This is a genomic window from Alphaproteobacteria bacterium (assembly GCA_041396705.1).
Taxonomy (GTDB): Bacteria; Pseudomonadota; Alphaproteobacteria; order CALKHQ01; family CALKHQ01; genus CALKHQ01.
Map to the genome: position 1 here is coordinate 56,600 of JAWKYB010000006.1, position 55,846 is coordinate 112,445.

Consider the following 55,846-nt stretch of genomic DNA (forward strand, 5'->3'; position numbering starts at 1 on the left):
GCCAGGTCGAAGCGGGGCGGATGCTGCAGCTCGATGCCGGCACGTAGCGATTCGGCCGCCTGCGTCGCCCACTCCTGCTCGGCCATGCCGGGCGGCAGCGCACCGGCGAACAGGGTCTCGCGCATCACGCTCGGGTCGACCGCGGCGTCGCCGTGGGCGAACACGCGGCCGATGCGGGCGGCGAGCAGCGGGTTCCACACCGCCAGCGACAGGTTGGCTGAGGCGAGGCCGAACGGCGGCACCGGGCACATCAGCACCAGCCCGGCCACGGCGCATTCGGTCGCGGCACGCATCGCCAGCCAGCCGCCCATCGAATGCCCGACCAGCACCGGCGGCCGGTCGAGCCGGTCGATCTCGTCGACGAGGTCGTCGAGATAGGCATCGAGGCCGTAGTTGTCGCGCACCACGTCACCCGGGCTGGCGCCGTGGCCGCGCAGGCTGAAGGCATGCGACCGCCACCCCGCCGCGGCACAGGCCGGCATCAGGTGCGTCGCCCAGCACTGGCCGCCGGCGAAGGCGCCGTGCACGAACAACAGCGGCGGTCGCCGCGGGTCCGCAGCGCCGGCCGGCGCCATATGAAATCGCTCGCGCTGCAACGACGGCTTCCCCCGGCCCTGTCCCCGCACCGCCACCGTCCTACCACCGACGGGCGCCGGCGAGAAGCGGAGTGCCCCGGCGCCGGCGCGCCGAAATCGGCAGGATCAGGTCGGGATGAAGATCGCGAACACGTCGACCAGCACGGCACTCGTATCCACGGCGCCCTCCACCCGTCGCTATCGCGCTGCCGCCTGCTGCAGTGCGGCCGCGAACCGGCCCAATATGCCATCGCGGTCCCATTCCTGCACCGCGCGCAGGCGCGCCGCATGGCCCAGCCGCGCGCGCAGGCCGGCGTCGCCGGCCAGCGCAACCACGGCGTCGGCGAGCGCGCCGGCATCGCCCGGCGCCGTCGTCAGGCCGCAGCCCTGCACGGCATCGTGCACCTGGGTGCCGGCGGCGGCCGAAGCAACCACCGGCCGGCCGCTGGCCAGCATGCCGCCCAGTTTCGATGGCATCACCAGGTCGGCGGCATCGGCCCGCTGCGGCAGCAGGTGGATGTCGGCGACGTTGAGCAGGTCGTTGAGCCGCTCGGCCGGCTGCAGCGGCCCGAACCGCAGGTTGACCAGACCCGCAGCAGCCGCCTCGAGGCGCGCCCGCGCCGCACCCTCGCCGCACAGCAGCCAGACAAGATCGGCGCGCCCGGCGCCCTGCCGTGCCGCCTCGACCAGCACCTCGATCCCCTGCTTCTCGCCCATGTTGCCGGAATAGAGCGCCACCACCGCGTCCGCCGGCACGCCGAGCGCAGCGCGCAGCGGCGACGGACGGTCGAGCGGCCGGATCGCGGCGGCGTCGACCCAGTTCGGAAACTGCACCGCACGCGCCGGGTCGAGCCCCTTGTCGCGCAGCCGCCGTCCCATGTTTGGCGTGATGGTCGAGACGCGGTCGAAGCGGCGCAGGAAGTGGCGTTCGAAGGCGAAGGCCAGGCGCGCCGCGCGGCCGCCCTCGCCGCCGATCACACCAAGCTTGAAGGCGGCATCGAACTCCAGGTCCTGCACGTGCAGCCAGGCGACGGCACCGCCGAAGCCGGCCGCGAGCAGGGCCATCGGCTGCACCAGCGCGGTCGGCTCGACCGTGACCACCACGTCGGGCCGCCAGGTCAGGCCAGACCACAGCGCCGGCAGCGCGCTCGTGGCGGCGAAGCTGGCCAGGTGCAGCATCCGCGTCTTGCCGGTGGGCCGCCGCGGCACATAGAGCGGGCACCGCAGCACGCGCGCACCGCACAGCCACTCACGCCGCCACCACCGGCGCCGATGGCCGGCGTGCACCCGCCACTCCGGGTAATAGGGCGGCGCCGCGATCACCCGCACGTCGTGGCCGGCGTCGGCCAGATATTGCACGGTCTCGCCGCTGAACTTGCCGATGCCGGTCAGTTCCGGCGCGAAGTTGAGGCCGTAGAACAGGACCTTCATGCGCGGACGCCGGGCCGCGGTGCCAACGGCCGGTGGGCGCGCGAAGCCAAGCGGGCCTCAGCTCGCCCGCGGGCCGCCGGCCGGCCAGAGATTGATGGCGATGGAGATGCGGACGCCGTCGCCCAGATAGGGCCGCACCGAATGGCTGACCCAGGACGGGAACATCATCAGGTCGCCCGCGGTCGGCTGCACCAGTTCGCTGGCGCCGAAGGCTGCCCCGCCGGGCACTGCCGGCACCAGGTCCGGCGCCAGCATCGCCGGGGCAACGCCGCGCGGGTCGTGCACCTCGAACGCGCCGCCCAGCGCCGGGTTCACCGCCGCGCCGCCGTCGTCGACCCAGTAGACCGCCGACCAGACCGAGCCTGGATGGGTGTGCGCCTCGTTGGCGTTGCCCTTGCGGTTGACGTTGGCCCAGGCGTTGTGCGCCCATTCGATGCCGGCCGGCGTGCCGTCGCTGCGGCGCATGGTCATGCGCGAGGCGGCATTGCGGGCCAGGTCGAGCAGCCGCGCCATCGCCGGGCCGCCCCACTCGGCGATGTCCCAGCTGGACTGCCAGCCGCCCAGATTGGAGTGGTCGTTCGACGCCTCCGCCTCGGCGCGGGCCAGGATCAGCTTCCGCAACGCCGCGTTCAGCGATGCCGCCTCGGGCACCCGCAGCATCACGACGGGAGTGGAGAACAACTGCTGCACGTTGATCTGGATCGGATGAGCTTCGGCCATCGGATTCGAGTCCGGTTGTTGCCCCTTGCTTCGACCTAGGCGCTCGGCGCAGGCGGCGCAAGGCTGTCCAGCGGCCAGCGCGGCAGCGGGCGGAAATCCAGCCCGTCGGCCTGGCCCGCCCGGAACCGCTCCAGCCCGGCCCAGGCGATCATGGCGGCGTTGTCGGTGCACAGCGCCAGCGGCGGCGCGACGCAATCCAGGCCGTTTTCCGCGGCCAGCGCCTGCAACCGGGCGCGCAACGCGCGATTGGCCGCGACACCGCCGGCGACCACCAGAGTGGGCCGCGCCGGCCGCAGCGCCAAATAGTCGCGGATGCCGTTGCGGAGGCGATCCGCCACCACCTCGCCGACCGCCGCCTGGAAGGCGGCGCACAGATCGGCGACGTCGCCCGGCGCGAGACTGCCGGCCTGCTCGACCGCGCGCCGCACGGCGGTCTTCAGGCCGGAGAAGGAGAAATCGCAACCCGGCCGGCCGACCATGGGCCGCGGCAACGCGAACCGGGTCGGATCGCCGCCCTCGGCCGCCCGCTCCAGCGCCGGCCCGCCGGGATAGGGCAGGCCGACCAGCTTGGCGGTCTTGTCGAAAGCTTCGCCGATGGCGTCGTCGATGGTGCTGCCGAGCAGGCGATGCCGGCCGAGGCCCTCGACCACCAGCACCTGGCAGTGTCCGCCGGACACCAGCAGCAGCAGATACGGAAAGGCGACGTCGTCGGTCAGCCGCGCCGTCAGCGCGTGCCCCTCGAGATGGTTGACCGCCACGAACGGGCGTCCGCTGCCCAGCGCCATCGCCTTGGCGTGGCTGACCCCGACCAGGACTCCGCCGATCAGCCCGGGTCCGGCGGTGGCGGCAATCGCGTCGATCGCGTCCAGCGTGCAGGCGGCCTGGTCCAGCGCGCGCGCGACAATGCCGTCGAGCCGGGTGACGTGGCTGCGCGCGGCGATCTCCGGCACCACGCCGCCATAGGGCGCGTGCTCCTCCAGTTGCGAGAAGACCACGCTGGACAGGATGCGTGCCGCCGGTGCGTCCGCGTCGCGCACCACCGCCGCCGCGGTCTCGTCGCAGCTCGTCTCGATACCCAGGACCTTCATGTGCGTCTCTGTACGGCCGTCGTCGGCGCCGCCGCAACCGCCACGCAACGGCGGGAGAGCGACGGCCGCCACACCCGGTGCGTCACCTCGCGGCAAGCCGTCGCCGGCCGCGGCCCGGACCGGGCAGCGCAGAAATGGCGCCTGGTCCGCGGTCGGTCAATCCGCGGCGATCGCAGAAAAAGCAGGCAACAGTTCATGAATTTGTACGTCCCGTAACCCTTTTTTCTTCACTTGCGGCCAATCATGGCCGGGCAACGACCGTTCCCATGCGCGAGCCCTCATGCTGCGACACCCACCTGATTCGACGGCCGGCGAATGAGCGCGGTTTCCGACATCCCGCAGCGGCCGCGTTTGCTTGCCCGGCTCGAACGCTGTCCGCGGCTGCTGTTGCGCGCCTTCCCGCTGCTGCTGGTCGGCGGTGCCGCCGCCCTCTATTTCCTGATCAGCGCGGCCGCCCATCGCGACACCGTGCAGAATGCCGAACGGCTGTCGCTGGCCTGGGCCCATTTCCTCGGCAGCCAGTTCGACAATCTGGAAAGCCGACTGGCGGAAGGCACCGGCTTCGAGCGCGAGATGGAGATCTTCGCCCGCGCCACCGCCGGCGGCGAGGTATTCCGCTTCAAGCTGTTCGACGGCCACGGCCGACTGGTCCTGGTCTCCGACGACGCCAACCCGTCGACGATCAACGGCGATCTCGCCAGCCACAATCCGGAGGCGTTGACCGTCATCGCGACCGGCCGACCCGTCACCTTCGTCGAGGACGGAACCGAGAAGCCCGACCGGCCCGACATCTATGCCGAAAGCTATGTTCCGGTGCTGCAGGACGGCCGCATCGTCGCGGTCGTGGAGGTGTATGTCGACCAGACCGCGGACAGCGCCTACACCCAGGACAGCTTCGTCGCGTTCGGCCTGCAGGTCGGCGGCATCATCCTGCTGCTGATCGCCGTGCCGCTCGGCGCGCTGGTCATCGCGCGCCGCTCGCTGGAGGCCCGCAACGCCGAGCTGACCGAGGCGCGCGACGCCGCGCGGGTGGCCGAGAAAGCCAAGTCGGAATTCCTGGCGAACATGAGCCACGAGATCCGCACCCCGATGAACGGCGTGATGGGCATGGCCGAGCTCCTGTCCGGCACGCGGCTGGACAACCGCCAGCGCATGTTCGCCGACATCATCATGTCGTCCGCCCGCTCGCTGCTGACGATCATCAACGACATCCTCGACTTCTCGCGCATCGACGCCGGACAGCTGTCGATCGAGGCGCGCCCGTTCAAGCTCAGCGCAATCGCCAACGAGCCGGCCCAGCTGCTCTCGCAGGCCGCACACGACAAGGGCATCGAACTGCTGGTCCGGGTGGCGCCGGACCTGCCGCGCGCGGCGATCGGCGACTTCGGCCGCATCCGCCAGATCGTCACCAACCTGGTCAGCAACGCGATCAAGTTCACCGCGCATGGCGAGGTGGTGCTGGAGCTGTCGGCTGAGCGGCGCCCGGCGACGCCGGCCGACGGGCTGCGGCTGCGCATCGCGGTGCGCGACACCGGCCCCGGCATCCCGGCCGACAAGCTCCAGACCGTATTCGACAAGTTCACCCAGGTCGACGGGTCGTCGACGCGGGCCCACGAGGGCACCGGCCTCGGGCTCGCCATCAGCAAGGGGCTGGCCGAGCTGATGGGCGGCACCATCGGCGCGGAGTCCGAGCCGGGCAGCGGCAGCCTGTTCTGGGTGAGCCTGCCGCTGCGGCACGCAACGGCCGACGAGGCGCCGGACCCGGTCGAGGTCGACGCCGCCGGCAAGCGCGTGCTGGTAATCGACGACAACGAGACCAACCGTTACATCCTGAACGAGCTGGTCACCGCCTGGCGGCTGGACGAGGTCAGCGCTTCGAGCGGCCGCGAAGGGCTGCAGAAGCTGGCGGCCGCCGCCCGCCAGGGCCGGCCGTTCGACCTCGTGCTGCTGGACCACCACATGCCCGGCATGAACGGCGAGGAGGTGCTGCGCAGCCTGCGCGCCGACCCGGCGATCGGGGCCACGCCGGTGATCATGCTGTCGTCGATGGACGAATACGCGCTGCACCGCCTGCCGGCGGACGCACGCGCCGACGCCGTGCTGACCAAGCCGGTGGCGGCGTCGGCGCTGTTCGACCAGATCGTATCGGTGCTGAGCGCGACCAGCCGGCCGCAGGGCGCGGCGCAGGATCCGGCGCAGCCGGCCGACGCGGCGGCGGAGCGCGAACCGGAAGGCGTCGAAAGCCCCGGCGATCCCGAGGGCCCGGCGGTGCTGATCGTCGAGGACAACGCGGTCAACCAGAAGGTGGTCTCGCTGATCCTCTCGAACATGGGAGTGCGGTCGGAAATGGCGGAGAACGGCCGGATCGCGCTGGAGCGGTTCGCCGCGCTGCGGCCGCGGCTGGTGCTGATGGACGTGTCGATGCCGGTGATGAACGGCTACGAGGCCACCCGCGGCATCCGCGACCTGGAGCGGACGCTCGGCCTGCCGCCTTGCCGGATCGTCGGCCTGACCGCCCACGCGATGGAAGGCGACCGCGACCGCTGCCTGGACGCGGGCATGGACGACTATCTGTCCAAACCGGTCTCGCCGGCGGCGCTGCGCCAGGCGGTCGAGCGGCTCGAGCCGGCGGAGACCGCCAGGCAGAGCGCGGCCTAGCCATGCACCGGCGCGGCGCCGCGGATCAAAGCGGCGCTTCGGTCTGGCCTTGCGCGCCGGCGGCCGATAGGCTCGCGCCGCATGCCGCAGGCTGACACCATGCCGGGGTCGCTGCTGCGCCGCGCAGACGCCGGCGCGCGCGGCGACCGTGCGCGCCCGATCGGCCTCGCCGCCCTGATCGGGCTGACGCTGGCCCTTTGCAGCGGGCCGGTGCGGGCCGATAGCGTCGCACTCGGCGAGCACCGCCTGACATTCGAACCCGGCGAGGGGATGTGCGCGCTCGACCGCAACGCGTCCGCATTCGAGCGTTCGATGCTGGATTTCCAGGCCGAGGCGAATGCGGGTCGCAACGCGGTGCTGGCGATGTACGCCGAATGCGCGCCCCTGCAAGCCGCCCGCGACGGCGGCCTCGGCGACCTGGGCGTCTACGGTTTGCTGATGGCGCCGCTGGCGTCGGGGCAGCTGGAGCCGGCGCCGTCGCTGTCGCGGGGGGGACTGGCAGGGACGGGGGCCCCGCCGGGCGGTGCTCGATGCCGGAATGGACCTGCCGATCGAGGACGTTGCCGCCCGCGCCAACAGCGCGCTGCAGGCCACGGCCAGCGGCGACGGCGTGTCCCTGTCGGATGCCGCCGTGCTCGGCGTGCTGGGGCGGGACGAGAACGCGATCTACACCGGGATCGTGCTGCAGGTCGACATGCCGGACTATTCCGACCGGGTTGCCGGCGCGGCGGCGCTGACGCTGGTCCGCGGTCATGTCGTCACCTATGTGCTCTACGACAGCTTCGTCGACGAGAGCACCTTCGCGACGCTGGTCGCCCGTCTGCAACCGGTCATGGCCGGGCTGGTCGCCGCCAACGGCACACCGGCGGACGTCGTCAGCAGCGGCGGCTCCCGCTTCGACTGGCAGCGGATCGTCTACGGTGCGATCGGCGGCGTGCTGGCGGCCGGCCTGGCGACTCTGCTGCTGCGGCGCAGGCGCCGGCGCAGCGGCTGAAGGCCCGGCTACTCGGCCTCCTCGTCGCGTCCGGCCAGGCTCAGCGCCTTGGCGTCGAAGCCGCGCTGCCGCGCCCAGTGGACCAGCGCCTCCTCGCGGCCGTGGGTGATCCAGATCTCCGGTGCGCCGACATCCTCGAACGTGGCGGTCAGCTCGTCCCAGTCGGCGTGGTCGGAGATCACCAGCGGCAGCTCGGCGCCGCGCTGGCGGGCACGCGCCCGCACGCCCATCCAGCCGCTCGCCATGGCGCTGACAGGGTCGGCCAGCCGCCGCGACCAGCGGTCGGCCAGCGCCGACGGCGGCGCCAGCACCAGCGCGCCGGCGAACGCCGCCTTGCCGGCGCCGCCGGGCCCTAGCGTCGCCGGCCGCAGGTCGCCGAGGCCGACGCCGAGACCCTCGTAGAGGTCGCACAACGCCTTCAGCGCACCGTGGATGTGGATCGGCCGGTCCCATCCCGCCTCGCGGATCAGCCGGATCAGCCGCTGCGCCTTGCCCAGCGCATAGACGCCGACCACGTGCGAACGGTCGGGGAACAGCGCCAGCGACCGCAGCAGCTTCGCCACCTCGCCCGCGTCGTCGGGGTGGCGGAACACCGGCAGGCCGAAGGTGGCCTCGCTGACGAAGACGTCGCAGGCAACCGGCTCGAAGGCCGGGCAGGTCGGGTCGCGGCGGCGCTTGTAGTCGCCGGAGACCACCGCACGCGCGCCGCCATGGGCCATCGCCACCTGCGCGCTGCCCAGCACATGGCCGGCCGGGTGCAGGGTGACCGCCACGCTGCCCACCGTCAGCGTCTCGCCATAGCGCAGCGCCTGCGTGGCGCCGGCGAATTCGGCGCCGTAGCGCACGCCCATGATCGCCAGCGTCTGCGCCGTCGCCAGAACGTGGCGGTGGCCGGCGCGGGCATGGTCGGCATGGCCGTGGGTGATGACGGCGCGGTCGACCGGCACCACCGGGTCGACATGGAAGCCGCCCGGCGCGCAATAGAGGCCGGACGGTGTCGGATAGAGCCAGGTGGAGACGGGCGAGGCCATGACGACACCATAGCGCGATCGCGGGAAGGCGGGCAGCAGGTCCGTGCCGGACGGCGACCGGGTGGCGCCGGGCGCGCGGCGGCTGTTAACATCGGGCGGATCGGTTCCGTCGGCAACGCGACCAAGGGAGACTGCTATGCCAATTCACCGGACCCTCGCACTCACGACGGCCATCCTGGCGGGCGGGTGCGTCAGCGGCGTCGCCCAGCAGCCCGACGCGTGCTCCACCGCCGACGGCGCGCTGAACGAAGCCGCCTTCGTCATCGCCACCACGCCCACCGCCGGCAGCCGCGTCAGCAGCGGCTTCGCCGTCGCCGGCTGCTCGCGCACCTTCGAGGGCACGGTGGTCTGGCGGCTGCTAGCCCGCGACGGCAGCGTGCTTGCCGACGGCTTCACCATGGGCGGGGCGGTCGACGGATCGGCGCCGTTCGGCTTCAACGTCGACTACGCGGTCGACGAGCGCCAGCTGGGCCACCTCGAGGTCTATGAGGAGGACGTGTCGGACGGCGAGGGCTTCCCGCCGGGCCGGACCGTGCTGCCGCTGGTGCTGCAGCCCTGACGGGAATCCGGCCGTTCGGCCGGACCGGTCGGCGACGGCGACGGTCGCGTCGCCGCATCAGAACTCGGCGGCGAGCGCCACAGGGCGGCGTCTGACGGCGCCACCGACCAGTCCATCGAAGGCGGGCCGGCGACGGTCCTGCCGCAGGAACCGCCCTTCAAGTCGCCGATCCCGACCGGGCGGCTGGCGGTCGCGGCCACCGCCGGCTCCATGCCGGGACGCCATGTCGTCACGCTGGCACTCGATGGCGGCAACAGCGTCACCCACGTGGTCGAGGTGCCGGCGTGGCCGACGGAGGGGCATATGAACCGTGCGGCGCCACGTCGCGACGAAAGACTGTGGCGACTTCGTGTCGTCCCCATGCAAGGAGGACCCGATATGACGATGATCATACGCCTGACCGCGATCGGCATCGCAACCGCTCTGGCCGCCAGCCAGACCGCCCTGGCAACCGACCCGAACGGCAGCGCGGCGGGCGGACCGCGCATCGCAGCCCCAGGCCCCGCGACGATTCCCACGCCGGGCCGCAACCCGGCGCCGACCGACCTGGGTGCGCACATCCAGCTGCCGCCGGCCGTGCCCGGCGACCTGCGCGCCGACGACGACGCCACGGTCGACGACGCGATCGGCATCCTGCTCGGCGCCGACGACCTGCGCTATCCGCACGACGTCTGCTACGGCCTGATCGCCTGCTGCAACACCGCCTGGGTGCAGGGCTGCGAGTTCGCCCAGTTCGACATCGACTGCGTCGCCGCCGGCGGCTGGGTCGAGGTCGAGCTGTTCAGCGACGGCAGCCACCAGTATTCGTGCCACGCGATCTGACCGGCCGCGCATGGTCGCCGCAAATCCCGGCCGGCCGCGCCAGCCGCGCGCCGGCCGGGGCAGCGGCGCATCGGTTCAGTCCGCCGCGCCCGGCGCCGTGGCTGCCGCCGCCCTCTGGGCGATGCCGGCGAGCAAAGCGTCGATTTCCGCTTCCAGCGCCTTCATGTCCTCGCCGCCCGACATGATGCCGACCACCTCGTCGCGGCTGATCTCCGTCTTGGCGAATGTGCCCGCGCTGCGGCCGCGGTTGAGCAGGGTGAAAGTGTCGGCCACCGGGTAGGCGTGGTGGATGTTGTGGCTGATGAAGATGACGGCGAGCCCGCGCAGCCGCGCCTCGACGACGAACTTCAGCACCATCGCCGCCTGGTGGACGCCGAGCGCCGAGGTCGGCTCGTCGAGGATCAGCACTTTGGCGCCGAAATGGATCGCCCGCGCGATCGCCACCGACTGACGCTCGCCGCCCGACAGCGTGCCCACCGCCTGGGTCGGATCGCGCACGTCGATACCGATGTCGGCCATCGCCTGGCGGGCGATGCGGTTGGCCTTTTCCTTGTCGATCCGCGACAGGCCGAAGCGGTTGCGCGTCGGTTCGCGGCCGAGGAAGAAGTTCCGGGTGATCGACATCAGCGGGATCATGCCGAGGTCCTGGAACACCGTGGCCACGCCGCGGTCCTGGGCGTCGCGCGGGCTGCGGAAGCGTACGGGCCTGCCCTCGACCAGGATTTGGCCGGCGGTGGGCCGGTGCACGCCGGAGAGGATCTTGATCAAGGTCGACTTGCCTGCGCCGTTGTCGCCGAGCAGGCAGTGCACCTGGCCCGGATGCACCGCGATCGAGATGTCCTGCAGCGCGATCACCGAGCCGAAGCGCATGCTGACGTCGCGCAGTTCGATCGCCGGCACGCTCATCGCTGGGTCCTCTCGCCCAGCGCCTTGGCGCGGATGTAGTTGTTGACCAGCACGGCCAGCAGGATGACCACGCCGAGAAAGACCTTGAACCAGTCGGTGTCGATGCCGGTGTAGAAGATGCCCATCTGCACCAGGCCGAAGATCAGCGCGCCGAACATCGCGCCATAGACCGTGCCGTAGCCGCCGGTCAGCAATACGCCGCCGATCACCGCGGCGATGATCGCCTCGAACTCCTTCAGCAGCCCGCGTACCGTGTCGGCGGAGCCGGCCTCCATCACCTGGATGGTGGCGAGCAGGGTGGCGGCGCAGGCGGTGGCGATGAACAGCACGATCTTCACCCGCGCCACCGGCACGCCGACATTGCGGGCCACCACCGGGTCGCCGCCGCTGGCATAAACCCAGTTGCCGTACTTGGTCTGCGCCAGGATGTAGCCGGCGACCACGGTAACGACCAGCCACCATACGATCGACATCGGGATGCCCTGCACGAACGGCAGGCCGTCGTTGCGCACGGCGATCCAACCCTGGTCGCCCATCCACTGGAACGGCCCGGTAAGGATGTTGCCGTTGAACAGCTTGGCGGTCCACGGGTCGGGCACGTCGTCGAGGATGTAGGGAATCTGGGTGCGGCCGGTGACCGCGCGGGTCACCCCGATCGACAGGCCGCGCAGGATGAACAGCGACGCCAGCGTGACGATGAACGAAGGCAGCCGGGTGCGGACCACCACCAGACCGTTGAACCAGCCGACCAGGATGGCGACGGCGAAGGCGCTCAGGATCGCCGCCCACAACGGGAAATCGAGCGCGGTTACCGCCAACCCGATGACGACGCCGGCGAAACCGATCATCGAGCCGACCGACAGGTCGAACTCGCCGCCGATGATCAGCAGCGCGGCGGCGGTGGCGATGATGCCCAGCTCCGCCGCCAGCGTCAGGAACGTCATCGCGCCCTGCAGCGAGTAGAGCGCGCCGGCGCCGGGAAGCACGGCGAAGATGATCGCGGTCGCCACCAGCCCGCTGGCGGCGCCGAACTCCGACCGGCGGAACAGCCGTGTCAGCAGCCTGGCCTGCGCCAGCCGCTCGTCCGGCCCCTCGTGGCGCTTGGCGGCGGCGATGCCCGGCAGCGCACGGGGTGCGGTATCAGCCATGCGGCGCGCCGGTTCCCATCGTCACCCTCGGTTCGACCCGGCGCGGGGGACAGGCCCGTGTTCCCCCGCGCCGTCCTGCCCCGCTCAGCGGATGCCCTGCTGCGACAGGGTCAGGATCGCGGAAGCCTTCTCCGGACTGTCGATGAACAGCGGCCCGGTATAGGTGTTGTTCTGCACCCACAGCCCGTTGGTCGCATTCTGCACCAGAAACAGCACCGGCAGATAGCCCATCAGGTACTGCTGGCCGTCCATGCCGAAGCCCATCTCGCCGGCGACGATGGAATCGAGGATTTCCGGTCCGACATCGAAGGTGTAGAGCCCCATCGTGCCGAACATGTCGCGCTCGCGGAACATCTGGATCAGCGGGTTGGCCGAGGCGGTGCCGGTGGCGAACACCGCCTGCACATCGGGATGCGCCGACAGATAGGCCTCGACGCGGCGCTGCACGTCGGCCGGATCCTGCTGCACGGCGATGACCTCGGACGCGCCGCCGGACTCGGCCAGCCCGTCGTTGATGCCCTGGCAGCGCTCGTCGAGGCTGACGTTGCCGACCTCGTGGTTGACGCAGACGACGGTCAGGATGCCCTCGCCCGCCAGCCGCCGGCCGGCCTTCACGCCGGAGTCGTATTCCGACACCGTGCCCACATAGAGCCCGGCGCCCATCTCCATGCCCGGCACCTCGCCGGAATCGAGCACGATGACCGGGATGCCGGCGGCCACCGCGGCCGTGACCGGCCCGCGCATCGCATCGGCGTCCGGGATCGACACGGCCAGTCCGTCGGGCTGGCTGGCGATCGCGGCCTCGATCAGCCGCGCCTGCTCGACCACGTCGAACACCTGCGGCGCGTAGTAGTCGACCTGGGCGCCGGTCAGCGCCGCCGCGTCGTCGACGCCCCGCTTCACCACCGACCAGTAGGCGTCCGACGACGAGCCGTGGGTGACCACGACGATGTGCACGTCCTCCACAGGCTTCAACCCGTCGGCCAGTGCCGGCCCCGCCACCGCCGACAGACCCAGCATCGTCGCCCCGATCAGCCATTTGCGCTTCATTGCAGCCTCCTCCTCTCCTCAAGGTCCATTGGTTGGTTCACGCGCCGCCCGCGGGCCCGTCGACGACGAAGCCTGCGCCCGTGGCCAGCGCGACGAGGTTGTCGTGGCCCATGCGGGCGTAGGTCAGCGGATGCGCCTTGGCAGGGTCCTGCTCCGCTTCGACCACCAGCCAGCCGCGGTAGCCGGCATGGTGCAGGCGATCGAGAATGGCGGCGTAGTCGACCGCGCCGTCGCCCGGCACGGTGAAGATTCCGTCCAGGACCGAATCCATGAAGCTGCGGTCGCGCGCCCGGGCGTCGGCCAGCACGGCGGGGCGCACGTCCTTGCAGTGGACGTGGTTGATCCGCGCGGCATGGCGGGTCGCCAACGCGACCGGGTCGCCGCCGGAAAAGGCGCAATGGCCGCTGTCGAACAGCAGGCCGACCGCCGGTCCGGTAGCGTTCATCAGCCGGTCGACCTCGGCATCGGTCTCGACAATGGTGCCCATGTGATGGTGGAACGCCATTGCGACCCCGAAATCGGCCATGCGCTCGGCCAGTGCGGTCAGCTTCGCGCCATAGGCCGGCCAGTCGGCGTCGGCCAGGCGCGGACGCTGCGAGATCGGCTGCCAGATCCCATCGAGGCGGCCGTTCGACGTGTCGGCATAGACGACCACGGACGCGCCGAGGTCGCGCAACAGCGTCAGGTGCGGCAGCACGGCGTCGAATTCCGCCGCGACGTCACGCACGAGGATGCGGCCGTCCCACCAGCCGGATACCAGTGCCAGCCTGTGGGCGGTGAGCAGCGGGCCGAGTACCGCCGGGTCGCGGGGGTACTTGCCGCCCAGTTCCGATCCGGCATAGCCGGCCAGCGCGATCTCGCCGAGACAGGTCTCAAGCGGTGTGTCGCCGCCCAGTTCGGGCACGTCGTCGTTGGTCCAGGTGATGGGGTTGATGCCGATGCGCACGCTCATGCCGCGGCATAGCCCCCGTGCGCGCCGGCCCCGTCCAGACCCGTCATATGCCGTGCCATCCGCGTCCCCCTCGCCGCGCAGCAAACGCCAACGCTAGCCAGCATCCGGCCCCACAGACAGGTCCATTTCGCTACAATTTCATGGGTCCACTTTGCGGAATGCGGCAGGCGGCCGCGACGCAATGCGCTATCCGGCGACCGGGCGCGCTTGCTATGCTCGGCCAATGCGCGCGTTTCGGGGAGGGACGGCGATGATCGACAGACGGCAATGGCAGTTCTGGGAGGACAACGGCTATCTGATCGTCGAGGGGGTGCTGCCGCCGGAGCGCACCGCGGCCGTGCGGGCGGCGCTCGACGCCCGGTTCGACGCGGAGGGCGAGGCGGCCGGCGCCGAAGGCTCCGACAATCCCGGCGTGCGCCGCCTGTGCAACCTGTTCTCGAAGGGCGAGGCGTTCGAGCGGCTCGGCACCGAGCCGATCGCGCTGGAAATGGCGCAGCGCACGATCGGCGACGACATCCGCTGGCAGGCGATGAACTTCCACGACCCGCTGCCCGGCGACGAGCGGCCGCACCAGCCGATCCACGCCGATCGCTCGTTCTTCCCGGGCTGTCTGGGCTACGTCAACGTGATCTGGGCCATCGACGCGATGACCGACGCGAACGGCGGCACCCGGCTGGTGCCGGGATCGCACAAGCGGCCGTGGCCGCTGGACCTGGCCGACCCGCGTGCGCCGGTCGAGGGCGAGATCGTCGTCGCGTGTCCGGCCGGCTCCGCCATATTCGTCCACGGCGACACCTGGCACGGCGGCCGCGCAAACCGCAGCACGAGCCGGCGGCGGGCCATTCACATGGGCCTCGCCTGCCCGAATACCGCGCCGCAGTACCACATCGCCGAGGCGATCACGGCGGCGACCCGCCAGCGGCTGGGCCCGCTGTGCCGGCTGATTCCCGCGCCGCTGGCCGACTTCGAGCGCGACGAGACCACCAAAGGCCGCACCCTGTATGGTATCCTCGCCGAAACGCGGACCGAGGGCCGCAGCCGCGAAGCCAATGTCGCCCCGCGCTGACGCCCTGGCCGGAAGCGAGACGGCCTTCGACCCGACAGGCACCTTCATCGACCTGCGACCGGACGGCGGCGCCAGTGCCGTTCCGGTCACCGACAGCTTCTGGGCGGACCTTGCATCCGGCGCGCTGGCGATCGACGGCCGGCTGTTCTCCGCCTTCCGGATGACCGCCGACTGGGATCACTGGGAAATGCATCCGGCCGGCCCGGAACTGCTGTTCCTGGCCTCCGGCGCCTGCGAGCTGGTCTGCGAGGACCGCGCCGGCCGGCTCTGGCGCGTCGCGATGGCGGCCGAGCAGGCCTATCTTGTCCCGGCCGGCGCTTGGCACCGGGCCGAGATCCGTACGCCGGGCCTGTTGCTGGCGCTCACCCAGGGCGACGGCACCCAACACCGCCCGCTGTGACCGGCGCGCCTCAGCCGAAGGCCAGCACCGCGAACAGCACGGCCAGCATTGCCGACGCATTGGCGGCGACGGCCAGCCGCAGCATCGCTGTGCGGGGCGGCGGCGCCTTGGCGATCTGCGCCCGCACGGTCAGCACCTGCAGGCCGGTCGCGGCGACGGTCAGCACCGCCACAGCGGCGATCTTCAGCCAGAAAAGCACGCCCTGGCCCGCCCAGCCGCCGTAGCGTGCATAGAGCATGGCCAGCCCGCTCGCCCACAGCAGCAACACGCAGCCGAACGCCACCCGGCCGATCAGCCGCTGGATGGCGCCGAGGCCGGGCCTGGCCTCCGCAGGGATCGTCGCGGCGCGGACGGCGAGCAGCAGGTTGGCGGCGCTGCCGCCGATGCCGATGGCGAGAGCGAGAAAATGGACGATCTTGACTGCCAGCATCGCGTTGCCTTTCCGCCGCGCAGGCTACAGGCTCGCAGGCGACCGCTCGCCACCGTGCCGCATCGTTTGGCCAACAGGACGCGGCGTCGCAGCAAAGGGAATGCCGCCATGCAGATCGCCGCAACACCGTTCACCGCCATCGACTGGGCGGCGATCGCACCGACCGAGCATCCCGGCGACAGCGGCGTCGCCGTCATGCACACGCTGCAGGCGGGCGGCGTGCGCATCCGCCGCGTGACCTATTCGCCGGGCTATGTCGCCGACCACTGGTGCGACCTCGGCCACGTCGCCTGGGTCGTCGCCGGCGGTGCCGACATCGCGCTGAAGGACGGCCGGCGCTTCCGGCTCGACGCCGGCATGGCCTTCGCCGTGTCGGATCACGGCGACGCCGCCCATCGGGTCGAGACCGCGACCGGCGCGACGCTGTTCATCGTCGACTGAGCGCGGCGACCGCCGTCGCCAGCTCGGCGGCGACAGCGGCGTTGTTCCGCGCCAGCGCCACGTTGGCGGCGAGGCTGCGCCCCTCCGACAGCTCGACGATACGGGCCAGCAGATAGGGCGTCGTCGCCTTGCCGAAGACGCCTTCCTCGGCGGCGTTGCGCAGGGCGGCGGCGATCCAGCCCTCGACCTCGCCGCGATCGAGCGCGGTGTCGGCCGGCGGCGGCACCGCGACCACCGCGCCGCTGGCGGGCGCGATCGCGCGGTTGGCCGCGAGAATGCCGGCGATCTCGCCGACGGTCTCCGCCCGCGTCTGCACCGCGCCGTCGGTCTCCGCCGCATAGAACCCCGGAAAGGCATCGCAGCGATAGCCGATGACGGGCACGCCGAGACTCTCGAGCAGCTCCAGCGTCGCCGGCACGTCGAGGATGGTCTTCGCACCGGCGCACACCACCGCCACCGGCGTGCGCGCCAGCTCGTAGAGATCGGCCGATACATCCATGTGCCCGGACCAGCCGCGGTGCACGCCGCCGATTCCGCCGGTGGCGAAGACCGCGATGCCGGCGAGATGGGCGAGACGCATGGTCGCGGCCACCGTGGTGGCGCCGTTGCCGCCTTGCACGCGCAGAGCGCCGAGGTCGCGCGTCGTCGCCTTGGCGAATGTTCCGTCGGGTGCCGCCAGCGCGCGCAGCGCCGCCTCGTCGAGGCCGATCCGCGGGCGGCCCGCGAACACCGCGATGGTCGCCGGCACCGCGCCGTGGTCGCGCACCGCCTGCTCCAGCAACCGGGCGGTTTCCAGGTTGTCCGGCCAGGGCAGGCCGTGGGCGATGATGGTCGATTCCAGCGCCACCACCGGCCGGCCCTCGGCAAGGGCAGCCGCCACCTCGGGCGCGATATCCAGCAGGTCCGACATCCGCCTGTGCTAGCCGGAGCGCCGGGCGCGCGCCAGCACAATCCGCACCGTCGCCGAACGGTCGCGAAATGGCCTCGCTCTCGCCGATTTCGCCGCTATCCTCGCGTCGGGTCCACCAGAATGGGAGCGTGCGATGGCCCGCCCGATGTCCACCGGCCCGGCGTTCGTCCTTGCTGCGATCGCAGCGACGACCGTCCATGCCGAGATGCCACTGGTCTCGCGCATCGAGACCGCGCTCGACCTGTCGACGCCCGAGGCGACGGTGGCGACCTTCGCCGAGACTTTCGCCGATGACGACTATGTCGCCGTCTATTTCGCACTCGACCCCACCGCCAGATACGTGTTCATGCGATCCCTGTCGATGCTCCGCATGGACTTGCTGCTGACCCCGGGATTGGACGGCGCGGCGGTCCGCGCGATCATGGACGACCTGCGCGGGCCGTACGATAGCGCCCTCGAGCAGGACAAGCCCTGGGTCGGCCCCGATGTGTTCGTCGCGTTCCAGAGCCTGATGGACAGCGCCGACCGCGCCGGCGCCCTGGCGATCGAGCTCGACGGCGCCTTGACGATCGACGCGGTCGGCCCGTCGCAAACGATCGATGGCGCCAGCGAGGTCGTGGTCGAGACCACCGTCGCGTACGAAGGACCGGTGCGCTTCATCCTGCGCGAGGCGCCGTCGGGCCGCTGGCGCGTGGTGAGCGTGATCGCGCGCCCGGGCGCAGCGGACGAGGTGACGTTCCTGCCCCGCGCCGATCGATAGGTCGCTGCCGGTTCAACCGGGCGCCAGGGCGCGCAGGGCTTCCTCCGGCACGCTGACCGGCGCCACCAGCGCGGCGGCAGCCGCACGCTGGCCCAACGCAAAGGCGGCGTCGCGGTCCAGGCCGGCGAGGCGGCCGGCCAGTACGCCCGCGACCAGGCAGTCGCCGGCGCCGGTCTCGTCGACGGCCGGGCCAGGCAGGGCGGGTGCCGGGATCCGCCAGACATCGTTGCCGACGGCGACCGCCAGCCCGGCCCCGCCGTGGGTGACCACGGTGGTCAGTTCCTGGCCGCGCCGCGGCGCTTCCGGGTCGATCCCGAGGACGGCGGCCTCCTCGGCATTGGCGAACAGCATCGAGATGCGGTGCAGGTCGCCGGCCAGCCGCCCCGCCTTGGCGGCCGACACGCCGTTCGCCGCCAGGATGCGCTCCGAGCCGGCCATCGTCGCCAGCCGGGCGAGCGCCGCCGACGGCAGATTGGCGTCGACGAACCACACCGAGGCCGCCGCTGCATGGGCGATGGCCCGGTCGACGTCGCCATGGTCCCAGGCGTCGTGGACCTCCATGTCGGCCAGGCCGACGAACAGGCGGCCGTCAGGCTCGATCAGGCTGGTGTAGCTCGCCGTCGGCCGATCCCGGTCGACGATCAGCAACGGGTCGACCAGCCCTGCCAGCGCCCGGCCGAAGCTGCGGCTTCCGGTCGCGCCGACGCGTGCGACCAAGGTGACCCGCCGGCCGAGCGCGGCGAGCGCCCGGGCGACGTTGGCGGCCACGCCGCCGACGTCGGTGGTCATCCGCACCGGGTTCGACGAGCCCGGAACGACCGGCGCCAGCGCGGCACCCTGCCGGTCGATGTTGAGCCCGCCGAAACAAGCGACCTCGGCAACGCACGGCTTGGCGCTCGGCACATCGTTCATGGTCGGATCTGTCCCGCCGCCGGCTCACCCCACCGGCCGCGTCAATCTATCGCCGCTGCCGGCCGACCGCCAGCCCGCGCCCGGCCGGCATGCAATCGGGACGCGCCGCGGCGCGCGGCCCTTTCCACAAATGCTTGCAGTGGAAACGACGCAATACCACCGGCGCGGCAAATTAATCTGTTCGAAATTGAACAATGCCCAAATTGCCGAGACGGAATTACTGCTGAGCGATTGATGCGGCGGCACAAGACCTTCGGACGATGTTTCGGCACGCTGCGCCGCGGCTGGTCGCTGCAGTCGTGGCTGCTGCTCGTCGTCATCGGCTCGCTGGCGCTCGGCCTGCTGATCAACACGGCCATCAGCGTCACCCGCCAGCTGATCCGCTCCGACGAACAGCACAGCGAGGAGGCGATCTGGCAGGCGGAATCGATCGCGGTCGCGGCGCGCAGCCAGCTCGAGCTTCGCCATTTCCTCAGCCTGGGCGAGATGCTGGGCGACACCGTGGGCCGCGGCGGCATCTCCGGCATCCTGGTGTTCGATGCGCCGTCGTCCTTCGTAGTCGATGCCGCCGGCGGCCTGCCGGTGCGCACCGAATCGCCGCCGGCGATCGCCGTGCAGGCGATGACGGGCGGGCAGCCGCTGACCGAGCAGCGCTACGGCCTGCTGCGCACCGCCGTGCCGATCTTCGACGAGGACGGCAGCGCCCGCGGCGCCGTGGTGACGATGAGCCGCATGCCGGACCTCTGGGACCAGGTCCTGACCATCTCGCTGCCGGCCATCGTCGCGCTCGCCGCCGCCGTGCTGCTGCTGGTGCCGGTCGCCATCCGCGCCTCGCGCCGGGTCAGCCGCCTGCTGCAGGCGATGTCGCACATGGCCTCCGAGATCGCACTGGGCAACTTCGGCTCGGCGCTGCCGAGCACGCGGGTGCGGGAGGCACGCCAGCTCGGCCGTGCGCTGCGCCGGATGGCGCACCGGCTGCAGACGCAGATGGTGCGGATCAACGAGCTGGCCTATGTCGACCAGACCACCGGCCTGCCCAACCGCGAGTTCATCCGGCAGAGCTTCGACAAGGTGTTCAAGTCGCGACGCCAGCATGTCGGCGCCATGCTGTTCATCGACCTGGACCGCTTCAAGACGATCAACGACACGCTCGGCCACGATGCCGGCGACGCGCTGCTGAAAGAGGTGTCGCACCGCCTGACCGAATCCGTGCGCGTCGACGATCTGGTCGGCCCGTCGCCGCAGCAGCAGAACGGCGGCGTCGATGCGGCGCGGTCGAGCGGCCGCTATTCGGGCACGCTGGCCCGCCTCGGCGGCGACGAGTTCACCATCCTGCTGCGCGACCTCGACCGCCCCGAGAATGCCGCCGCCGTCGCTCGCCGGATCATCGCCGCGGTCGGCGAGCCGTACACCATCCACGACACCACGGTGCATGTCGGCGCCAGCATCGGCATTGCCGTCTACCCCGACGACGGCGCCGACTTCGCCACCCTGATGAAGCATGCCGACCTCGCCATGTATGCGGCCAAGCAGGCGGGCAGGAACGGCTATGCCTATTTCTCGCACGACATGAACGTGCACGTGCAGCACCGCGCCAAGGTCGAGGCCGAGATGCGCGCCGGCCTGCAGCGCGACGAGTTCCGTCCCTACTACCAGCCGAAGGTGGAGACCGGGACCGGACGGCCGGTCGGCGTCGAGGCCCTGGTCCGCTGGCAGCATCCGGAGCGCGGCTGGCTGGCCCCCGGCGAGTTCCTGTCGATCGCCGAGGAGAACGGCCTGGTCGCGGACATCGGCATGGCCGTGCTGCGCCAGGCCTGTCGCGACGCAGCGCGTTGGGCCGCGCAGGGGCGGCCGATCCCGGTGGCGGTGAACGTCTCGCAGGCGCAGTTCGACAATGAAGGCTTCGCCGCCGGCGTGCTTGCCGTGCTGCGCGAGGTCGGCCTCGATCCGCGGCTGTTGGAGCTGGAACTGACCGAGTCGACCGCCATGACCGATCCGGAACGGGTGGCGCTTGCCGTCGCGCCGCTGAAGGCCGAGGGCATCCGGCTGGCGATCGACGACTTCGGCACCGGCTATTCCAGCTTGTCGCACCTGACCAAGCTGCCGTTCGACACCTTCAAGATCGACCGCTCGTTCATCGCCAACCTGGGCGTCGACGCGGATTCCGCGGTGATCGTCCGCACCATTCTCAGCATGGCGGCCAGCCTGAACTATACGCCGGTCGCCGAGGGGGTGGAGACCGAGGAGCAGGTTGCGTTCCTGCGCGAATGCGGCTGCGCCACCGCGCAGGGCTTCCACTTCGCCCGGCCGATGCCGGTGGAGGCGTTGGAGAGCTGGCTGGTCGACACCGAGCGAAGGGCGGCGGAGGCCGCGCACGCCGCCGACGGCGACGTGGTCCGGCTGATGCCGCGCCGGGCGGTCTAGCGCGCCGGCGAAGAGACCGGTCGGCGCACGCGGGGCCTGTCGACACGGCGGGAGGGCGGAATGACCGACGAAGCCAGCGCACAGACGGACTGGTCCCTGCACGACTGCCCGGTCTACGGCCTGTTCCTGCGCCCGCCCGACCCCGACCGCGGCCTGTGGCGCAGCGAACTGGTTCTCGACATCGACCATATCGTCGCCTGGCTGAGGGGCGACGACGGCGGGTTCCGCTTCCGCGTCGCGCCGGCGACGCTGACTTTCCAAGACGTGCAGGACCTGCGGATCGCAGTCGACTTCACCGGCACCGCCTTCGCGCCGACCATCACCGAATGGTCGGTCGACCGCGTCGAGAAACGGCCGGCGACCGGCGCGCCGCACCCGGCGGCCTTCGCCTGGCAGATCCTGCTCAACGTCCCCGCCGGCGGCCTGATCGGCCTGGTGGCCACCGGTTTCACCATCGACCACCGCGCCCCGCCGCGCCTGACCGCGATGCAACGGGTGGACCCGCAGGATCGCCCGCCGCTGACGCTTGCCTAGCCGGTCGGTCGCGACGGCCATATCGCCGGGCCCGGCGCCGCGCTATGATCCGGGCCGGGGCGTTGGGCCCGGAAAGGCGGCACGGATGAGGCGGCGAGGCAGACCGGGACGGCGGGCAGGCGCGGCCGGCATCGTCCGGCGCAACCGGCCTGCGGCGGCCGCTCTGGCCGCGGCGCTGGCGACGCTGGCCCTGTGCGGCTGCGAGAACCTGTTCGCACGCGGCAGCATCGGCTCCGGCGGCGGACTGGGCGACACCGAGGTCGGCATCACCTTCTGACCATGGGACAGGCAGGCGCGTTGGACCTGTCGGCGCGGCCGCCGGACGGCCGTTCCCGCCGCTTGCCTGCGGTCGCGCTGCCGGCGCTGGCGGCCGTCCTGCCGGCCGCGGTCGCGTTCGCCGGCGCGCTGCACGCGGGTTTCGTGCTGGACGACCTGGCCGACGTGGTCGGCAATCCGGCCGCCACCGCGGCGCGTTTCGTCGAGCGGCTGCCGCAGACGGTGCGGCCGCTGCTGAAGGCGAGCTACGCCGTGCAGGACTGGCTGCACGGTCCGTGGGCGCCCGGCTTCCACGCCGTCAACCTGCTGCTGCACGTCGCCACCACGCTGTTGCTGCTGGTACTGCTGCGGCGGGCGGTGCGCCTGAGCGCCGTCGCCGTTCTCGCCACCGCGCTGTGGGCGGTGCATCCGGCGCTGACCGAGACCGTGACCTATGTCAGCGGCCGCTCCGCCGGCCTGTCGGCCCTGCTGCTGCTGGGCGCGCTCGTGCTGGCGACCGGCCCGGTCCGCGCCGGCACCGTCGCCGCGGCCGCAACCTGCGCCGCGCTGGCGCCACTGGCGCGCGAGACGGCGCTGGTGTTGCCGGCGCTGCTGCTGTGGTGGCAGCTGACGGTCGGCCGCGGCGAGAGCGTGCGCACCGCCTGCACGCGCCTGTTGCCGGTCCTGGCCGGCGCCGCAGTCGGCGCCTCGGTGCTGGCGGCGATGCCGGGCCACCGCACCCTGGTCGCGTTCAGCCTGCAGGCCCGGCCGCCGCTCGATGCCCTGCGCGGCAACGTCCACGCCATGGCCGACATCCTCGGCTACTGGGCCATGCCGTGGCGGATCAGCATCGACCCGCCGCAGCCGCAGGCCTGGGGATGGCTGGAGCTTGCCACGCTGGTCCGAACGGCCGGGCTGGCCGTCGTCGGCGGCACCGCCCTTGCCCTGCGCCGGCGTGCGCCCGTCGCCGCCTTCGCGCTCGGCTGGACGCTGCTGTGCCTGCTGCCGAGCAACTCGCTGATCTGGCGGATCGACCCGGTCGGGTTGAAGCCGCTCTATCTCGCCTCGATCGGGCCGGCGCTGCTGCTGGCGGCAGTCCCGATGCGATCCGGCGGCGCCGGCCGCCGGTTCGGCATGGCGGCCGGTGCCGGACTGGGCGTCGCGCTTGCGGCGATGACGGTGCAACGCACTGCGCTCTATGCCGACCCCGTCGCCCTGTGGCGGGACGCCGTCGACAAGGCGCCGGAACGCGGCCGGCCGTGGATCGGCCTCGGCCTGGCGTTGCTCGAGGCCGGGCGGCGCGACGAGGCCGCCGCCGCGCTCGCCGCCGGGCTGGCGCGGGAACCGTGGAACCCGGCTGCGCGAGAGGGCTTGGCGCTGATCGAGGCCACGCGTAATATCGGTTCCGATCTCCTCCAGCAGTGAGTCCGTCGTGGCGGCAGAGGTGTCGTGGCGTTGGGTGTGTGCAGCGTTCGCGCTGGCATTCGGCATGCTCGCGGTCGTGCGCCCGGCGGCTGCGCAGGACTCGATGGTCCAGTCGATGACGCCCTGCGAGTGCCTGCGCTGCTTCCCGAGCGAGATCCGCTATGCCGAGGCAATGGCCCGCGGCTATGCGGCGACGGCGGAAAGCCTGGACATCCTGGCAGCGGCCTGGGACGGCAACAGGCTGGTCCAGCAGGACCATCCCCGACCGCAACGGGTTTCTCGAAGACAACTACAGGTCCGAGTTCGACGCATTTCACACCGCGGCGTCGCAGGAGGCCTCGCGGCCGCTGGACTGCATCAACACCTCGCTGGCGGCGCTGCTGATGCCGATGGAGATGTTCGTCGACCCGCTGACGTGCACCGTCGAGATGCGCGAGATAGCACGCACGCTGATACCCTGCGACGACGTCTACCTGTCGACGCTGGCGCACGAGCTCAACCACGTGAACTGGTGTGCGCCGCGCTTTCCGCGGACCCGGCCGGACCACCTCCTCGCGGTCCGAGGCCGAGGCCTATTCGACCCAGGCCGACATCCTGCGGATCCTGTATCTGCGGCGCTGGCGGCAGCAACCCGGCGCGCGCACCCCGCGCATCCGCTTCAACGACCTGCCGCGCGCCGTCGACTATCTCGAGCGGGCTCTGACCTACGAGCGGCAGAACCCGATCGGCTGCTTCCCGCCGGCTCAGGTCTGAGCCTGAAATGACGCGGCGGCGCCCGCGCAGTCCGGTTCGTCGCGGTCGCCGTGCTGACCGTCGCCGCCCGGATCGCCGTCGCGCAGCAGCCGGCGCCAACCCCGTCGGACGGCCCCGAAGGCCTGATGGCGGCGATGACCGCCGCCTGTACCGGCGAGGGCGAGGCTGCCGCCACCGACTGCCTGATCGCTCAGAACGAGCTCTCCGACGCCATCGCCGCGGCCCTGCTCAAGGTCGGTGCCAGCGGCCAGCGCGACGCGGGCGTGGCGCTGGTGCGCCAGTTCGCGACCTGGCCGCTGTCGCGCGTGCGCTATGCCTGCGCGGCAGCCATGGCCGGCCTGTTCCCCGCCGCGGAAGACACCGCGCTGCTGGCTCGGCTGCTGAACGACCCGGTGCCGCTGGTGCGCAGCGCGGCGCGCGCCGCACTCGACGCCAGCAGCGACCCCGCCGCACGCCGCCTGGTCGCGCGCGCCATTCCGGAGCAGGGCGAGTCGCTGGATCCGGACGGGCCGCCGCTCGACCCGGCGGCGCTGCCGGCCGGACTGCCGGCGGACCTCGAGCCGATCCGGTTCGCCGCGGACGGCGCGGACGGCGTTGCGGCCTATGTCTCCGACACGCCGCGCCAGCAGGCGCTGGACATGCTGTCGGCCGCCGCGGGCCAGCCGCCGCTGGACCTCGACGCGATGGCGGCACGGCTGGGCGACGCCACGCCGACGCCGGCGGTCGATCCCGACGATCCGATCGCGATGATGCGCTACATGGCCGAGCTGCAGGAGCAGATCGAAGCGCTGCCGGAGGATCAGCGGCAGGCAGTGGATCGCCGCCATGCAGGCACTGCAGTCGGCACAGAACCCCGCCGGCGGTGCGGCGCAGGACCCGTTGGCACGCTGGCGCGACGACGACCTCTACGCCAATCCGTCGGCCGTCCCGCTGCCCGCGGTCGGCCAGGCTGCGGTACCCGCGACCGCCCATTTCGCGGTGGTCTACGACGACATCAGCCTGGGGCGGACCGGCATCGCCCTGCAGTGGGTGCCGGCGGCGGCGATGCCTCGGCCGGCGCAGGCGACCGAACCGGCGGAGCCGGACGCCGACGCCGACGCCGACGCCGATGCGCAGCCTGACGACGGCGACCGGCGCGCCCCGATGGACGCTGCCGCCATCGAGGCGATGCTGTGGGAGGCGATGCAGCGCGACAACACGACGCCGGGCGACCTCGACGCGTTCATCGGCGCCTTCCCCGACAGCCCGCATCTGGAAGAGGCACAGGCACGGCGCGAGGCGCTGCTGCTGGCGCCGCCGCCCAACGCCGCGCTTTCGATCGACGATGCGACCGTTGCCGCCGGTGTCGACATCGTCGTGCACTACGCCGGGCTGCCCGGCGACCGCAACGACTGGATCGCGGTCGCTGCCGCCGGCGCGCCGGACGAAAGCTGGCTCGCCTGGGCCTATACCGACGGCGCGGCCGGCGGCAGCGTCACCCTGCCCGGCCGGCAACCCGGCGACTACGAACTGCGCGCCTATCTGGAAGACCCGCGCATCGTCGCCGCGCGGCTGCCGATCACGGTGGTCGCGACGACGGTGCCGGACCGGCAGGGGCAGTCGTCGCTGTTCGGCCGCCGCGACACGCCGGCGCCGGCCGGGCCGTCGATGACGCTCGACGTCGCCACGGTGCCGTCGAACATGCCGGTGGTGGTGCACTACGACGGGCTGGCGACGGACCGCCGGCCCTGGGTCACGGTCGTCGCCGTCGGCACGCCCGACACCAGCTGGGGCGCCTGGACCTATGTCGACGGCGGCGCCGGCAGTGCGACGTTGCCGGCGCAACCGCCCGGCGCCTACGAGGTGCGGCTCTATTACGAGAACCCGCGCCAGGTGCTGGCCAGGCTGCCACTGACCGTCTCGCCGCCCGACCCGAACGCCCCGGGCCCCAGCCTGGAGGCGGACAAGACCCGCTTCGCCGTCGGTGAGCCGATCGCCGTGCGCTGGGCCGGCATGCCCGGCGTGCGGTCGGATTGGATCACCGTCGTGCCCGCCGGCACGCCCGACACCACCTGGGCCGACTGGGCCTATACCGACCGGATGCCGGCCGGCATGCTGACGCTGCCCGGCCAGCGCGTGCCCGGCGACTACGAGATCCGCGCCTATCTGGAGGGGCCGCGCGAGGTGGTGGCCAGGCTGGCGATCACCGTCACGCCCTGACGGCACCGCAGCGCGACGGCACCGCAGCGCGTCTGCCCGCACAGAATGGGGTGTCGACCCCATAACCGGAGCGTCGGCGATTCCATACCTTCTCCCCAACAGCGGCGGCCGAGGCGGCCGGCAACGGGCCAGAGAAGGAAGCGGACCCATGCGCAACACCGGCAAGACTTACCGCACCCTGGCGATCCTCGGTCTGCTGGCTGCGGCCTCCTTCGGATCCGCCTGCAGCCACGACGTCCGCATCGATGCCCCCGACGCGCCGATCGAGATGAGCGTCACCATCCACGTGCAGCAGGAAGTGCACGTCCGCCTCGCCGACGCCGCCCACCCGCGCTGACCGCGCCGGCCGGGCACTGCGCTACGCCGGCAGGCAAACCGGCCCGGCTGCGCCGAACCCCTCGAACGAAACCGACAGCCCGTCCGGCACGACGAGGTCCTCGGGACGCCAGTCCGGCTGCGACGGGCTCAGCGGCCGCAGCGTATGGCCGGTGCGGGCGTGCTGCACCGCATAGGGCCCGCGATGGCCGCGCACGGCCAGGTCCGCCATCACCGCCTCGATGTCCGCCCGGTCCAGCAAGGCGCTGTGCCAGGTGGTCCGGAACGCGACATCGACGCCGGCCGGCGCGGGGACCAGCAGGTCCAGGGTCTCCCGGAAGGCGCCGGCATCGAATCCGGGCGTAACCCGGCCGATCCGGCCCGGCGGCGCCTTGTAGTCGCAGGCGATGGCGTCGACCAAGCCGCGCTCCAGCAGCGCCCGCACGACCGCCGGCCGCATGCCGTTGGTATCCAGCTTCAGCGCCATCCCGGCGCCGCGCAACGCCGCCATGATCGCCGGCAGGTCGTCGCGGATGGTCGGCTCGCCGCCGGACAGCACGATGCCGTCGAGCAGGCCCCGGCGCCGGGCCAGGAAGGCGAGCGCGTCGTCGACGCCGAGCCGGCCCGCGGCGGCGACGATCTCAGGATTGTAGCAATAGGCGCAGCGCAGGTTGCAGCCGGCGACCCACAGCACCGCCGCCAGCCGGCCCGGATAGTCGATCGCGGTGAACGGGGTGATGTCGTAGAATGGCAGCCCCCCGTCGCTCATGGCGCCGCGTCCGCCAGCGCCTTGCGCTCGACGAAGAAGCGCCGCTCGCGGTGCTCGCCCTGCTTGCCCACGTTGAAGCTTTCCACCGGCCGGTAGTAGCCGACGACGCGCGTCCAGGTCTGGGTCTTCGCCCCGCAGGTCGGGCAGGCGGCGACCTCGCCGCCGATCGCGCCGTGGGTCGGGCACACCGAGAACACCGGCGTGATCGTGATCGACGGCAGCTGCCAGCGCTCCAGCACCCGCCGCACCAGCATGCGCGCGGCATCGCCGGAACTCAGCCGCTCGCTCATGTACAGGTGCAGCACGGTGCCGCCGGTGTACCTGCCCTGCAGGTCGTTCTGCAGCGCCAGCGCCTCGAACGGATCGTCGGTCAGGCCGACCGGCAGCTGGCTGGAATTGGTGTAGTAGATGCCGGGCGGCGTCCCGGCCTGCAGGATGTCCGGGAAGCGTTCGCGGTCCAGCCGGGCGAGACGATAGCTGGTGCCCTCCGCCGGCGTCGCTTCCAGGTTGTAGAGGTGACCGCTCTGCTGCTGGTAGCCGCGCAGCCGTTCGCGGATGCGGTCGAGCACCGCCAGGCAGCGGTCGATGCCCTCGCGACGGGTCAGGTCGAGCCGGCCGCGCGTCAGGTTGCGCAGCATCTCGTTCATGCCGTTGACGCCGACGGTGTTGAAATGGTTGCGGAACGACGGCAGGTAGCGCCGGGTGTAGGGGAACAGCCCGGCCTCGTAGAGCGCGGTCAGCTTCGCCCGCTTGCGCTCCAGCGTGTCGAAGGCGAGGTCGAGCAGGCCGTCGAGGCGGCCGGCCAGCGCGCCTTCGTCGTCGCGGCACAGATAGCCGAGCCGCGCCATGTTCAGCGTGACCACACCCAGCGACCCGGTCATCTCGCCGGAGCCGAACAGCCCGTCGCCGCGCCGCTCGAGCGCACGCAGGTCGAGCTGCAGGCGGCAGCACATGCTGCGCACCGCGCCGGGGTCGAACGCGTCCGGGTTCGGCCGGCGGGTGCCGTCGGCGTCGACGATCCAGCGGCTGCCGAGGAAGTTCTGGAAATAGGTGCTGCCCATCCGCGACGCGTTGTCGAAGATCGCGTCGGAGACCGGACCGTCCCAGGGGAAGTCCTCGGTCACGTTGACGGTCGGGATCGGGAAGGTGAAGGGTTGGCCCATGCCGTCGCCGTCGCTGAGCACGGCATAGAGCGCGATCACGATCCGCGCGCACTCCGGCGCGAAATGGCGATAGGTCAGGTCGGTCAGTGCCCGCACCGCCGGGTCGCGCCGTCGCGCCTCGGCCAGCAGGTCCGCATCGGCGACGCCGTCGAACAGGTGCCGGCCGCCACGGGTCGGCGGCTGGCCGGCCAGATCCTGCGGCACCGCGATGTCGAGGGTGACGTTGGTGAAGGGCGACTGGCCCCAGCGCGCGGGCACGTTGAGGTCGTAGACGAAGTGGCGCAGCTCGCGCTTCAGCGCCGCGTCGCCCAGCCGGTCCGCGAACAGATAGGGCGCGAGATAGGTGTCGAACGAGGCGAACGCCTGCGCCCCGGCCCATTCCGACTGCAGCACGCCGAGGAAGTTGGCAGCCTGAGCCAGCGCCTCGCGCAGATGGCGCGGCGGCCGGCTGGCGATGCGGCCCGGCCCGCCGTTGAAGCCCTCGTCGAGCAGCTGGCGCAGGCTCCAGCCGGCACAGTAGCCGGCGAGCGCGCCCAGGTTGTGGATGTGCAGGTCGCCGTCGCGGTGGGCACGGGCCGCCGCCGGCGCGTAGACCCGGTCGAGCCAGTAGTTGGCGATCACTTTGCCGGCTGCGTTGCCCATCAGGCCGACATGGCCGAAGCCGAGGTTGGCGTTTTCCGCAACCCGCCAGTTGGCGCGCGTCAGGTACGCGTCGACCGTGGCGGCACAGTCGATCCACGTCGTCGTGCCGTCCGGGACGCCCGCTGGCTGCCCGTCCGACGCAGCGTCGGACGGATCGTCGGATGCCGGCACGGCCGCCGCGCGCTCGCCCGCGCTCACGGCGCCGGCCCGGCAGGAGTCGCTGGATCGCGCATGGCTGCCATATGGGGCGGCGCGCGGCGACGTGCATTGACTGCCGTCAACCCGCCGCGGTGGCGTAGCCATTGCGCGGGATCAAGGACCGGCCTTCGCAACCGGCCGACCATGGCGGCGTTTCGCGAGGGCCCGGACGCAGCAGCGGAGGACTACGGTGACCAGACCCCTGAATGCCTCGGAGATCCGTCACCTTTGCGGCGACATCCTCGATTCCCAGGTCGAGGCGATCGTCGCGAGCGGCGCGGAGATCGCCGACATCGAGACCGCACTGGCCTATGCCGCCGGCATGGACGATGCGATGGGCGAGGCCCGCATCCCGCTGGCCGGCCGCGCCGCCGCGGTGTTCGAGATCATCGCGGCCGGCGAGGAGTATGCCGAGGAGGACCGCGCGCCGCGCTGACCTGCGGCCGTCCGTGGGGCGTTCGGGCCGCATCAGGCCGGTTCGCGCGCCCGGTGCCGGGCCAGCGCAGCGGTCAACCCGCGGCCGGCGGCCCGCACCTCGTCGGCGATGCGCGCCACCACCGGTTCCGGCGCGCGCCGCTCGGCAATGGTGACGCAGATGCAGGCGATCGGCGACTGGCCGGCGTCGTAGACCGGCGTCGCAATGCCGACGGCACCGGGCGTGATCTCGCCCCGCGCCACCGCCACGCCGGTCCGCCGGACCTGGCGCAGGCGGTCGAGCACCGCGCGCAGGTCGGCGCCGCCGTCGGCGATGCCGAACTCGGCGCGGTTGCGCTCCAGGATCGGCATCAGCTGGCGCCGCGGCAGATGGGCGAGAATTGCACGGGCGACGGCACCGCGGCCCAGCGGCATCGGCCGGCCGCGCGGATAGCTGCTCTTCGGGTCCGGCGCCGAGGTTTCCGAATGCACGCACAGCACCCGGTCGCGGTACCAGCGCACCAGGAAGGCGGTGCAGGGATGGCGCTGCGCCAGCTCGCGCAGCAGCCCGGCGCCTTCCAGCACCAGCGGGTCGGAGCGGCGCAGCAGGTAGTCCATCTCCACCACCTTCGGGCCGAGGATGTAGCCGGCGTTGGGCAGCGAGGCGAGCATGCCCTGTTCTTTCAGGATCTTCAGGTAGCGGTAGAGGGTCGGCCGGCTGTAGCCCAGCCGCTCCATCAGCTGGTCCGGCGTCCATTCCAGCCGGTCCTCGGAGAACATCCCGAGGATGGCGAGCATGCGCTCCAGGCTGTTCGGCTGCCTCACGGTCGACCGGCCCGCACGGCTACACCGCGTCGAGGGCCTGGGCGATATCGGCCAGGATGTCGTCGACCTCTTCCAGCCCGACGCTGAACCGCACCAGCGCGTCGGTGATGCCGGCCGTGGCCCGCTGCTCGTCGGTGTAGCTGGCGTGGGTCATCGTCGCCGGGTGCTGGACCAGCGTTTCGGCATCGCCCAGGCTGACCGCGCAGTGGATCATCCGCAGCGCATCGATCAGGCGCAGTGCGGCAGCCTTGCCGCCGGCCATTTCCAGCGAGACGATGCCGCCGCCGGCCGCCATCTGGCGGCGCGCCAGGCCGGCGCCGGCAAAGCTGTCGAGCATCGGATAGGCCACGCGGGCCACCTTGGCGCTGCCCTCGAGAAAGCGGGCGACCGTCAGCGCTGAGGCGCAATGCTGGCGCACGCGCAGATGCAGGGTCTTCAGTCCGCGCAGCAGCAGGAAGGCGGTGTGCGGCGCGATGGTGGCGCCGGTCGTCCAGCGCAGGCCGAACCCGCGGATCGCGTTGACCTGGTCGGCGCGGCCGACAACGACACCGGCCAGCAGGTCGCCATGGCCGCCCAGGTACTTGGTCGCCGAATGGATCACCAGGTCGGCGCCGAGCCCGATCGGCTGCTGCAGCACCGGCGAGGCGAAGGTGTTGTCGACCACCGCCAGCGCGCCGCTACCGTGGGCGATGGCGGCCAGCGACGCGATGTCGAGGATGCGCACGCCCGGATTGGACGGGCTTTCGAAATACAGCAGCCGCGGCCGGGTCGCGCCGACCGCCGCCTCCACCGCCGCGAGGTCGGTCATGTCGACCAGCCGCACGGTCACGCCGAACCGGGTCAGCCCTTCCATGAAGAAGGCGAAGGCCGAGCCGTAGATGGCGTGGTCGACCACCATGGTCTCGCCCGCCTTCAGCAGCGTCCACATCGTCGCCGAGATCGCCCCCATGCCCGAGGCGGTGGCGAGGCCGGCCTCGCCGCCCTCCAGGCTGGCGATGCGCTGCTCCAGCAGGGTCTGGGTCGGATTCTTGGCGCGGCCGTAGACATAGCCGGCACGCCGGCCGGCCACCGTGTCGGCGCCCTCTTCCGCCGTCTCGAAGGCGAAGGTCGAGGTCATGTAGACCGGCGGCGTCAGCGCGCCCTGGTGGCTGGCCGGGTCGTAGCCCAGATGGATGGCGCGGGTCGCCGGCCCCATGTCCTCGATCGAAAGGGCGTTCTTGCGGTCTGGTCGGTCGTCGCGTTCGGGCATCGGCACGGTCCTGGCTGGCGGGCGGCCCGCGGACTGCGGGCGGCGCAGCATGGGCCAAGACCGCCGGCGTGCAAAGGGGCCGCCCGCTCCGGCGCCGATGCCATCATGTCGCTCCATTCCCGTGCGACACGGTGCCGGCCGACGAAGTCCCATCGACAATGCCGGGAGCGAAGCATGAGCACGATCGCCGACGACCGGGGCGCCAGGGCGCGGCCGGGCATCGTCTTGCGCCTCTGGCTCGGCTATGTCGTCCTTGCCGGCCTGTGGTCGGCCTACCGCTACGCCACAATCATCGAGGACCTGGTCGCCCACAACGACCCGCGGTGGAACGGCGACCTGTCCTGGGCGCTGCCGGCGCTGCTCGGCCTGTCGCTGCTGAATGTCCTGGCCGCGCTGCTGCTGGCCTTCGGACTGCGGCTGGGCTTCCTGCTGATCCTGCTGGGCTCGCTCGCGGCGGCAACGATCGCGGTGGTCCTACAGCTGCCGCTGCTCGGGCTGCTGCCCGGGCTGGTCGGCCTTGCCGTCCTGGCGGTGCTGGTGCAGCGGAACCGCGGCGCGCTGCGTTGACGCGCATGTGACGGCGCCCGACTGGCGCGGCGCATGCCGCCGTGCCAGCATCGCCGGCAACGCCAACTGCCGGACGCCAGCGATGCAGCCAGGCCCACCCCGACGCCTCGCAGTCCGTTTCAGGCGCGCCTGTCTGCTGCTGCTGCGCGTGACCACCGGTTTCCTGCTGATATGGTTCGGGCTCAACCGCATCGTCACCGGCAACGTGCCGGCGCTGGTGTCGCAGAGCGTCGACCTGGAAGGGATGGCGACGGACTGGATCGGCGTGGCCGCCGGTGCCGGCCAGGTCGCCGTCGGCGCCTGCTGCGCGCTCGGCCTGTTCCGCCTCGTCATGTTGCCGTTGCAGGCGCTGATCAACGGCGCGACCGCGGTTAGGGTGTGGTGGGCGATCCTCGATCCGTTCCGCTGGTACATCGAGGGCGTCGACCGGATCGTGTTCAATTCGCAGGTGTTCTATCCGGCCAGCATCACCTTCGCCGCCTGCCTGCTGCTGATCGCGTTCCGCAGCGAGGACCGATGGGCGCTCGACACGCTGCTGTTCCGTCGGGCGGCATCGCGGTCCGCCCCGTGAACCGGCCGACGGCGGCGCGCGACTGATACGGCGGTGGGGCCCGTCGGCGGCCCGCAACCCTGTGACGGAGACACGACCATGCTGCGCGGCCTGATCCTGTCCGCGGCGGTGACGCTCGCCGCGACCGCGGCGGCCAATGCCCGGGACAATGCGCCCAGCGACGGCACCGATATGCGCTTCTTCCTGTGCATGGCCGAGGGCGGCACCGAGATCAGCATCCCGCTGGTCGGCACGCTGTGCTGCAACCCCGACTGGTGCGTGCTGTGCGACAGCAACCTGAACAACTGCCGCGAGGTCACGCCCAGCGAGGCCCGGCTGCTGCAGAATCGTCCGCGGCTGCAGCAGATCGTGCCGCAGTCGACGGTGCCGCTGCTGGCGCCGGACTGAGCCCCGCGCCGCGCCTTGTCGACACGGACGATCCCATGGGTCGTGCCCGCCCGGCGGCGCCCCTGCCGCGCGGGCGGGCGGCGCGATCGGCCTCTTCGGCCGCGTCGGCGAAGAGATCGCAGGCCGTCACAACATATTTAATTGACCGAACGTTCGTTCAATGTAATATGTTGTGCATGAAAAAGCGGCCATACCGGCTTGGGCGCAGGGAGGAAGCGGCGGAGGAGACACGCCGGCGCATCGTCGCGGCCACTTTCGCCCTGCACAACGAACAGGGCGTCGTGGCGACCAGCATGAAGCAGATCGCCGAACGGGCGGAGGTCAGCGTGGGCACCGTCTACCACCACTTCCCGACCTACGGCGACGCGGTGAACGCCTGCGGCCAGCACGCCATGGCCTATGCGCCGCTGCCGACGCCGGCCGCGCTCGACGGTGCCGACACGACGGCCGAGCGCATCGGGCGGACGACCGCGGCGGTGTTCGCCTTCTACGAGCGCCTGCCGGCCTTCGCACGGGTGCGCTGCGACCGCGACAAGGTGCCCGAGCTGGAGCCGTTCATGGCCGGCGAGGAGGCCAACCGCGTCGCGCTGGTGCAGGCGGCGCTGCGGGGAACGGGTGCCGGCAGGGCGCAGACGGCCGCGGCCGTGGCGGTGCTCGATGTCGCCGTCTACCAGGCCCTGCGCCGCGCCGGCCTGAGCGCCGGGGCCGCAACGGATGCGATCGCGCACATGATCCTGGCGTCGCTCGCCACGGCAGGCGCGCGCACGGAAGACAACCAACCCGAGCGGCCGGCCGTGGGGGCCGGCGGCGGGCTGTGACGAGGACGACCATGCAGACCCGTATCGACGAGATCGCCAGCGGCATCTACCGGCTGTCGACCCATGTGGCGGAGATCGCGCCGCCGGCTGGCTTCAGCTTCAACCAGTTCCTGGTCGTCGGCGACGACGCGCTGCTGTTCCATACCGGGCCGCGGGGCATGCTGGCCCCGGTCAGCGCCGCGGTCCGGCGCCTGATCCCGCTGAGCCGCCTGCGCTGGATCGGCTTCAGCCACTACGAGGCAGACGAGTGCGGCGCGATGAACGACTGGCTGGCGCTGGCGCCGCGGGCCGAGATCGCCCATGGCGCGCTCGGCTGCATGGTTACGCTGAACGACGCGGCCAACCGGCCGCCCCGGCCGCTGGCCGACAGCGAGGTCATCGACCTCGGCGGCCCGCGGCTGCGCTACCTGGATACGCCGCACGTGCCGCACGGCTGGGACGCAGGGCTGATGTTCGAGGAGAGCAGCGGCACGCTGCTGTGCAGCGACCTGTTCAGCCATGTCGGCGACGGACCGCCGGTGACCGAAGGCGACATCGTCGGCCCGGCGATGGCGGCGGAGGCGATGTTCCAGTCGTCGAGCCTGCACCCGGCCACCGGCGCCACGATCCGGCGGCTGGCCGCGCTCAAGCCGGCGACCCTGGCGGTGATGCACGGCGCCTCCTTCGCCGGCGACGGGGCCGGCGCGCTCTCGGCGCTGGCCGCCTATTACGACGAGCGCCGGCTCGAGCTGGCGGCCTGACCGGCCAGGTGAGGTAGCGGCGCCCCGCCCTATTCCGCGATGCCGAAGCTGGCGAGCAGGAAGGCGAAGGTCAACGACCAGCGCTCCAGCCCGCCGCTGCGGCCGGACCCACCCATGTGGCCCGATTCGAGATCGGTGTCGAGCAGCACCACAGCGTCTGGATCGGCCAGCGTGCGCATGCGCGCGACGTATTTCGCCGGCTGCCAGTAGGGCACCTGGTCGTCGTTCAGACCGCCGATCACCAGCATGTCGGGATAGTCGCGCACGGCCAGGTTGCGATAGGGATCGTAGGCCCGCATCCAGCCATAGGCGTCCGCCTTCTCCGGGTTGCCCCATTCCGGATAGTCGGTGGTGGTCAGCGGCAGGCTCGGATCCAGCATCGCGGTCAACACGTCGACGAACGGCACCATCAGCACCGCGGCGGCGAACAGGTCCGGCCGCATGTTGATCACCGCACCGACGGTCAGCCCGCCGGCCGAGGCGCCCATCAACGCCATCCGGCCCGGCGTCGAATAGCCCTCGGCGACCAGGTGCTCCGCCACGGCGATGGTGTCGGTGAAGGTGTTCATCTTGTTGGCGAGCCGGCCGCCGTCGTACCACGCCTCGCCATACTCGCTGCCGCCGCGCACATGGGCATAGGCATAGACGACGCCGCGGTCGAGCAGGCTGATCATCGACCGGTCGAAATAGGGATCGTAGGTCGACGCGTAGGCGCCGTAAGCCTCCAGCAGCAGCGGGGCGGTGCCGTCAAGCGGCGTCGAGCGGGCGAAGGCAATCGAGATCGGAATGCGGGTGCCGTCCGTCGCGGTGGCGAAGATGCGCCGCGTCTCATAGGCCGCCGGGTCGAAGCCGCCCGGCACCGGGTCGCGCTGCAGCAGGGTCGAGGTGCCGTCGTTCAGGTTCAGCGCATAGACGGACCAGGGCGTGACCTGGGACTCGTAGCTGTAGACGAACAGATCCGTGTCGTATTCCGGGTTCCACTCGCCGCCCGCGGAATAGGCCGGCTCGGGGAAGGACACCGCGCCGAGGCGGCCGGTGGCACGGTCGTAGACCTCGAAATAGGTCTGCGCATCGCGCCGGTTCTGCAGCACGATGTGGCGCGCCGACACCGTGCCGCCTTCGATCACCACGTCGGGCCGTTCCGCCACCAGGGTGCGCAGGTCGTCGCTGGAGGCGCCGGCGCGCATCGCGTCCATCGACATGCTCGCGACCCGGAAGTTGGGGCCGGCGTCGTTGATCCGCACGATCACCTCGCCACCGGCATGGGTGGCGCCGTATTCGGTGCCCGGACGCCGTGCCAGCACGACGACCGGCGGCGAATCCGGATCGTAAGGGTCGGCAAACAGCGATTCATCGGTGTCGCTGGAGCCGGTGTGGATCACCACGAAGCGGCGATCCGCAGCCGGCATCACGTCGACGCCGAATTCGGGGTCGTCCTCGGTGAAGACGACCCGGTCCTCATCCCAGGCGTCGACCGTGCGATAGTGCACCTGGTACGCGCGGGCGGCGGCGTCCGTGGCGACGTAATACAACGCGCGGTTGTCGGGCGACCAGGTGAAATTGTCGACCGCGTCGACCGGCGTGCCGATTTCCTCGCCGCTGTCGAGGTCGACGACGTGCAGCGTGTATTCCAGTCCGCCGGTGGTGTCGGTCGAATAGGCCAGATAGCGCCCGTCGCGGCTGGCATCCCAGGCGATCACGTCGAAATAGTCGTAGCCCTGCGACATCGCATTGATGTCGAGCAGCACCTGCGGCGGTGCGTCCTCGCTGCCCAACCAGCGATAGAGCGTCCAGTACTCGTCGTCCGCGCCGATCCGCCACTGGTACCAGATGTCGCCCTCGCGGACGAGGATGTCGCTGTCGTCCGCCACCAGCCGGCCGAGCATCTCGTCGTACAGGGCGTCGCGCAGCGCGGCGACCGGTGCCAGCACGGCGGCGGTGTATTCGTTTTCCGCCTTGAGATAGTCGAGCACCTGCGGGTCGTTCTCGTCCCGCAGCCAGGCATAGGGATCGACCAGGCGCTCGCCGTGGACCGTCATCTCGCTGGGCACCTGCGCGGCGACCGGCGGCTTTGCCACCTGCGGGTCGAGCAGGCTGTCGCCCGGCTGGGGCACCGACTTGGCGCCGACAAGCACGAGTGCGGGCAGGCACAGCAGCACCGGCAACAAACGCATCTGGCATACTCCGGGATGGTTGATCCGCGATTCTATGGCACCGGCCGGTGCGGCCGCCAAGCCGGATCAGCACGGCCGGTCGCAGTCGCGGCGGACCGGTTGCCCGGCCTGACTGCTGCGGATGACCCGGTCGATGGCGACGGCGGCGGCGACCATGCCCTATGCGGCGGAGGGGCGCAGGTCGCCCTCGGTCGACGGCGGGCCGCCGCCGGCTTCGCCGGCGCCCGCGGCTACCGCCTGCGCCGGTTCGTCGTCGCGGGCGAAGGCCTCCACCGCCTCCGGCGCCTGATGGCGGAAGCCGCGGCCGAGCTGCTGTCCGGCGGCTTCGCGGATGCGTGCCTCCAGCTGGGGGTTGATCCGCACCAACCGGCGGAAGTCGCGCCGCGACAGCACCAGCAGCTTGCAATAGGTCAGGGCGACGATGTCGGACTTGCGCCGCCGGGTCGGCGCCAGGATCGACAGCTCGCCGAAGAACTCGCCGGTGCCGAGCAGGATCGGGTCGCCGAGGTTGCGCACCTCGACCGCACCGGAGGCGATCAGGTACATCGCCGTCCCGCGCTCGCCGGCGCGCGCGATGAAATCGCCGGGCGCCACCAGCCGGGTGCGCAGCAGGCGGCGCAACTGGCGCCGTTCCCGCTCGTCGAGCCCGCGCAGCATCGGCACCTGGTCGAACAGGGCCAGCGGCTCGACTTCCAGGTCCAGCGGCGGCCGGCGCCGCGCCTCGTGGATGCCGGATTCGGCCTCGCCGGCCATCGAGCGGTACAGGTCGCGGCCGATCACGCCCTCGGCGTGCAGCCGTTCGTAGCGGCCGAGTTCGCGCCGCAGACCGGCGCGGACCAGGAACTGCTGGCGCAGCGCGGCGGCATAGCCGGGATATTGCAGCTCCAGCGCCTGCAGTGCGCGCTGCACCTCCTGACGCCGCCGCGCCAGCAGATCGCCGAGATTGCCGGCGGCGTCCTCGCCGATCAGCCCGCCCATCGACTCGCGATTGAAATCCTGCAGCGCGCGCAGCACCACGTCGGATTCGAACAGCCGCTGGAACCGGCGGGCCAGCATCAGCCGCAGCGGCGCCGACAGCCGCAGCCGGGCATGGGCGAACAGGGCGAGACGGAACCAGGGCCCGTAACCGAGGGTACCGGCGATCGCGTCCTCATAGCCTTCGCGGCCGCCGTGATGGGCGGCGTCGGCCAGCCGGTCGGCAATCGCCCGCAGCGCCCGCATGGTCGCATGGCCGATCACCTCGGTCTCGAACTGGCGCTTGACGATGCGCCGCTCCTGGTTGGCGAGGATGGCCAGGCCGGCGCGCAGCCGGTCGCCGAAGGCGATGTCCGGCGGGTTGACGCGGGCCTCGATCTCGGCGATGCGCGCGCCGTAGCGCGCGACCACAGGCGCCAGGATGCCGTCGTCGGTGTCATGCGCCCTGGCCACGTGCTGCACGTGCTCCAGCGCCTCGCGCATGGTTCCGGCGACGATGCCGGCCCGCAGCGCCTGGTCGCCCTCGGTCAGCCGGTCGAGGCCCAGCTTGCGGGTCAGCAGCCCCAGGGTGGTGGCGTTGACCACCAGCGTGAAGAACACGAAGCCGCAGCCCAGCGCGGCCAGCAGCCCGCGTTCGGTCGCGCTCAGTCCGCGGCTCTCGGCCAGGCCGAACACCAGCACCAGGGTGACCGCGCCGCGCACACCGCCCCACAGGATCAGCAGCTTTTCCTTGTTGCCGACCGGCAGCAGCAGCCGCAGCCGCTCCAGCCCGGCCAGCAGACCGAACAGGATCGCGGCGCGCGCGGCGAAGGCAGCGACGACCATGATCAGGATCATCGGCACCTCGAACCAGCGCACGACGGTCAGCAGGTGCGGCACCAGCACGGCCGCGATCAGCAGGATCAGGTTGTTGGCCCAGTGGCCGATCTGCGCCCAGATGGCGGCGATACCGCTCCAGTTGCGCGGACCCATGCGCACCGAACCGGCGACCTTGGTGACCACGCCCGCCGCCACCACGGCGACCACGCCGGAAGCGCCGAGCGCGACCTCGCCGATCAGATAGGCGGCATAGGCGATGGCGACGGTCAGCGTGGTTTCCGCCGCGACCGACGCCGCCAGCAGCGGGAACAGCCGGGCGGCGGCATAGGCCAGGGCGGCGCCGACGGCGGCGCCGACCACGAAGACGAACAGGAACTGGCCGATGGCGTCGGCGACGCTGAGCGGCGTGCCGGTGCGCAGCGAATAGGCCAGCAGCCCGAACAGCGCGATGGCGGCGGCGTCGTTGAGCAGGCTTTCGCCTTCGATAATCACCAATTGGCGCTGGTTCGCCCCGATCTCGCGGAAGGTCGAGGTCACCGCCGCCGGGTCGGTCGTCGAAATGGTGGCGCCCAGCAGCAGGCACAGCATCAGCGGCAGGCCGGCGGCAAGCCACAATGCACCGGCGACCGCCAGCGTCGCCGCCACCACCGCGACGACGGCCATGACAGCGACCGCCGGCAGATACTCGACCAGCCGGCGCACATCCAGGCTCAGCGTCATCTCGAACAGCAGCGGCGGCAGGAAGACCAGCAGGATCTCGCGGTTGCCGATCGACAGGGCGGAGAACGCCCAGGCGTCGCCGCCGTCAAGCGACAGGTCGAGCGGGTCGATCCCGCCGGCACGAACCGCGATGCCGATGACCAGCCCGACCGACGCCACGGCGACGGGCATGGGCACCCGCAGCCGCCGGGCCAGCGGCTCCAGCAGCGCGATCAGGGCGAAGGCCGCGGTCAGCGTGGCCAGCGCGAATACCACGAGTCCCATTCCGGCAGCATGGCGCACCCGGTCGCGTCGTGGCAAATCCGGACCGCCCGCCCCGACCGCGCCGCATTCGCCGGGCAGCGCGCGGCCATCCGGCGGCCTGCCGCCGCTCGTCCGCCACCGCACCGGACCAAGCCGGCGATCAGAGCCGGCGCCGGCGCCGCCCGGGCCGATTGCGCCGACGACCAGGCACAGCGCGACCTCGGCAAGGCCACGTTCGCGGCCCCGCCGTGTGGGCGGAGAGCGGGTGCATCGAGGCAGACCTGCGATCGGACGCGATCATCCGATCCAAGAAAATCCGATCTATTCCAACAGGTTCGAGCAGCCGGGCCGCATCACAGGCCGCAGGCGCGGCGCATGGCGTTGCGGGCCGGCTCCGCGCCGTCCAGCGCGAAGGTCGCCGCCGCCGCGCCGCCGCCGGACGGCCCGACCGACAGCGTGCCGCCCTGGGCGAAGGCATAGGCGAAGGCCGCCGGCAACGGCAGCTGCGACGCCCAGGCCGCGCCGCCGAGCACCGGGCCCAGCACGGTGTTGAAGCTCTGCGGCTGCCCGCCCGCATCGGTGACGGTGACGCGCAACGCACCGGCCGCCAGCCCGCTGCCCCGCAACAGCAGGTGGACGCCAGGCGCCAGGCCGGGGCCGCAACGGGCTTCCAGGGTCGCCTTGCCGTCGACGGCAACACCCTGCACGGCCGCACCGCTCGGACCGGCGTCGGGCAACAGGGTCCAGCCGGGTGCGACGGCCACGACCGGCACCGCCGGCACGGGGTCCGGCTGGGACGGCGGCTGCGGCGGTGCAAGCGGCTGTGCCGCAGCAACCGCTGGCGCGGTGCAATGCTCCGCCATGGCCGAGGCGGCCGCGGCCGTGTCGTAGAGCAGGAACGTCGCCACCGTCGCGCCGTCGGGCCTGACCACCTTCAGCAGCACGCCCGAACCGTAGGGCGCCCGGAAGCCGGCGGGCAGCGGCGCGGTCGTCGTCCAGGCCTGGGACGCCGGGTCGAAGGCGAGCGCCGACGGAAAGCGCGCAACCGACTGGTCGGCGCTGGTGATGTCGAACGAGACCGGCGCGGTCGCCCCGCGCGGCAGCGCCGCCGGCGTCACCCCGGTCAGCGTCACCGACAGTCCCGGCGGCAGGCCGAGGCCGCAGCGTCCTGCGAAGACCGTGCGCTCGTCGCTGGCGGTGCCCCGCACCGCGACCAGGCCACGCGCCGCATCGACGTCGAGCGTCCAGCCCGGGCCGAAGCTGCGCGGCGCTGTCGACGCCGGCTCGAGCCCCGCCAGCGCCCCGGCGGGCGCATCGGGCGTGGCCGCACTGGCTGCGCCGCCCTGCGCGGGCGCCGGCAGCGCGGCGACCGCCTCGCCGGCCGCGGCCGGGTCGCGCCGGTTCGGCGGCGGGAATGCCGGCCTGGCCACGCCGGCAACCGGTTCCGGCGCCGGCTCGACGTGGATCGTCAGGGCGAAGGCCTGGGTGCTGACCGAGCCGGCCACGCGCGACAGCCGGATCTCGTGGACGCCCGCGCCGGAGGTGAATTCGGCGAAGCGGGCGTCCTGGGCGATGCCGGCGACGCCGAACACCGTGTCGGCGCCCTGCACCAGCGCCAGCCGCACCAGCCGGCCGGGCTCGACGCCCAGCGCATAGCAGACCGACTGCCCGGGCGGCACGGTATCGACGATGCGCTCGTCGCTGCGGTCCGGCGCCATGAGCAGCAGGCTGCAGCTCTCCCGCCCCCAGGCCGATCCGATCGCGCCCAGCCCGACGACGGCCGCCAGGACGGCGCGTCGGGCCCATCGGGCTCGTGCCATAGCCATGTTCGCTGCCCCCAATCAACGACATCGCGGCAACACCCGCCTCAGCGGACCGGCGGCACGTTCGTCGCCGCCACCCGCGACGATGGCGCAGCGTGCCGCGCATCGCTGTGGCGGACTGCACATCCCGAAGGAGTACCCCGCGATAGTCATTGGTTAGGCGACAACCATGGCCTAACTTTGGCGTGTGCGCGAAGCATGGCGTTCATGACATTGGGGGGTGTCGGATGCGGTGGATTGTGACGCTGGCCCTGGCCAGCCTGTTCGGCGGCGCGGCGACGGTTTCGGCGCAGGTGCCGGATGCCTGCACCCAGGGTAACGACTGGCCGGCCCGGATCCAGGCCTGCACCACGGCGATCGACGGCGGCGGCCTTGCGGCCGCGGACCAGGCCGTCGCCTACGATGCGCGCTGCCGCGCCCGGATCGGGCTGCAGCAGTTCGAGCAGGCGATCGGCGACTGCGACCAGGCGATCGCGCTGAACCCCGAGCTGGCCAGCGCCTACAACAACCGGGGCGCCGCGCATGGCAACCTGGGCAACCACCAGCAGGCGGTCGCCGACTTCGACGCCATGGTCCGGCTCGAGCCCAACAACGCCAACGCCGTCAACAACCGGGCGGTCGCCCAGAACCAGGCCGCCTGGGCGCTGTATGTCGGCGGCGACGCGGCCGGCGGCCTGCCGCTGGTCGACCAGGCGCTGGCCGTCGCGCCGAATGCGGCCAATTTCCTCGACACCCGCGGCCACATCAACGCGGCGCTCGGCAACGCCGATGCGGCGCTGGCCGACTTCGAGGCGGCGATGCGCGCCGGCGGCGCCCAGTTCACCCGCCAGTACCAGCAGGCACTGGCCAACTACGGCTACGATCCGGGTCCGGTCGACGGTGCCTACGGCAACCGGACGCGCACGGCTCTGACCGAATGCCTGCAGGCCGGCTGCCGGCTGCTCGAATAGGCGGGCGCGCGGCCGGGTGGCGATCATCGACTGGAAGACCGACGGCGGCCGCGACCTCGTCACCGCCTACAGCGCGCCGGAGATCGTCGGACAGCGCGCCGCCGTGCGCCGCCTGCTTGCGCTGCAGCCGGGCGAACGGGTGATCGACATCGGCAGCGGGCCCGGCCTGCTGGCCGCCGAGATGGCGGCGGAGGTCGGTGCGAACGGGTCGGTGCTGGGCGTCGACATCAACGCCTATCAGCGCGCCTGTGCGCGCGAACAGACCGCCGGCCTGGCGCAGGTCTCGATCGTCGACGGCGACGCCAACACGCTCGACGGCATCGCGCCGGGCTTCGACGCCGCGGTCAGCACCCAGGTGCTGGAATATCTCGATCCGGTGTCGCGGCCGCTCGCCGCGATGGCGCGGGTGCTGCGCCCCGGCGGCCGGGCGCTTGCGCTGGCCACCGACTGGCAAACGCTGGTGATCCATTCCGACGACGACGCGCTGACCAGGCGGATCGCGACGGCCTGGGACGGGCACCTCGCCCACCCGTTCCTGCCGCGCACCCTGGGCAAGAAGCTGACGGAGGCCGGCCTCGCGGTGACCGCCGTCGAGGCCTATCCCATCGTCGCCACCCGCCTGCCGGCCGAGGGCTTCGTCCGCCACTCGCCGACGGGCATGGCCCGGTTCGCGGCAGCGGCCGGCGCGGTCGGCGAGGCCGAGGCCGCCGCCTGGCTCGCCGGGCTGGAGCGGCTGTCGGAAGCGGGCCGATTCTTCTACAGCCTGAACCGGTATCTGTTCCTGGCGGTGAAGCCCGGCGGTTAGCCGCGCAGGCTGCCGCCGGTCTGCTTCTCGACCTGGGCCACCACCCTGGCCGCGACCGCGTCGATCTCGGCGTCGGTCAGCGTCTGGCCCTGCGGCTGCAGGGTAACGGCGATGGCCACCGACTTCTTGCCCTTGGCCATGTGCTCGCCGGCGTAGACGTCGAACACGTCGACGGCAGCGATCAGCTGCTTGTCGGCGGCGCGGGCGGCGCGCACCAGCTTCTCCGCCGGCACCTCGGCGTCGACCACGAAGGCGAAGTCGCGCGCCACCGGCTGCAAGGGCTGCGCCTGCAGCAGCGGGCGCATCGTCGCCTTCTGCTTCGGCAGCGGGGCGCGGTCGAGGAAAATCTCGAATGCGACCACCGGCTGGTCGATGCCCATCTGGCGCAGGATGCGCGGGTGCAGGTCGCCGAACCAGGCGATCTCCGCCTTGCCCAGCCGCAGGGTCGCGGATCGACCCGGGTGGTAGCAGCCGGGCGCATCGGCGGTGACCTGCATGTTGGCGGCCGGCGCGCCGATCGCCTCCAGCGTCGCCAGGCAGTCGGCCTTGGCGTCGAAGGCGTCGACGGCGCGGGCGGTGCGGTTGGCCGCCGGCTCGGCCCAGTGGCGCGGACCGGCGCGGCCGACGCGCAGCCCGGCGGCGACATGGCGCTGGCCCTCGATGCCGAGCGCCTCGTAGGCCGGCCCGACCTCGAACAGCGCGAACCGGTCGAAGCCGCGATCGAGGTTGCGGCGCGCCGCGGCAAGCAAGGAGACCAGGATCGACGGGCGCATCACGTCGAGCTCGCTGGAGATCGGGTTGGCCAGCCGGATCGGCGTGTTGTCGCCGACGAACAGCGCGGCCAGCCGGCCGTCGGTGAAGCTGTAGGTCACCGCCTCCAGCATGCCGCGACCGGCGAGCAGCCGCTTGGCCTGGCTGACGCGCCGCTGGGCGTCGCTGAGCACCGCCGCCGGCATCGCCGCCGGCTTCGGCATCGAGACGGCGGGCACCGCGTCGTAGCCGACGACGCGCACCACCTCCTCGACCAGGTCGGCCTCGCCCTCGACGTCCCAGCGCCAGGGCGGCGGCACGGCGGCAACGACGTCGCCTTCGATGCGCGCCTCGAACCCCAGCGCCTGCAGGATCGCCACCGACCTGTCGGCCGGCACGTCGAGCCCGCCCAGCGCCATCACCCGGCCGGGACGCAGGGTCACCGTGCGCCGCCAGTTCGGCATCGCGCCGGCGGTGACCACCGCGCTCGCCTCGCCGCCGCAGAGTTCGAGGATCAGCCGCGTGCCCACCTCGGCGCCCCAGTCGGCCGAGGTCGGGTCGAGGCCGCGCTCGAAGCGATAGCGGGCGTCGCTGTCGATCTGCAGCGCACGACCGGTGCGCGCGGTACGGCCCGGGTCGAACAGCGCCGATTCCAAGAACACGTTGACCGTCTCGTCGGAGCAGCCGGTCGGCTCGCCGCCGATGATGCCGCCGATGGCCGCGACGCCGTTGGCGTCGGCGATCACGGTCATGCCGTCCTGCAGGGTGTAGGTCTTGCCGTTCAGCGCCGCCAGGCTCTCGCCCGGCCGGGCGAAGCGCATGGTCACGTCGCCGGCCAGCTTGTCGGCATCGAATACGTGCAGCGGCCGACCCAGGTCCATGGTGACCAGGTTGGTGATGTCGACCAGCGCCGAGATCGGCCTGAGCCCGATGGCGTGCAGGCGGTCCTGCAGCCATTTCGGGCTGGGCCCGTTCTTCACGCCGCGGAAATAGCGGCCGACCACATAGGGGCAGGCCTCGCCCTCTGCCAGCAGGTCGCGATGCCAGACGATCGGGCTCCGGAACCCGCCGGCGACCGGCTGCATCCGCGGATCGGCCTTCAGCCTGCCCAGTCCGGAGGCGGCAAGGTCGCGCGCGATGCCGCGCACGCCGGCACAGTCGCCACGGTCGGGCGTCAGCGCGACGTCGATCACCGGATCGTCGAGCCCGGCGATGGCGGCGAAGGACGCGCCGACCGGTGTGTCGGCCGGCAGGTCGATGATGCCCTCGTGGTCGTCACTGATACCCATCTCGCGTTCCGAGCACAGCATGCCATTGGATTCGACGCCGCGGATCACGCCCTTCTTCAGGTCGAGCCCGGTGCCCGGGATGTGGCTGCCGGCGGCGGCGAACACACCCTTCATGCCGGCCCGCGCGTTGGGCGCGCCGCAGACCACCTGCACCGTCCCGCTGCCGGTGTCGACCATGCAGACGCGCAGCCGGTCCGCATTCGGATGCGGCTCGGCCGAGATCACGTGGGCGACCGTGAACGGCGCCAGGGTCGCGGCCGGGTTGTGCACGCCGTCGACCTCCAGCCCCAGCGCGGTCAGCCGGGCGCAGATCGTGTCGAGGTCGGCCTCGGTGTCGAGGTGCTCGCGCAGCCAGTTCAGGGTGAATTTCATCGTCTCGCCCTCCCCCTACTGGCCGCGCACGAGGCTGGGCATCGCCAGCGCCGGAAAGCCGTAGTGGCGCAGCCAGCGCAGGTCGGCCTCGAAGAAGGTGCGCAGGTCGGGGATGCCGTATTTCAGCATGGCGATGCGCTCGATACCCATGCCGAAGGCGAAGCCCTGGTACTCGGCCGGATCGACGCCGCAATAGGCCAGCACCTTCGGATGCACCATGCCGCAGCCGAGGATCTCCAGCCAGTCGCCATAGGCGCCGATCTTCAGTTCGCCGCCGGAGCGGTCGCAGCCGATGTCGACCTCGGCCGAGGGCTCGGTGAACGGGAAGAACGACGGGCGGAAGCGCACCGGCAGGTCGTCGACCCCGAAGAAGGTGCGCACGAAGTCGATCAGGCAGCCCTTCAGGTGGCCCATGTGGCTGGTCTTGTCGACCACCAGCCCCTCGACCTGGTGGAACATCGGCGTGTGGGTCATGTCGCTGTCGCAGCGATAGGTCCGGCCCGGCGCGATCACCCGGATCGGCGTGCCCTGGGCGCTCAGCGCGCGGATCTGCACCGGCGAGGTATGGGTGCGCAGCAGCAGCGGCGAGCCGGCCTCGTCGTGCTCCTCCAGATAGAAGGTGTCGTGCATCTGCCGCGCCGGATGCTCCGGCGGGATGTTGAGGGCGGTGAAATTGTGGAAATCGTCCTCGATGTCGGGTCCCTCGGCGACCGAGAAGCCCATCTGGCCGAAGATCTCGACGATCTCGTCGATGGTCTGGCTGATCGGGTGGATGGCGCCCGGCGCCTCGGCGCGCACCGGCAGGGTCAGGTCGAGCCGGTCGCTGACCAGGCTCTCCGACAGCGCGGCCTCCTCCAGCGCGGCGCGGCGGGCGTCGAGGGCGGCCTGCACCTCGTCCTTCAGCGCGTTGAAGGCCTGACCGGCCTCGCGGCGCTGCTCCGGCGGCAGCGCGCCCAGCGTCTTCATCTGCGCGCTGATCGCGCCCTTCTTGCCCAGCTGGGCCACCCGCACCGCCTCGAGCGCATCGAGGCTGGTCGCCGCCGCGCAGGCGTCCAGCGCCGCGGCACGCAGTTCGTCAACAGACGCGATCCCCTCGCTCATCGTCCAGTCCGTCTTCCCGTCATCGGCAATGAAAAAGGGGCCGTCCAGAACGAACGGCCCCCGATCCCGTACCCGGCAGAACCGGGGGCAGTCACGTGGCGGTGGTAAACGACCGCGCCTGGTTGACCAGCGCCTCGAACGCAGCGGCGTCGGCGACGGCGATGTCGGCCAGCACCTTGCGGTCGAGTTCGATGCCGGCCTGCTTGAGCCCGTGCATCAGCTGCGAGTAGGTCAGCCCGTGCTGGCGCGCGCCGGCATTGATGCGCTGAATCCACAGGCCGCGGAACTGCCGCTTGCGCACGCGCCGGTCGCGATAGGCGTATTGCAGGTTCTTCTCGACCCGCTGCTTCGCGACCTTGATCGTCTTGCTGGCCCGGCCGCGCGCCCCGCGCGCAAGCTTCAGGACCTTCTTGTGCCGGGCGTGCGACGTAACGCCCCGTTTCACCCGCGCCATTGTTCGCGCTCCTCAGCTCGATGGGTTGTCAGAAAACGAAGCCGCGCGTTCAACCGCCGTAGGGCAGGAACCGCCGCGCGAACTGGGCATCGACGGCGGCCATGATCTCGGTGCCGCGCGACTGCCGCTTCATTTTCTTGCTGCGCTTGCGCAGGTTGTGACGCTTGTAGGCGACCGCGTGCCGGATCTTGCCGGACGCGGTGAAGCTGAAGCGCTTCTTGGCGCCGCTCTTCGACTTCATCTTGGGCATTCTCGCACTCCTGATGAGCAACGGTCGCGACGGGCGCGACCCCGGTTCTTGCGGACGTCCGCGGCATGCCCTTGATGGCCGGGACACCTCTGGAGCGCGGGCTTATACGCGTTGTCGCCCGGGATTGCAAGGCCACCGCCCGCGCGGCGGCGCGCAGATCGAAACAAGATAAAATTCCAGACAAACTTGTTTGTATTATCCGACATCATAGAAGTAATTTATTTTATTTTGAATTGTAACAATATCATCACGGACAGCGACAGATTTTTACTTCTGTTTTACTCGCGCGGTCCATGATCGGCCTGTCTGACGAACACACCTGTGCCAAGGAGGCCACCATGACCCGCCTGTTCAAGAAGTTTTTCGCCCAGGAAGACGGCGCGACCGCAATCGAGTACGGCCTGATCGCCGCGCTGGTTTCGGTTGCCGCGATCACCGCGCTGGGCGCGATGGGCGACTCGCTCGACTCGCTGTTCACCACCGTGTCCGGTGAGCTCGACACCGCGGTCAGCGGCGTCGGCGGCGAGGGCGGCGGCGAGTAAGTCTCGCTCCGGCCGGGCCCGGCCGCAACGCCGGGCCCCGCCCCAAACCGACAGGCGCGGCCGTCGTTTCGCAGCCCTCCAAGCGAGGCGCAGGCGGAACGGCGGTCGCGTCTTTTGTGATGCGCGTGCGCCTGCACAGCAAAACATCGCGACATTGGGCGGAACCCGCGCACCGCGTCGAAACGAGCATGAGGAAGAGCGTGCGCCTGCGGCGGACGCCGCAGACAACGGCGCGATTGTCTAGAACATTTTCGCAAAACATCCCGGACAAATACTGATCTTGATTGCGATTTTCGAAGCGAAATATTTATCTTGTCTGTAAATTTTACACCTTGTTAAGGCGGCTTCGCAACGGTCGGAGAGTCTGACGGCAACAACCAGCCAAGGAGGCCACAATGACCCGTCTGCTCAAGCGGTTCCTCACCCAGGACGAAGGAGCCACCGCGATCGAATACGGCCTGATCGCCGCCCTCGTGTCGGTCGCGGCCATCACGGCGCTGGGCTCCATGGGCGATTCGCTCGACACCCTGTTCACCACCGTCTCCGGCGAGCTCGACACCGCGGTCGGCGGCGTCGGCGGCGAAGGCGGCGGCGAGTAAGGCGCAGGGCCGCGCGGCCGGGTCCGACGCGGGCCCGGCCGCCTCCCCGCCGCGGCACGCCCGCCCGGGCACCGGCGCGATCGCCGCAGCGCACACCTCTTTTTTACGGACCGGTGCTTAGCATTGGGCCGACCGTAAGCCCGCTGCCCGGAACCGTATGACCATGACCTTCCAATTCGAGTGGCTCGTCATCGCTGCCTTCGCCGGAATCGTGGCCTGGGCGGTGATCAACGACTGCCTGGCGTTCCGCATTCCGAACGTGGCCTGCGTTGCGCTGGTCGCGCTCTACCCGGCGTGGGTGGCCGTGGCGTGGCCGGCCGACGAGCCGTGGCTGCAGATCGCGCTGCACGTCGGCGTCGGCGCCGGTGCGCTGGTGGTCGGCTTCGTGCTGTTCATGCTGCGTGCCTTCGGCGCCGGCGACGCCAAGCTGCTGGCCGCGATCGCGCTGTGGGCCGGCCCGGCGCTGATCGTCGACCTGGTGCTGGCGACCGCCATCGCCGGCGGCGTGCTGTCGATGGTGATCATCCTCGGGCGGCGCATGGCCGACATGTTCGCGCTGGAATATCGCGCCCGGGCGCTGGCCGCCTTTTTCTATCGCGGACGCCACACCGATGCGGCGACCGGCAACGACGCTGCTGCCGAGCCGGCGGCGACCGAGGCGTCGGCGCCCCGCCGCCCGGCGACGATCAGCTTCGAGCGGCCGATCCCCTATGGCATCGCCATCGGTTTCGGAGCGGCCACCGTGGCTTACGGCTTGTTAACGACGTTCGGTGCAGCATAACGCCCGCAGGCAGCGCTGAACGAGACCGTTCCGCGCGGCGCAAGGAGACTTCGGAGCATGCGCGTAGCAATCCTGGGACTGTTGGCCTTGCTGGTTGGCGGCGCCACGATCTTCCTGGCGAAGAACTGGCTGGCCAACGAGCGCGCCAACAACACCGCGCAGACCGCCGCACCGCAGGTGCCGACGACCATGGTGCTCGTCGCCGCCACCGACATGGAGCCGAGCCACTTCGTCAAGGAAGAGGACCTGCGTTGGCAGCCCTGGCCCGACGACAACCTGGCCGAAGCCTATATCCTCCAGGACGAGGGCGTCCCGGCCGACTTCATCGGCACCGTGGTGCGCACCGCCATCGGCGCCGGCGACCCGATCACCGCCTCGCGCGTCGTGCGCCCGGGCGACCGCGGCTTCCTCGCCGCGGTGCTCTCGGCCGGCATGCGCGCGGTTTCCGTGCCGGTGAACGAGACCTCCGGCATCGCCGGGCTGATCTTCCCGGGCGACCATGTCGACGTGATCCTGACCCATTCGGTCCGCCAGGACACATCGGCCGGCGTGCAGATGCGCCAGGTCAGCGAAACCGTGCTGACCAACGTGCGGGTCCTGGCCATCGACCAGAACGTCTCCGTCGAGAGCAGCGCGGCCGCGGTCGGCGACACCGCCACGCTGGAGGTGACCCCGCAGGAGGCCGAGAAGGTCTCGGTGATGATGCAGATCGGCCGCCTGTCGCTCAGCCTGCGCAGCCTGGCCGAAGGCGAATCCGCGCCGGCGCTGTCCGGCAACACCTATACGACCGATACGGATGTCTCGAGCTGGATCGAGCTTCCGAGCGAGGAGGTGCAGGCAGCGCCTCAGCGGGAAGAGCCGGCGCCGCAGATCACCATCGTGCGCGGCGGCCGCACCAGCACCTCACAAACCGCACAACCGGCCGTCGCTCCGCAGCAGGAGCAGTCCGGCGAAGAAAGCACTCAGCAGCCAGGCGAGGCTCAGTCGAGCGCCCCCGAGAACACACTGCAATAGCGATGACGGAGCCCGCCCCCATGAGCCGCATTTCCAGCAGCCCGCTGCGCACGCTGTGCGCCGCCGCCTGCGCCGCCTTCAGCCTGGCCCTGTCGTTCTCCCCGGCCGCCCGGGCGGTGGAGCGCGTCGTGTCGAACACGACCAGTGTCGCCGTCGAGATCAGCAAGGGCGAGCTCTACAAGCTCGATTCCCCGGCGGCGACCGTGTTCATCGCCGATCCGAACATCGCCGACGTTCAGGTGATGTCGGCCACGCTGATCTACATCTACGGAATCACGCCGGGCGACACCAACCTCTACGCGGTGGGCGCCAACGACCAGATCATCGCCAACATGCAGATCCACGTGGTGCCCAACATCACGCGGCTGGACCAGGCGATCGACCAGGTCGCGCCGGACAGCACGGTGCAGGTCAGCGCGGTGCAGGACAGCCTGGTCATCACCGGCGCGGTCAATTCCGCGGTCGAGGCGGCCGACCTGCAGGTGCTGGCCAACCAGTTCGTCGGCGAGGGCGGCCAGGTGATCAACCGCGCCCGGGTGGACGGCCCGAACCAGGTGAACCTGCGGGTGCGCTTCGTCGAGGCGCGGCGCGAGGACATCCGCCAGCTCGGCATCAACTGGGAGACGCTGCTGAACCCGCGCGGCATCGTGTTCGGCCTGCTCAACGGCGCCGACTTCATCAGCGACAACGCCCAGACCGGCGTGCGCACGATCACCCAGACCGGCACCGGCGGCTTCAACGTGCTGGCCGGCCTCAACCGCGGTTCGCAGGACATCAACGTCCTGATCGACGCGCTCGACGGCGAGGGCCTGGTCTCGATCCTGGCCGAGCCGAACCTGACCGCCGTGTCGGGCGAGACGGCGAGCTTCCTGGCCGGCGGCGAGTTCCCGATCCCGGTCAGCCAGGACAACGACATCGCCATCGAGTATCAGAAGTTCGGCGTGTCGCTGGAGTTCACCGCGACGATCCTGGGCGACAACCGGATCAGCATGCGGGTGCGGCCCGAGGTCAGCGAGATCTCCAACGAGGGCGGCATCGAGATCAACGGTTTCGACGTGCCGGTGCTGATCACCCGTCGTGCCGAGACCACGGTGGAAATGGGCAGCGGCCAGACCTTCGCCATCGCCGGCCTGTTCCAGTCGCGCACCTCGAACTCGGTCAACGTGCTGCCGATCATGGGCGACCTGCCGATCATCGGCGCGCTGTTCCGCTCCGAGGACTACCAGCGCAACGAATCCGAGCTGGTGATCCTGCTGACGCCCTATCTGGTCGAGCCGCCGGTGAACCGGCCGTTGTCCACCCCGATCGACCCCTATGCCGGCGTCGCCGACATGGGCCAGCCGATGGCCTCCGGCCCGGCGCTGGCGCCGGCGGCCGGCCCGTCCAACGCCGGCGCTTCGGTCGGCGGGTTCATCCTGCAGTAGGCGGAAAGGATCGCGACGATGCAGTGCACCGACATGCCGCGCTCCGGCGCAGTCCGCCGCGGCGCGGCCGTCCTGGCCGTGCTTGCCGCCGGGCTGGCCCCGACCGCCTGCAACTGGGACCAGGAACTGCAATACGGCTCGCACGTCGCCGTGCTTGACCCGGACCGGTCCAGCAGCGCGTTCGGCTGGTACCAGACCGAGCTGTCCCACGCCGTCCGCTTCGCGCCCGGCACGCCGACAGCCGATCCGGTCGAGCTGGTGCTGCTCAACCAGTTCATCGACGACGTCGGCGTCGAGACGAACGACGAAGTGTGGGCGATCGCCGGCGGCCCGATGGCGCAGCAGCGCACCGCCGCCGTGGTGGAAGCCTTCTCGCTGCGCGGCCACCGCATCACACCGCAGATCGACCCGCTGGCGACCGAGGGCGACGTGACCGTGACGATCCGCCGCGTCGTCTATGCCGCGTCGGCCTGCGTCGCCGACGGCTATCCGATGCGCGATGGCGGCACCTCGATGCCGCTCGGCTGCGCCAACGCGCTGAACCTGCAGGGCATGGTGGCGCGACCGGAGGAGCTGATGGGCGGCCTGGCCACCGAAAGCGTCGAAACCCAACCGGCCGTCAGCGCGATCACGCGCTACCGCAACGGCAACATCACGCCGCTCATGAGCAGCGAAGGCACCTCCGGAGACTAGGGCGATCATGAGCCTGGCCGAACAGATTCCCGACGCGACGCCGCGCAAGAACGTGCGGTCGCCGGTGCTCGCCTTCATCTGCGATGAGGCGACGCTGGAGGCTGTCGCCCGCGTCGTGCCCGGCGGCCGCCGGGGCGTCGAGGTCTGCGAGGGCGGCATCGAGACCGCCATCAGGGTGCTGGGCCCGGAACGCTCGCCCGACCTGCTGATCCTCGACATCTCGGAGACCTCGTCGCCGGTCGAGGACATCAACGCGGTGCGCGAGCAGATCGACCGGTCGACGACGATCATCGCGATCGGCGAGCAGAACGACGTCACCCTGTACCGCGCGCTGACCGGCGCCGGAGTGAACGACTACCTGGTCAAGCCGGTGACCAGCGCCGACCTGCGCCGCGCGCTGCTGACCGCCAGCAACGAGACCAGGCCGGAGACCAGCGAGTCCCCGCGCGGCCGTGTGGTCGTGGTGGTGGGCACCCGCGGCGGCGTCGGCGCCAGCACCATCGCGGTCAACATCGCCTGGCTCAGCGCCAACGAGCACGACGCGCGCACCGTCCTGGTCGACCTCGACCTGCATTTCGGCACCGCGGCCCTGGCGCTCGACCTGGAGCCGGGTCACGGCCTGCGCGACGCCCTGTGCAACCCCGACCGGATCGACGGCCTGTTCGTGGCCAGCGCGCTGGTGCACGACGGCGAGAACCTGTTCGTGCTTGGCGGCGAGGAGCCGATCGAGGAGCATGTGCCGCTGCGTGCCGATGCGCTGTCGTTCCTGATGGCCGAACTGCAGCAGGGCTTCGAGACGGTGGTCGTCGACATGCCGCGCAACGTGCTGAGCGGCGACCCGTCGATGCTGGCCGGCGCCCATGCGGTGGCCATCGTCACCGACCTGTCGCTGGCCGGCTTGCGCGATGCCGTGCGCATCCGCAACACGGTGCGCAAGGCCGCGCCGGAGGCGCAGATCCAGTTCATCGTCAACCGGGCCGGCCTGCACCGCAGGGCCGAGATGTCCGAAGCCGACTTCGAGCGGAACCTCGAGGACAAGATCGCCTACATCGTGCCCGAGGATGCAAAGGCCGCGGCCAACGCGGCCGGCGGTAAGCCGCTGGCGGAGGCGAACAAGCACGGCAAGGCCGCCGGCATGCTGCGCGACATCGCCAGCGGGCTGCGCGGCGCCGCGCCGAAAAAGAAGGGCAAGCTGGGGCTGTTGGGCGGGCTGATGCAGAAGAAGCCGAAATAGCCGCAACGATCTAAGGCCGGGCGACAGGATGCCGCCCGGATGGGGTAGCAGGTATGCTTGGACAGATTTTCTCGGGCTCGAAGGCCAACGGCGCCGCGCATGGCGGCGGTGCGGACCACGCACACCTCGAGGCGCTGCGGCGCGACCTGAAGCCCCTGGTCTTCGACCATATCAAGCCGTCCTTCGCCCGGCGGCTCGGCCGCAAGGAGCTGGCCGGCCGGATCACCGACGTGATCATGCCGGTGCTGGACCGCGACCCCGAGCCGCTGGACCTGATCGCGCTGCGCGAGCTGATCAACATGATCGCGCAGGACCTGCTGGGCGCGACCACCGACTCGCTGTCGGAAGCGGAATCGGCGCAGGCCAGCATCGACGCGATCTCGCAGGCCGCACCGGCGCCCGGCCCCCGGCCCAAGGTCAACCCCCATCTCGAGGCGATCACGGTCGAGGCGCCGCGCGCGAAGCAGAAGCCGGCGCCGTCCGGCAGCGGCAGCGCGCGCCCGATCTCGACCCCGCAGGCCACCATCGCGTCGGCCATGCGCCAGATAAAGCCGATCCTGATGGAGCGGATCGACATCGAGACCGCGTCGGCGCTGGAGCCCGACATCCTGGTCCGCGAGCTCGACAGCGTCGTCGCCGAGATCCGCGACGAGATCCGGCTGCACCTGAACGCCAACGAGCACCGCGACCTGGTCCGCGCGATGGTCGACGACATGGTCGGCCTGGGACCGCTGGAGCCGCTGCTGGCCGACGAGTCGGTCAGCGACATCATGGTCAACGGCCCGCACCAGGTTTACATCGAGCGCGGCGGCAAGCTGGTGCTGACCGACGTCAAGTTCGTCGACAACGCCCATGTGATGAACGTGGCGACCCGGATCGTCACCCGCATCGGCCGCCGCGTCGACGAAAGCAACCCGATCTGCGACGCCCGCCTGCTCGACGGCTCCCGCGTCAACGTCATCGCCCCGCCGCTGGCCATCGACGGCTGCTCGATCTCGATTCGTAAGTTCTCCCAGAAGAAGCTGTCGCTCGACAGCATCGGCGCCGGCGGCGGCATGTCGCCGGGCATGGTCACCACGCTGAAGATCGCCTCGCGGTCCAGGCTCAACATCATCGTCTCCGGCGGTACCGGCTCCGGCAAGACCACGCTGCTGAACGCGCTGTCCGAACTGATCGACCACGGCGAGCGCATCGTCACCATCGAGGACGCGGCCGAACTGCAGCTGCAGCAGCCGCACGTGATCCGGCTGGAGACCCGGCCCGCCAGCCTGGAAGGCACCGGCGAGATCACCATGCGCGACCTGGTCAAGAACTCGCTGCGTATGCGCCCGGACCGCATCATCCTCGGCGAGGTGCGCGGACCCGAGGCGATCGACATGCTGCAGGCGATGAACACCGGCCACGACGGGTCGATGTGTACGCTGCACGCCAACTCGCCGCGCGACGCGCTGACCCGCATGGAAAACATGATCAACATGGGGACCAGCAACCTGCCGTCGAAGGCGATCCGCCACCAGATCGCCGGCGCGGTCGACCTGATCGTCCAGGCCAGCCGCATGCGCGACGGCCGCCGCCGCATCACCAACATTACCGAGGTGATCGGCATGGAGGGCGACGTGATCGTCACCCAGGAGCTGTTCAAGTTCGAATTCGACGGCGAGAACGACCGCGGCGAACTGAAGGGCAACTTCAAGAGCGCGGGCATGCGGCCGCATTTCCTGCCCAAGGCCGAC

56 protein-coding genes (2 of these 56 cut by a window edge) are annotated in these 55,846 nt (G+C 71.3%); 31 read left to right on the top strand and 25 right to left on the bottom strand.

Annotation, left to right across the window (positions count from 1 at the left end):
* The 4 genes from R3F55_09840 to tsaD form a co-directional block, all read right to left on the bottom strand.
* Nucleotides 1–575, bottom strand: the 5' portion of a protein-coding gene (locus tag R3F55_09840; protein ID MEZ5667712.1) for an alpha/beta fold hydrolase. 214 nt of this gene lie to the left of the window's left edge; 575 of the gene's 789 nt are visible here — the first part of the coding sequence; the start codon lies at nt 573–575; its stop codon lies beyond the left edge, outside the window.
* Between the two features lie 198 nt (nt 576–773).
* On the bottom strand, nt 774–2,006 hold the full coding sequence (locus tag R3F55_09845) for a WcaI family glycosyltransferase (protein MEZ5667713.1): 1,233 nt from the start codon (nt 2,004–2,006) through the stop codon (nt 774–776).
* 57 nt (nt 2,007–2,063) lie between these two features.
* Entirely contained in the window at nt 2,064–2,726 is a 663-nt protein-coding gene (locus tag R3F55_09850; GenBank protein MEZ5667714.1) for a TIGR02466 family protein, read from the bottom strand.
* Between the two features lie 35 nt (nt 2,727–2,761).
* Nucleotides 2,762–3,814 (bottom strand): tRNA (adenosine(37)-N6)-threonylcarbamoyltransferase complex transferase subunit TsaD, encoded by a 1,053-nt coding sequence (tsaD, locus tag R3F55_09855; protein MEZ5667715.1) that lies wholly within the window; start codon nt 3,812–3,814, stop codon nt 2,762–2,764.
* A 315-nt stretch (nt 3,815–4,129) separates the two neighbouring features.
* Here tsaD and R3F55_09860 point away from each other — a divergent pair, with 315 nt between their 5' ends.
* Both R3F55_09860 and R3F55_09865 read left to right on the top strand, forming a co-directional pair.
* A complete protein-coding gene (locus R3F55_09860; GenBank protein ID MEZ5667716.1) occupies nt 4,130–6,472 on the top strand; it encodes a response regulator in 2,343 nt (780 codons plus the stop codon).
* Between the two features lie 538 nt (nt 6,473–7,010).
* A complete protein-coding gene (locus tag R3F55_09865) occupies nt 7,011–7,466 on the top strand; it encodes a hypothetical protein (protein ID MEZ5667717.1) in 456 nt (151 codons plus the stop codon).
* Between the two features lie 8 nt (nt 7,467–7,474).
* On the opposite strand, the gene R3F55_09870 is transcribed toward R3F55_09865, so the two are convergent.
* Nucleotides 7,475–8,497, bottom strand: coding sequence for a ligase-associated DNA damage response exonuclease (locus tag R3F55_09870; GenBank protein ID MEZ5667718.1), 1,023 nt, complete (start codon nt 8,495–8,497; stop codon nt 7,475–7,477).
* Between the two features lie 136 nt (nt 8,498–8,633).
* Here R3F55_09870 and R3F55_09875 point away from each other — a divergent pair, with 136 nt between their 5' ends.
* On the top strand, nt 8,634–9,056 hold the full coding sequence (locus tag R3F55_09875) for a Gmad2 immunoglobulin-like domain-containing protein (protein MEZ5667719.1): 423 nt from the start codon (nt 8,634–8,636) through the stop codon (nt 9,054–9,056).
* Nucleotides 9,057–9,434: 378 nt separating this feature from the next.
* Nucleotides 9,435–9,878 carry a hypothetical protein gene (locus tag R3F55_09880; protein MEZ5667720.1) on the top strand — a complete coding sequence of 148 codons (444 nt, stop codon included), beginning with the start codon at nt 9,435–9,437 and terminating at the stop codon, nt 9,876–9,878.
* Nucleotides 9,879–9,953: 75 nt separating this feature from the next.
* Here the strand turns inward: R3F55_09880 and R3F55_09885 are convergent, their stop codons facing one another.
* From R3F55_09885 to iolE, 4 genes are all read right to left on the bottom strand, one after another.
* Nucleotides 9,954–10,784, bottom strand: a complete 831-nt coding sequence (locus tag R3F55_09885) for an ATP-binding cassette domain-containing protein (GenBank protein MEZ5667721.1) — start codon at nt 10,782–10,784, stop codon at nt 9,954–9,956.
* Nucleotides 10,781–11,932 carry an ABC transporter permease gene (locus R3F55_09890; protein MEZ5667722.1) on the bottom strand — a complete coding sequence of 384 codons (1,152 nt, stop codon included), beginning with the start codon at nt 11,930–11,932 and terminating at the stop codon, nt 10,781–10,783. Before R3F55_09890 ends, R3F55_09885 begins: the two co-directional genes overlap by 4 nt.
* An 84-nt stretch (nt 11,933–12,016) precedes the next feature.
* Entirely contained in the window at nt 12,017–12,982 is a 966-nt protein-coding gene (locus R3F55_09895; GenBank protein ID MEZ5667723.1) for a sugar ABC transporter substrate-binding protein, read from the bottom strand.
* Nucleotides 12,983–13,019: 37 nt separating this feature from the next.
* Nucleotides 13,020–13,934, bottom strand: coding sequence for a myo-inosose-2 dehydratase (iolE, locus tag R3F55_09900; GenBank protein ID MEZ5667724.1), 915 nt, complete (start codon nt 13,932–13,934; stop codon nt 13,020–13,022).
* Between the two features lie 250 nt (nt 13,935–14,184).
* Between iolE and R3F55_09905 the strand changes: the two genes are divergently transcribed.
* Nucleotides 14,185–15,000: a phytanoyl-CoA dioxygenase family protein gene (locus R3F55_09905; protein ID MEZ5667725.1), complete on the top strand. Its 816-nt coding sequence runs from the start codon at nt 14,185–14,187 to the stop codon at nt 14,998–15,000.
* Nucleotides 14,984–15,400, top strand: a complete 417-nt coding sequence (locus R3F55_09910) for a cupin domain-containing protein (protein MEZ5667726.1) — start codon at nt 14,984–14,986, stop codon at nt 15,398–15,400. The genes R3F55_09905 and R3F55_09910 overlap by 17 nt, the downstream gene beginning before the upstream one ends.
* Nucleotides 15,401–15,410: 10 nt before the next feature.
* Here the strand turns inward: R3F55_09910 and R3F55_09915 are convergent, their stop codons facing one another.
* Entirely contained in the window at nt 15,411–15,830 is a 420-nt protein-coding gene (locus R3F55_09915; protein MEZ5667727.1) for a hypothetical protein, read from the bottom strand.
* Between the two features lie 108 nt (nt 15,831–15,938).
* On the opposite strand from R3F55_09915, the gene R3F55_09920 reads away from it, so the two are divergent.
* Complete coding sequence (locus R3F55_09920) at nt 15,939–16,271, top strand: DHCW motif cupin fold protein (protein ID MEZ5667728.1); 333 nt, start codon at nt 15,939–15,941, stop codon at nt 16,269–16,271.
* Here R3F55_09920 and R3F55_09925 read toward each other — a convergent pair.
* Nucleotides 16,258–17,181: a pseudouridine-5'-phosphate glycosidase gene (locus R3F55_09925; protein MEZ5667729.1), complete on the bottom strand. Its 924-nt coding sequence runs from the start codon at nt 17,179–17,181 to the stop codon at nt 16,258–16,260. The genes R3F55_09920 and R3F55_09925 overlap by 14 nt on opposite strands.
* Nucleotides 17,182–17,326: 145 nt before the next feature.
* On the opposite strand from R3F55_09925, the gene R3F55_09930 reads away from it, so the two are divergent.
* Nucleotides 17,327–17,941, top strand: coding sequence for a hypothetical protein (locus tag R3F55_09930; GenBank protein ID MEZ5667730.1), 615 nt, complete (start codon nt 17,327–17,329; stop codon nt 17,939–17,941).
* Nucleotides 17,942–17,953: 12 nt separating this feature from the next.
* On the opposite strand, the gene R3F55_09935 is transcribed toward R3F55_09930, so the two are convergent.
* Complete coding sequence (locus tag R3F55_09935) at nt 17,954–18,853, bottom strand: PfkB family carbohydrate kinase (protein MEZ5667731.1); 900 nt, start codon at nt 18,851–18,853, stop codon at nt 17,954–17,956.
* A 234-nt stretch (nt 18,854–19,087) separates the two neighbouring features.
* Here R3F55_09935 and R3F55_09940 point away from each other — a divergent pair, with 234 nt between their 5' ends.
* From R3F55_09940 to R3F55_09955, 4 genes are all read left to right on the top strand, one after another.
* A complete protein-coding gene (locus tag R3F55_09940) occupies nt 19,088–21,277 on the top strand; it encodes an EAL domain-containing protein (protein MEZ5667732.1) in 2,190 nt (729 codons plus the stop codon).
* A gap of 60 nt (nt 21,278–21,337) precedes the next feature.
* On the top strand, nt 21,338–21,811 hold the full coding sequence (locus R3F55_09945; GenBank protein MEZ5667733.1) for a hypothetical protein: 474 nt from the start codon (nt 21,338–21,340) through the stop codon (nt 21,809–21,811).
* An 85-nt stretch (nt 21,812–21,896) separates the two neighbouring features.
* Nucleotides 21,897–22,088 carry a hypothetical protein gene (locus tag R3F55_09950; GenBank protein MEZ5667734.1) on the top strand — a complete coding sequence of 64 codons (192 nt, stop codon included), beginning with the start codon at nt 21,897–21,899 and terminating at the stop codon, nt 22,086–22,088.
* A gap of 62 nt (nt 22,089–22,150) precedes the next feature.
* On the top strand, nt 22,151–23,491 hold the full coding sequence (locus R3F55_09955) for a hypothetical protein (protein MEZ5667735.1): 1,341 nt from the start codon (nt 22,151–22,153) through the stop codon (nt 23,489–23,491).
* A 313-nt stretch (nt 23,492–23,804) separates the two neighbouring features.
* Here R3F55_09955 and R3F55_09960 read toward each other — a convergent pair whose 3' ends face one another.
* A complete protein-coding gene (locus R3F55_09960) occupies nt 23,805–23,939 on the bottom strand; it encodes a hypothetical protein (protein ID MEZ5667736.1) in 135 nt (44 codons plus the stop codon).
* A gap of 65 nt (nt 23,940–24,004) precedes the next feature.
* On the opposite strand from R3F55_09960, the gene R3F55_09965 reads away from it, so the two are divergent.
* Nucleotides 24,005–24,244, top strand: a complete 240-nt coding sequence (locus R3F55_09965) for a hypothetical protein (GenBank protein ID MEZ5667737.1) — start codon at nt 24,005–24,007, stop codon at nt 24,242–24,244.
* Here R3F55_09965 and R3F55_09970 read toward each other — a convergent pair.
* Nucleotides 24,235–25,071 (bottom strand): hypothetical protein, encoded by an 837-nt coding sequence (locus tag R3F55_09970; protein MEZ5667738.1) that lies wholly within the window; start codon nt 25,069–25,071, stop codon nt 24,235–24,237. The genes R3F55_09965 and R3F55_09970 overlap by 10 nt on opposite strands.
* On the opposite strand from R3F55_09970, the gene R3F55_09975 reads away from it, so the two are divergent.
* Nucleotides 25,070–26,443 (top strand): hypothetical protein, encoded by a 1,374-nt coding sequence (locus R3F55_09975; protein ID MEZ5667739.1) that lies wholly within the window; start codon nt 25,070–25,072, stop codon nt 26,441–26,443. The two genes, R3F55_09970 and R3F55_09975, sit on opposite strands and share 2 nt — an antisense overlap.
* A 148-nt stretch (nt 26,444–26,591) precedes the next feature.
* Complete coding sequence (locus R3F55_09980) at nt 26,592–26,780, top strand: hypothetical protein (GenBank protein ID MEZ5667740.1); 189 nt, start codon at nt 26,592–26,594, stop codon at nt 26,778–26,780.
* 21 nt (nt 26,781–26,801) lie between these two features.
* Here the strand turns inward: R3F55_09980 and R3F55_09985 are convergent, their stop codons facing one another.
* Nucleotides 26,802–27,527 carry an anaerobic ribonucleoside-triphosphate reductase activating protein gene (locus R3F55_09985; GenBank protein MEZ5667741.1) on the bottom strand — a complete coding sequence of 242 codons (726 nt, stop codon included), beginning with the start codon at nt 27,525–27,527 and terminating at the stop codon, nt 26,802–26,804.
* A complete protein-coding gene (locus R3F55_09990; protein MEZ5667742.1) occupies nt 27,524–29,530 on the bottom strand; it encodes a ribonucleoside triphosphate reductase in 2,007 nt (668 codons plus the stop codon). The genes R3F55_09985 and R3F55_09990 overlap by 4 nt, the downstream gene beginning before the upstream one ends.
* A 190-nt stretch (nt 29,531–29,720) precedes the next feature.
* Here R3F55_09990 and R3F55_09995 point away from each other — a divergent pair, with 190 nt between their 5' ends.
* Nucleotides 29,721–29,966: a hypothetical protein gene (locus tag R3F55_09995; GenBank protein ID MEZ5667743.1), complete on the top strand. Its 246-nt coding sequence runs from the start codon at nt 29,721–29,723 to the stop codon at nt 29,964–29,966.
* A 32-nt stretch (nt 29,967–29,998) separates the two neighbouring features.
* Here R3F55_09995 and R3F55_10000 read toward each other — a convergent pair whose 3' ends face one another.
* Both R3F55_10000 and R3F55_10005 read right to left on the bottom strand, forming a co-directional pair.
* Nucleotides 29,999–30,769, bottom strand: coding sequence for an IclR family transcriptional regulator (locus R3F55_10000; protein MEZ5667744.1), 771 nt, complete (start codon nt 30,767–30,769; stop codon nt 29,999–30,001).
* Between the two features lie 19 nt (nt 30,770–30,788).
* Nucleotides 30,789–32,018 (bottom strand): aminotransferase class I/II-fold pyridoxal phosphate-dependent enzyme, encoded by a 1,230-nt coding sequence (locus R3F55_10005; protein ID MEZ5667745.1) that lies wholly within the window; start codon nt 32,016–32,018, stop codon nt 30,789–30,791.
* 174 nt (nt 32,019–32,192) lie between these two features.
* Here R3F55_10005 and R3F55_10010 point away from each other — a divergent pair, with 174 nt between their 5' ends.
* From R3F55_10010 to R3F55_10030, 5 genes are all read left to right on the top strand, one after another.
* Nucleotides 32,193–32,585, top strand: coding sequence for a hypothetical protein (locus R3F55_10010; GenBank protein ID MEZ5667746.1), 393 nt, complete (start codon nt 32,193–32,195; stop codon nt 32,583–32,585).
* A 148-nt stretch (nt 32,586–32,733) separates the two neighbouring features.
* Entirely contained in the window at nt 32,734–33,156 is a 423-nt protein-coding gene (locus tag R3F55_10015) for a hypothetical protein (protein ID MEZ5667747.1), read from the top strand.
* A 78-nt stretch (nt 33,157–33,234) separates the two neighbouring features.
* Nucleotides 33,235–33,543, top strand: coding sequence for a hypothetical protein (locus R3F55_10020; protein ID MEZ5667748.1), 309 nt, complete (start codon nt 33,235–33,237; stop codon nt 33,541–33,543).
* Nucleotides 33,544–33,719: 176 nt separating this feature from the next.
* Nucleotides 33,720–34,361, top strand: coding sequence for a TetR/AcrR family transcriptional regulator (locus R3F55_10025; protein ID MEZ5667749.1), 642 nt, complete (start codon nt 33,720–33,722; stop codon nt 34,359–34,361).
* A gap of 11 nt (nt 34,362–34,372) precedes the next feature.
* Nucleotides 34,373–35,101 (top strand): MBL fold metallo-hydrolase, encoded by a 729-nt coding sequence (locus R3F55_10030; protein MEZ5667750.1) that lies wholly within the window; start codon nt 34,373–34,375, stop codon nt 35,099–35,101.
* 29 nt (nt 35,102–35,130) lie between these two features.
* On the opposite strand, the gene R3F55_10035 is transcribed toward R3F55_10030, so the two are convergent.
* From R3F55_10035 to R3F55_10045, 3 genes are all read right to left on the bottom strand, one after another.
* On the bottom strand, nt 35,131–37,275 hold the full coding sequence (locus R3F55_10035) for a S9 family peptidase (GenBank protein ID MEZ5667751.1): 2,145 nt from the start codon (nt 37,273–37,275) through the stop codon (nt 35,131–35,133).
* 159 nt (nt 37,276–37,434) lie between these two features.
* On the bottom strand, nt 37,435–40,053 hold the full coding sequence (locus R3F55_10040) for a cation:proton antiporter (GenBank protein MEZ5667752.1): 2,619 nt from the start codon (nt 40,051–40,053) through the stop codon (nt 37,435–37,437).
* 332 nt (nt 40,054–40,385) lie between these two features.
* Nucleotides 40,386–41,852 carry a hypothetical protein gene (locus tag R3F55_10045; protein ID MEZ5667753.1) on the bottom strand — a complete coding sequence of 489 codons (1,467 nt, stop codon included), beginning with the start codon at nt 41,850–41,852 and terminating at the stop codon, nt 40,386–40,388.
* Between the two features lie 230 nt (nt 41,853–42,082).
* On the opposite strand from R3F55_10045, the gene R3F55_10050 reads away from it, so the two are divergent.
* Complete coding sequence (locus R3F55_10050) at nt 42,083–42,805, top strand: tetratricopeptide repeat protein (GenBank protein ID MEZ5667754.1); 723 nt, start codon at nt 42,083–42,085, stop codon at nt 42,803–42,805.
* A gap of 16 nt (nt 42,806–42,821) precedes the next feature.
* Complete coding sequence (locus R3F55_10055) at nt 42,822–43,610, top strand: methyltransferase domain-containing protein (protein ID MEZ5667755.1); 789 nt, start codon at nt 42,822–42,824, stop codon at nt 43,608–43,610.
* Here R3F55_10055 and pheT read toward each other — a convergent pair.
* From pheT to rpmI, 4 genes are all read right to left on the bottom strand, one after another.
* Nucleotides 43,607–46,021, bottom strand: coding sequence for a phenylalanine--tRNA ligase subunit beta (gene pheT / locus R3F55_10060; protein MEZ5667756.1), 2,415 nt, complete (start codon nt 46,019–46,021; stop codon nt 43,607–43,609). The genes R3F55_10055 and pheT overlap by 4 nt on opposite strands.
* A 15-nt stretch (nt 46,022–46,036) precedes the next feature.
* On the bottom strand, nt 46,037–47,110 hold the full coding sequence (gene pheS, locus R3F55_10065) for a phenylalanine--tRNA ligase subunit alpha (GenBank protein ID MEZ5667757.1): 1,074 nt from the start codon (nt 47,108–47,110) through the stop codon (nt 46,037–46,039).
* A 103-nt stretch (nt 47,111–47,213) separates the two neighbouring features.
* Nucleotides 47,214–47,576, bottom strand: coding sequence for a 50S ribosomal protein L20 (gene rplT / locus R3F55_10070; protein MEZ5667758.1), 363 nt, complete (start codon nt 47,574–47,576; stop codon nt 47,214–47,216).
* Between the two features lie 49 nt (nt 47,577–47,625).
* Complete coding sequence (gene rpmI, locus R3F55_10075) at nt 47,626–47,826, bottom strand: 50S ribosomal protein L35 (GenBank protein ID MEZ5667759.1); 201 nt, start codon at nt 47,824–47,826, stop codon at nt 47,626–47,628.
* 338 nt (nt 47,827–48,164) lie between these two features.
* On the opposite strand from rpmI, the gene R3F55_10080 reads away from it, so the two are divergent.
* From R3F55_10080 to R3F55_10115, 8 genes are all read left to right on the top strand, one after another.
* Nucleotides 48,165–48,368, top strand: a complete 204-nt coding sequence (locus R3F55_10080) for a Flp family type IVb pilin (protein ID MEZ5667760.1) — start codon at nt 48,165–48,167, stop codon at nt 48,366–48,368.
* A gap of 395 nt (nt 48,369–48,763) precedes the next feature.
* Complete coding sequence (locus tag R3F55_10085; protein ID MEZ5667761.1) at nt 48,764–48,967, top strand: Flp family type IVb pilin; 204 nt, start codon at nt 48,764–48,766, stop codon at nt 48,965–48,967.
* Nucleotides 48,968–49,130: 163 nt separating this feature from the next.
* Complete coding sequence (locus tag R3F55_10090; protein MEZ5667762.1) at nt 49,131–49,748, top strand: prepilin peptidase; 618 nt, start codon at nt 49,131–49,133, stop codon at nt 49,746–49,748.
* Between the two features lie 57 nt (nt 49,749–49,805).
* Complete coding sequence (gene cpaB / locus R3F55_10095; protein MEZ5667763.1) at nt 49,806–50,762, top strand: Flp pilus assembly protein CpaB; 957 nt, start codon at nt 49,806–49,808, stop codon at nt 50,760–50,762.
* Nucleotides 50,763–50,782: 20 nt separating this feature from the next.
* The gene (locus R3F55_10100) at nt 50,783–52,186 is read left to right on the top strand and encodes a type II and III secretion system protein family protein (protein ID MEZ5667764.1); all 1,404 of its coding nucleotides are present in this window, start codon (nt 50,783–50,785) and stop codon (nt 52,184–52,186) included.
* A gap of 18 nt (nt 52,187–52,204) precedes the next feature.
* Nucleotides 52,205–52,879, top strand: coding sequence for a CpaD family pilus assembly lipoprotein (locus R3F55_10105; GenBank protein ID MEZ5667765.1), 675 nt, complete (start codon nt 52,205–52,207; stop codon nt 52,877–52,879).
* Between the two features lie 7 nt (nt 52,880–52,886).
* A complete protein-coding gene (locus R3F55_10110) occupies nt 52,887–54,113 on the top strand; it encodes a pilus assembly protein CpaE (GenBank protein ID MEZ5667766.1) in 1,227 nt (408 codons plus the stop codon).
* A 53-nt stretch (nt 54,114–54,166) separates the two neighbouring features.
* Nucleotides 54,167–55,846 carry the 5' portion of an ATPase, T2SS/T4P/T4SS family gene (locus tag R3F55_10115; protein MEZ5667767.1) on the top strand. Its footprint extends 39 nt past the window's final position, so 1,680 of the gene's 1,719 nt are visible here — the first part of the coding sequence; the start codon lies at nt 54,167–54,169; the stop codon falls past the right edge of the window.

Bases quoted from the DNA above. Each gene is read 5' to 3' on its own strand.
- R3F55_09845 (MEZ5667713.1), bottom strand. From the start codon at position 2,006: ATGAAGGTCCTGTTCTACGGCCTCAACTTCGCGCCGGAACTGACCGGC.
- R3F55_09850 (MEZ5667714.1), bottom strand. From the start codon at position 2,726: ATGGCCGAAGCTCATCCGATCCAGATCAACGTGCAGCAGTTGTTCTCC.
- tsaD (MEZ5667715.1), bottom strand. From the start codon at position 3,814: ATGAAGGTCCTGGGTATCGAGACGAGCTGCGACGAGACCGCGGCGGCG.
- R3F55_09860 (MEZ5667716.1), top strand. From the start codon at position 4,130: ATGAGCGCGGTTTCCGACATCCCGCAGCGGCCGCGTTTGCTTGCCCGG.
- R3F55_09865 (MEZ5667717.1), top strand. From the start codon at position 7,011: ATGGACCTGCCGATCGAGGACGTTGCCGCCCGCGCCAACAGCGCGCTG.
- R3F55_09870 (MEZ5667718.1), bottom strand. From the start codon at position 8,497: ATGGCCTCGCCCGTCTCCACCTGGCTCTATCCGACACCGTCCGGCCTC.
- R3F55_09875 (MEZ5667719.1), top strand. From the start codon at position 8,634: ATGCCAATTCACCGGACCCTCGCACTCACGACGGCCATCCTGGCGGGC.
- R3F55_09880 (MEZ5667720.1), top strand. From the start codon at position 9,435: ATGACGATGATCATACGCCTGACCGCGATCGGCATCGCAACCGCTCTG.
- R3F55_09885 (MEZ5667721.1), bottom strand. From the start codon at position 10,784: ATGAGCGTGCCGGCGATCGAACTGCGCGACGTCAGCATGCGCTTCGGC.
- R3F55_09890 (MEZ5667722.1), bottom strand. From the start codon at position 11,932: ATGGCTGATACCGCACCCCGTGCGCTGCCGGGCATCGCCGCCGCCAAG.
- R3F55_09895 (MEZ5667723.1), bottom strand. From the start codon at position 12,982: ATGAAGCGCAAATGGCTGATCGGGGCGACGATGCTGGGTCTGTCGGCG.
- iolE (MEZ5667724.1), bottom strand. From the start codon at position 13,934: ATGAGCGTGCGCATCGGCATCAACCCCATCACCTGGACCAACGACGAC.
- R3F55_09905 (MEZ5667725.1), top strand. From the start codon at position 14,185: ATGATCGACAGACGGCAATGGCAGTTCTGGGAGGACAACGGCTATCTG.
- R3F55_09910 (MEZ5667726.1), top strand. From the start codon at position 14,984: ATGTCGCCCCGCGCTGACGCCCTGGCCGGAAGCGAGACGGCCTTCGAC.
- R3F55_09915 (MEZ5667727.1), bottom strand. From the start codon at position 15,830: ATGCTGGCAGTCAAGATCGTCCATTTTCTCGCTCTCGCCATCGGCATC.
- R3F55_09920 (MEZ5667728.1), top strand. From the start codon at position 15,939: ATGCAGATCGCCGCAACACCGTTCACCGCCATCGACTGGGCGGCGATC.
- R3F55_09925 (MEZ5667729.1), bottom strand. From the start codon at position 17,181: ATGTCGGACCTGCTGGATATCGCGCCCGAGGTGGCGGCTGCCCTTGCC.
- R3F55_09930 (MEZ5667730.1), top strand. From the start codon at position 17,327: ATGTCCACCGGCCCGGCGTTCGTCCTTGCTGCGATCGCAGCGACGACC.
- R3F55_09935 (MEZ5667731.1), bottom strand. From the start codon at position 18,853: ATGAACGATGTGCCGAGCGCCAAGCCGTGCGTTGCCGAGGTCGCTTGT.
- R3F55_09940 (MEZ5667732.1), top strand. From the start codon at position 19,088: ATGCGGCGGCACAAGACCTTCGGACGATGTTTCGGCACGCTGCGCCGC.
- R3F55_09945 (MEZ5667733.1), top strand. From the start codon at position 21,338: ATGACCGACGAAGCCAGCGCACAGACGGACTGGTCCCTGCACGACTGC.
- R3F55_09950 (MEZ5667734.1), top strand. From the start codon at position 21,897: ATGAGGCGGCGAGGCAGACCGGGACGGCGGGCAGGCGCGGCCGGCATC.
- R3F55_09975 (MEZ5667739.1), top strand. From the start codon at position 25,070: ATGCAGGCACTGCAGTCGGCACAGAACCCCGCCGGCGGTGCGGCGCAG.
- R3F55_09970 (MEZ5667738.1), bottom strand. From the start codon at position 25,071: ATGGCGGCGATCCACTGCCTGCCGCTGATCCTCCGGCAGCGCTTCGAT.
- R3F55_09980 (MEZ5667740.1), top strand. From the start codon at position 26,592: ATGCGCAACACCGGCAAGACTTACCGCACCCTGGCGATCCTCGGTCTG.
- R3F55_09985 (MEZ5667741.1), bottom strand. From the start codon at position 27,527: ATGAGCGACGGGGGGCTGCCATTCTACGACATCACCCCGTTCACCGCG.
- R3F55_10005 (MEZ5667745.1), bottom strand. From the start codon at position 32,018: ATGCCCGAACGCGACGACCGACCAGACCGCAAGAACGCCCTTTCGATC.
- R3F55_10010 (MEZ5667746.1), top strand. From the start codon at position 32,193: ATGAGCACGATCGCCGACGACCGGGGCGCCAGGGCGCGGCCGGGCATC.
- R3F55_10020 (MEZ5667748.1), top strand. From the start codon at position 33,235: ATGCTGCGCGGCCTGATCCTGTCCGCGGCGGTGACGCTCGCCGCGACC.
- R3F55_10025 (MEZ5667749.1), top strand. From the start codon at position 33,720: ATGAAAAAGCGGCCATACCGGCTTGGGCGCAGGGAGGAAGCGGCGGAG.
- R3F55_10030 (MEZ5667750.1), top strand. From the start codon at position 34,373: ATGCAGACCCGTATCGACGAGATCGCCAGCGGCATCTACCGGCTGTCG.
- R3F55_10035 (MEZ5667751.1), bottom strand. From the start codon at position 37,275: ATGCGTTTGTTGCCGGTGCTGCTGTGCCTGCCCGCACTCGTGCTTGTC.
- R3F55_10040 (MEZ5667752.1), bottom strand. From the start codon at position 40,053: ATGGGACTCGTGGTATTCGCGCTGGCCACGCTGACCGCGGCCTTCGCC.
- R3F55_10045 (MEZ5667753.1), bottom strand. From the start codon at position 41,852: ATGGCACGAGCCCGATGGGCCCGACGCGCCGTCCTGGCGGCCGTCGTC.
- R3F55_10050 (MEZ5667754.1), top strand. From the start codon at position 42,083: ATGCGGTGGATTGTGACGCTGGCCCTGGCCAGCCTGTTCGGCGGCGCG.
- pheT (MEZ5667756.1), bottom strand. From the start codon at position 46,021: ATGAAATTCACCCTGAACTGGCTGCGCGAGCACCTCGACACCGAGGCC.
- rplT (MEZ5667758.1), bottom strand. From the start codon at position 47,576: ATGGCGCGGGTGAAACGGGGCGTTACGTCGCACGCCCGGCACAAGAAG.
- rpmI (MEZ5667759.1), bottom strand. From the start codon at position 47,826: ATGCCCAAGATGAAGTCGAAGAGCGGCGCCAAGAAGCGCTTCAGCTTC.
- R3F55_10080 (MEZ5667760.1), top strand. From the start codon at position 48,165: ATGACCCGCCTGTTCAAGAAGTTTTTCGCCCAGGAAGACGGCGCGACC.
- R3F55_10085 (MEZ5667761.1), top strand. From the start codon at position 48,764: ATGACCCGTCTGCTCAAGCGGTTCCTCACCCAGGACGAAGGAGCCACC.
- R3F55_10090 (MEZ5667762.1), top strand. From the start codon at position 49,131: ATGACCTTCCAATTCGAGTGGCTCGTCATCGCTGCCTTCGCCGGAATC.
- cpaB (MEZ5667763.1), top strand. From the start codon at position 49,806: ATGCGCGTAGCAATCCTGGGACTGTTGGCCTTGCTGGTTGGCGGCGCC.
- R3F55_10100 (MEZ5667764.1), top strand. From the start codon at position 50,783: ATGAGCCGCATTTCCAGCAGCCCGCTGCGCACGCTGTGCGCCGCCGCC.
- R3F55_10105 (MEZ5667765.1), top strand. From the start codon at position 52,205: ATGCAGTGCACCGACATGCCGCGCTCCGGCGCAGTCCGCCGCGGCGCG.
- R3F55_10110 (MEZ5667766.1), top strand. From the start codon at position 52,887: ATGAGCCTGGCCGAACAGATTCCCGACGCGACGCCGCGCAAGAACGTG.